Here is a 57,671-nt window from a genome sequence, read left to right as displayed (position 1 = left end):
ATTTCGTTCGAATTGAATATCGACTAAACTTTTTAGTAACTCATTACGATCCATTTCCATTCCCACACGTAATGAAACAACTTGTTGGCTGTATTCCCGCGGATCCCCTAAACCAAAAATACAAGAAACTGATGCTACCACGATGACATCGTTTCGTTCCAATAAAGAACTTGTCGCTGAATGGCGTAGTTTATCAATTTCATCATTAATACTGGAATCTTTTTCAATATATGTATCACTTGAGGGTACATATGCTTCTGGTTGATAATAATCATAGTAACTGACAAAATACTCGACCGCATTATCTGGGAAAAATTCTTTAAATTCCCCGTATAATTGTCCAGCTAGTGTTTTATTATGTGCAATCACTAATGTTGGTTTGTTCACTTCTTGAATCACATTAGAGATTGTAAATGTTTTACCTGTTCCGGTCGCTCCAAGTAAAATTTGAGCTTTTTCTCCACCTTTGACACCGTCAACTAGTTCAGCAATAGCGGCTGGCTGATCTCCGGCAGGCTCATATTTAGAAGCCAAATGAAAGGTATTGGAAGTTTCTCTTTCGATCATTTATAACTCCCCCTCAAAGTGTCTAATTTCTCTTAAATTATCGGCCCATTCTGGCAGAATGTCCACTTATTAGTTTAACATACCGAACATATTTTCGCCACTTTTGCTGTTTCGAACTTCAACTGATCTTAATCTTTTGTTCTTAATTTATATGTCACATTTTATAACATGTAATGTAAGGAAATTAGAGTTTTTTTCTCTTTTTAGCGTTCAAATACTTGTCAGCTTCCTATTTCTTACTATATAATTGTTCAATATGCAAAACTAGGAGGTATTTTATGAAAAGGAAACACTTTTTACTTTCTTTCTTTGTGATGATGGTAACTCTGCTAACATTCATTAGTGGCACTTCAGCACATGCAGAAGGAAAGAAATATACAATTGGAACGGATTTAACATTCGCCCCTTTTGAATTCCAAGACTCAAAAGGAAAATACATTGGTATTGACGTTGATTTATTAGATGCGATTGCCAAAGATCAAGGTTTTGAAGTGGATTTAAAACCATTAGGCTTCGATAGTGCAGTCCAAGCGATTCAGTCTAAACAAATTGATGGCATGATTGCTGGAATGAGTATTACGGATGAGCGAAAAAAATCCTTTGATTTTTCAGATCCATACTTCGATAGCGGTTTACAATTAGCGGTAAAAAAAGGAAACGACAAAATTAAATCATATGATGATTTAAAAGGCAAAACGGTTGCGGCTAAAGTTGGAACTGAAAGTGCCAATTTCCTTGAAAAAAATAAAGAGAAATATGACTACACCATCAAAAATTTTGACGATGCAACGGGTCTTTATAAAGCCTTAGAAAACGGCGAAGCGGATGCAATCGTTGATGATTATCCTGTATTGGGCTACGCAGTGAAAAATGGTCAAAAATTACAATTAGTTGGCGATAAAGAAACAGGCAGTTCTTATGGTTTCGCAGTGAAAAAAGGTCAAAACCCTGAATTAATCAAAAAGTTCAACGCTGGTTTGAAAAATCTTAAAGACAATGGTACTTATGATAAAATTTTAAACAACTACTTAGCGACAGGCGATGAAACAAACACACAAGACGCTGGCGAACAGATGAAAAAAATCACTCCTAAAAAAGAGAAATATGTGATTGCTAGTGATTCTACATTTGCTCCGTTTGAGTTTCAAAATGCCCAAGGCGATTATGTCGGAATTGATGTAGATTTAGTCAAACGTGCAGCTGAATTGCAAGGTTTTACTGTTGAATTTAAATTTATTGGTTTTAGTTCTGCTGTCCAAGCTGTTGAATCTGGTCAAGCAGATGGGATGGTTGCAGGCATGACGATTACGGATGATCGTAAAAAAGCCTTCGACTTCTCTGTTCCTTACTTTGATAGCGGTATTCAAATTGCGGTCAAAAAAGGCAATGACAAAATTAAATCGTATGATGACTTAAAAGGCAAAAAAGTCGGCGTAAAAATTGGTACTGAAAGTGCTGATTTCTTAGAAAAAAATAAAAAGAAATATGATTACTCAATTAAGTATTTAGACACAACTGATGCATTATACAGTGCATTAGAAATTGGCGAAGTTGATGCCATGATGGATGATTATCCTGTCATTGGCTACGGGGTTGCGCAAAATCAACCACTAGCGACACCAATTCCTCGTGAAAAAGGTGGTTCTTACGGTTTTGCTGTCAAAAAAGGGCAAAATCCTGAACTACTTGAAATGTTTAACGAAGGCTTAAAAGAAATGAAACGTACCGGTGAATACGATAAAATTATCGGCACTTACGTAAAAGATGGCAACGAAGCCAAAGAAGAAACAGCTGACGAATCTACGTTTGTTGGCTTCATGCAAAACAACTGGAAACAATTGTTACACGGTTTATGGATGACGATTCTATTAACGTTGATTTCCTTCGTACTTGCTTTAATTGTCGGCGTTATTTTCGGATTATTCAGCGTTTCACCAATCAAAGCATTACGTGTACTTTCAACCATTTATGTTGATTTAATTCGTGGAATTCCTTTAATGGTCTTAGCGTTCTTCATCTATTTCGGATTACCTGGTGTGCTTGGCTTTAATATCCCGGTCTTCATTGCTGGGATTATCACATTAACTTTAAATGCCAGTGCCTATATTTCTGAAATTGTGCGCGGCGGAATCAAAGCTGTTCCAGTTGGCCAAATGGAAGCTTCAAGAAGTTTAGGTCTTTCCTATAATCGGACAATGCAAAAAATTATTTTACCACAAGCGATTCGCATTATGATTCCTTCATTCATTAACCAATTTGTTATTTCATTGAAAGATACAACTATCCTTTCAGCAATTGGCTTAATCGAACTACTACAAACAGGAAAAATTATTGTTGCTCGGACATTACAAAGTACAATGGTTTACTTCGTTATTGCGTTAATCTACTTAATTTTAATTACTAGCTTAACTAAATTAGCGAAAAACCTTGAAAAGAAGGTGAACTAATATGACTGAAAAAATCTTAGTTGAACATTTAGTAAAAAAATATGGTGACAACACGGTCTTAAACGACATTAATGTTTCTATTAACGAAGGCGACGTAGTCTGCGTCATCGGTCCTTCTGGTTCTGGTAAAAGTACTTTTTTACGTTGCTTGAATCAATTAGAAGAAGCTTCTAGCGGAGACATTATTATTGATGGTGCGAACTTGACAGATAAAAATACGGACATCAACCAAGTCCGTCAACATATCGGCATGGTTTTCCAACATTTCAATTTGTTTCCACATTTATCTATTTTAGAAAATATTGTTTTAGCACCAACCGATTTAGGTCGCTTGTCAAAAGACGAAGCGGAGAAAAAAGCGTTAGAACTTTTAGAACGTGTTGGATTGGCAGATAAAAAAGATGCCTATCCTGATTCTTTATCTGGTGGTCAAAAACAACGTGTCGCAATTGCACGTGCGTTAGCGATGAATCCTGATATTATGCTTTTCGATGAGCCAACATCAGCTCTTGATCCAGAAATGGTTGGCGATGTTCTTGGTGTAATGAAAGATTTAGCAAAACAAGGAATGACAATGGTCATCGTTACTCACGAAATGGGCTTTGCGAAAGAAGTGGCTAACCGAGTAATGTTCATTGATGGCGGTAACTTCCTAGAAGATGGTTCGCCAGAGCAAGTCTTTGAAAATCCTCAAAACCCTCGAACAAAAGATTTCTTAGATAAAGTATTAAATATTTAAACAAAAGCACTTGGCGCGCGCTAGCGCCCAAGTGCTTTATTTTATGGTTAAATTGTTTCCGTGACAGAGACAGATTGAACGTGCCCTTTTTCTTTTAAGAGATGGTGCAAGTTGGAATGCCAGAAATCTTCTTTGCCTACATAAGAAATCTTTGCTGTCACTGCCTCTTGTTCGGATTCCAAAGTCAATTCTACTAAGCGCTCCCCTTTTTCTAAAGAAGCTTGAAGTTGTTCATGCAGTCGGCTTTCTTTAATCATGGGTTCCTTCATTTTTACGATAAGCTGCAATCGTTTTAAAGGAGTCTTTCGTTTAAAATGGGCCAGAGCTAATACTAGCAAAGTTGCCACGAGATTGATAAACGCAATGGTTAAAAAGCCCATCCCAATGACTAAACCAATAATAGTAACATTCCACATCATTACTGCTGTCGTTAACCCAGAAACTTTCCTTTCTCTAAAAACGATAATCCCCGCACCGAGAAAGCCTACACCACTAATCACTTGGGCGCCATATCGTGTAATATCCATAGAAATAATGGATGCCAAGGCGCTATTTTGTTTCACCACATCGACTAAAATATCGACCGATTGAATCTGTAAAATGGAAATCGTACAGGAGGCCAAACATAAAATGGCATTACTACTGATACCGAAGCCTTTTCTTTTAATACTTCTTTCTAACCCAATCAAAGCTCCAAAAACCACGGCTAGAGCCATCCGAATGACAACGTCGGTGAGAGAAAGTTCAATCATTTTTAAAGAATTCATCGCTTTCTCTCCTTTCTTGCAAGTGACTATTTGACTTATTTTGTATTAACTAATAAACGCAAGCCATTAAAAATGACCACTAAGGTACTTCCTTCATGAATAAGTACGCTAAATGCGATATTCGCAATACCTAAAAAGTTCAAGATAATTAACGTTGCTACCACTAACATTGAAAAAATAATATTTTGCTGCACAATTTTATTCAAGCGTTTTGAGACACGGTGAGCATAGCCTAATTTAGAAAGATCATTTTTCATCACTACCACGTCTGCAACATCGATAGCAATGTCTGTACCATCCCCCATCGCCACTCCGATATCAGCATTCACTAAAGCGGGCGCATCGTTAATGCCATCACCAACCATCCCAGTCATTCCTACTTCGCGTTTTAATTGATCAACAATCGCTGATTTTTCCTCAGGTAAAACATTAGCAAAAACTTGGTCCACGCCTACTAAGCGGCCAACTGCTTCACCCGTAAGTTTTGCATCTCCTGTAATCATTGTTGTTTCAATATTCTGTGACTTGAAATAGTGAATGGCGTTCATTGCTTCTTCATTAGGAACATCCATCAATGCCACTAAACCAATCACTTGTTCATTTTCGGCAAAGTACACTACCGTTTTGCCTTCACTCGCTAATTTCGTTGTTTGTTTCTCAATGATTGTTGGCACTTGTTCGAAACTAGATGGTTTACCAATTCTAAAAGTTGTGTCTGCAATGGTCGTTACTAAACCCACCCCGACAATATTTTCTACTTCTAAATTTAAAGCCGTTGTTTCTGCTTCAAAGCGATTAACGATCGCCGTCGCCAATGGGTGATTGGATTTTTTCTCCATATTTGTTAAAACAGCTACTAATTCGTCTTGGCGATCTTCTAAGCCATCAACAAAAAGATAATCTGTTACCTCAGGTTTGCCTTTTGTTAGCGTGCCTGTTTTATCAAAAGCGAGTGCTTTCACTTCAGCTAAATTTGATAAGAATGAGCCACCTTTAAACAAAACGCCTTGTTTTGCTAAATTGGAAATTCCTGATAAAGTTGCCGGAACGGCACTCGCTGCTAAAGCACAAGGGGAGGCAGCAATTAAGAAGACCAAGCCTCTGTAAAAACTTTCAGCCCAAGTCAATTGGAAAAGCAATGCGCCACCTAAAACAATTAGTGGAAAAACTGCTAAAACTAGTGTGACATATTTCGGTTCAAATCGTTTAATTTTGCTTGCAATTTCTGATTGATTTTCTTGTGATTGGTTCACGAGCTGTACGATTTTTGCAAAAACTGTTTCTGAACTATCTTTCGTTACTTCAACAACAATTGTGCCTGAACCGTTCATAGTACTACCAAAAACTGGGTCCCCACTATTTTTTTCTTTGGGAATACTTTCCCCATTAATAGATGATTCATCCACAGCGGTACTTCCTTCAATCACGACGCCATCTGTCGGAATTTGCGCACCATTGAGGACTTGCACGCGGTCACCAATCTTCAATTGTTCAACTGACACAGTTTGAATTGAGCCGTCGTCTGTTATCAGGCGAGCTTCTGTTGGATTTAAATTTAATAGTTTTGTAATTTCACGTTGGCTTTTGCCTTGGGCATAATCTTCAAGGAAATGCGCCGCCGCAAAAATCAAAATCAACAATGCTGATTCTTCAAAACTTCCCATTAATGCTGAACCAACTGCAGCTAAGGTCATTAACAAATGAATATTAGGCGAAAACTTTCGATTGTTTTTCGTATCCCGATACGTATCTCCAAAGCCTTCCCCAATAATATGATAACCAGCTAAAATAGCAGCTAACGAGAAAAGAATATTTTTCACTAAGAGCATGTTCCCTAAAAATAAACCGATAAAGAAAAGAGCCAATCCTGTAAAAAAGAGAATAACTGGAACGTTTTTACCTTTTTCTTCATGTGTGTGTGCACCTGTTTGTTTTGACATTGTTATGCGCCTCCTCATTAATGTTTTCCTATTCATATGAATGTATATTCATATTATAAAACACTTGGGTGGTTTTGTAAAGACTTAAACACAAAGACAAGCGATGATTCTATTCGATAGGATCACCGCTTGTCTTTGTCGATTCTTTTTGTTGTTGATATTTTTCTTCTTGAATAGTCAATAATGATTGCGTTAAATTGACCCAATCAATCGAACGAGGTGGATCCAGCCAAACCATAACTTTACTCTGTTCTTCTTGATACAAGTTATTTAAATTGGTAATCACCACATCTGGTAAGGTATCTGATAACGGGTCAATAATTTCTACATTCAAATTCACATAGACGGATAAATTTTTTTTGATGAATTGGTTATACTCTTTTCCATAAGAAAAATCAATTAGGACCTTGGCTGGCTCTGCAATTAAATGAACCGGAACATGATTAATTAGCAACAATAGATAGTTAAAAAACAAACAGTGATTGGCTTTCGCAATTTTTTTATGTTTTGCTGTTAACCAACGAATATATTCAATTAAATAAAAATAAAATTCCGGATATGTTTGCTTAAAAAACTGTAAATCCATTTCAAAATCGTCAAACATATTAATCGGAAAGTAAATAACATTGAAATGAATAATTGCTAACCCTTCATCTAGAGTATTCCTTGTTGACTCCTCTAAACAATTAAATGCTTTTTCAAAACTTCCAATGAAAACACGAGTTAGGCTTTCAATCGTAGGATCTTCGTGAATGACATATTTTTTCTCTAGTTTGCCATGCAAATATAAGAAAAAAACAATCGTATACGTTAATGATTTTGAGGCCAATGCCCATGCCACTTGCGATTTTTTTATTAGTTCCTCTGAAAATGTATTCAGTGCACGCGTATCGATCCCTTCCACCGCACGTCCTTCGTTGTTAATCATAATAGCTAAATAATGGAAAAAATTGCGTCGCTCATAGGTGGTGAAAGTATAGTTTAACTCAACAGACTGTAATACACGTTTCGCTTCATTATAGACTTTTACCGAATATAATTCGGAAATCGGTTGATTGGAAAGCGTGAACAATTTATACAAAAAAAATGAAATTGCTTTTTGATTGCCGACAATTTCCCGCTTACTAAAATAGATCTGATACTCCTTTAAGGCTTTTTTTAGCCGCTGTAAGGTACTATACGCCACAGAGGTGCTGACATGATTACATTCAGCAAACTTTGTCAAACTATAATTTCCTCTAAAGTAAGACAACACTAATTTAAAAGAGAGCGATTCTGTTAAGTATTTCGTGAGCAAAAGTTTACTTGAATAGTTTCCATCAATTTCAAGTGTAACATCTACATCAGAAACGACTAAAGTTAAGCTGTCGCTTAACTTTAGATTGTCAATATCTGCTTTTAATTTTTCTAATGTTTTTTTGACTAAAAAATTCGACATTGATAATTCTTCGCGAAGTGCAATAAAAGTACCTGATAGCGTGGGACTTTCTTCTAAATGCCTTAGCAAGGAATAACTTCGTTGATCTTCTTTATTTAAAAAAATTTCATAATTCATCATTTATCAGTTCTTTCTCCCATAAATAGCCGTTCCTACTAATTCCCGTATGAAATTCAAGTAAAAAGTGTTTTGCCCCTCCGTTCCAGCACCGCCTGTGCTATTTGGTACAATGGTGATATGGCTAGCATCAAATAATTCATCCGTGAAAAATACTTGATGCTGACTTTTCTTGGAAGAAGGCCTTTCTTCATTTGTTTTTGGATTATTGGTTGTCACTTCTTTTTTACTAACGTCTTCGCTACTTTCTTCCGCTTGCGTTTCGCTAGTAATAGTACTTTCATTTGTTTCTTCCATTTTTTCTGGTGTGCCAGTATTCTCAATCGGATAAATTTCTTCTGTTGGATTGGTCGGATTATAAATTGGATTCCGTTCTTCTGCTGCTTGCACATTGGTTACTTGAAAAAACGAGAGTAACAATGTACTCCATAATAGTAAATGTTTGTATTTATCCATTTTTCTCACATATATTGCCAAATACTTTAGCTACATAACAAAACAAAAAATATAACTAGTAAAGTGGTATCAGACGATATTTAACAATACTCCTTCTTATTATTTCTTTTTTTGAGTTAGGTTTGTTGAATAAACTGCATGTTTGATAAGCAAAAACAAACAAAAAAGTTGCCGATGATCAAATCAAAAATTAACTACTCTTTATATTTCTCTTTCGTTTTTTTCCTGTTTCTTTTTTCGCCAAATCAACCAGGCAATGATTAAAATCACTATCAATAATAGTAGTAAGCCAATCATCAAATATAAATTCGAATGATTTTCTTTTAAGGTGACATCTTTTTCATTTAATTCTTTGGCAACTTCACCATTAATTGTAAAGTCTTTTTCAAATTGCCATTGATTTCTAAAAGATATCGATTCATTGTTTATTGATTTTTTAAATGAGCCTGCAGCATCTTTATTCCCAACAACGGTCATAGACAAATGATAATCTCCTGGCTTAAGTGGTTGCCCTTTTAGCGCAATAGGAACGGAAAAATTGGTATTTGGCGCAATTTGCATGTTTGCTTTTTCCTCTTTATATAAAACTTCTTCATGCCCCTTCTTGGTAATCTCTGCCGAAAATGCAACTTGGTTAATATATGTTTTTTGATCATTTTGTAGATTGACTAAAATCACATTTCTAGCATTAATCTGTCCTGGTGAGACTTTTTCAAAAGTAAATTCGGTTCAACCTTTTTTTTGTTTTGTTGCATCAATAATGCAACGACATACGAATATTCATTTTTAATGGATAACCCCTGACTCTTATCGTCTTGACGTTTGCCTTCATCCGACGTTTCTTCTTTAAAAGTGATACCACTAGCTAACACTCCATCAAAGGGTGTATTAGGCATTTCGACGTTAATAGAAACCGTTTGTTCACTTTTCGGTTTTAAACGAACTGAGCTAGGGTATTGAACGTAGTCTTTTATATCAAACGCTAAACTTTGATCTTTTTTTTCCTTATTTTCACCATACTCCACGATTACATTTGAATTGGTAATGGCACTATTGATGGAAATACCTACCTTTACTTCTTTATCTGTATCATTGCGCAAGTTCACTTTCAACTCAGTTTCTTCATTTGGTGCTAGTAATAAATCAAAGTAAGTTTTTTCTTTATCTACTTGTTTTTCTGATGGAATAGGCGTAACCGCAAAATTAAATTCACTGGTAAAACCATTGCTAGGTACTAACGCTAAAAGAATTAGTAGTATCGGAAAAAAAAGAAATCGTTGTTTTTTTCTGTTCAAATTATTTACTCCTTTTCTATATGTAGTGAATAGCAGGTAACCATGTTCCCCGCTATTCTTCTTTTTAAAACTCGTTTAATTTCCTGGAGCGTCTGTCAACGTCCATGTTAATTTTGTGGCGTATTTTTCAGCGTATTTGGTTGTAGAACCTGGAACAGTTAACTCAATACTTTTAGCAGCTGTAGTTGCATCTGTTCCCCAATCAAATAAATAAGTTCCTGCACCGTTTCCTTTCGCTGCACTCATTACATCTGATTGACTACCATCTGAATTTAGCGTGATTGTGGCTGGGCCTGTTGGTTTACCTGAATCTGAAGCAGTCACTACATTTCCGTTTTTAAACGTGATAGCTGCCCCAGTCAATTCTTTACCAGAAGTTGATTTAAATTGTCCTTCTTGTTTCACTTTTAATGACCAGCCAGCTTCGGTTCCACGGTTATCTGTTACTTGGACATAGTTAGGACCTTCTTTGACTTCATCGGTTGCGCCTACCGTCTTGTATTTTTGGGTAGCAGCAAAATAAGTCTGATCCTTCGACGTGATTTTTTGAACACCGAAGTCTAGACTTGACGCATAATCAATTGACAACGGACCGTTTGTTCCTGGATTAGGACCTTCAGGATCTGTTGGATCAATAGGATCAACTGGATTAGTTGGATCCGTTGGGTCAACCGGATTAGTTGGCTCTTCACTTGGTGTAAATTCTACGATACCATTAGATGTATAACTACCGCCATCTTCTGCAAAGGCTTGAGAAGTCATGCCTAAGCTCCCTAAAATAAATGTGGATAAACATACTGTTGTTACTTTTTTCATTTTCTTTTCTCCATTCTTTTCTTTAATTTCCTGGCACATCTTCTAACGCCCAAGATAAACGAGCTTTAAATGTTCCAACTCTTTGATAAGCTACAGGAACATTGATTTGAATTCCTTGTTGTTTTGATTCATCAAGTAATGCTGTTAAATCTGTTTCACCTTTCTGATTACTTTCTAAAAGCGTAATTGCCTCATTTGTAATCTGAGAGCTTCCAGCAGTTGAAACGAAAGAAAAAACATCTGGCATTACAATTGAATCATTTGTTAACGGTTGCGTTTGCTTTAGTTGCAAGCGCCAATTATTTGCGTTACGTTCATCCACGACTTTGAGTCCTTCGGTGGGATGCCCAAGTTTAATTAGTGGTTGATTACGTATCTTTTCCGTACCAAAAGTAATCTGTTTTGGTGTCTCTTTAAAATATAGTTCCCCTAAACGATAGTAAAAATAAATATCTTTTGTTTCCTCTGTCATTGTTCCTTCCGCATTGCCTGAGTCTTTTGTAAAAACATAGCCAGAAATATCTAGGGGTTTTTCTTGATAGGGTGTACCAATTTTCTCTGTTACACTTTTAGGTGGAGCAATATCTTTACCTTCCGCGTCTTTATAAAAAACGGTTACTGTTTTTTCTGTTGGTTTAGGAATAGTAATCGTTACATTATTTGACTTTTGCAGTAAGGTTCCTTCTTCATAATAGTCAAAGTTCATAGTTAAAACTTTTTCGGGCGTATTATCTTGAAGGGTTGTTTTTAATTCAATCATCATGTCCTTCTTTAAAACTAGGTAGTCATTTAAAGCAATTGTTAAGTGATTCCCTGTTTGTGTCAGATCTTTGGCTGCTACCTTTTTACCATCAATCGTTAATGAATTTTCTTCATATGCTAATTCATCAGGTAAGTCAATGCTTACTTGCGGTTGACGATCTTCGATAAAGTCATTGTCAATATTCAATGTATTCCGTAGTATCACCTGATCATTTTTCACTGCTTCAACAGCTGAGCTAAACTCCTGACCGTTCACGCTAAGGGCTGCTTGTGACGTAACGTTGGTAGGAATTTGTGTCATTGCTAAAGCATTCTCTTGGTATTTGCCACCTGTGGAAGATGTAAAGCCCCAATAAACCGTTGTTGCGCCAAATTGTGCATTTAAATCTGAAACTACATACGTATTCGTGCCCACACCTTCTAAATCATATGTTAATGCTTTGGCTGCGGCATTCCAATGAACAGTCAACATGCGCCAGGTTCCATTAGATAGATAGGTTGGCGCAACGGTGACGCCTGAATGCTCCCCTGTATAGCTGTTGTTATTAGCTTTCGGAGTGACAAAAGCTAAATGCCCATTTCCCTTATCTTGTGAAATTTCTCGGTCCATTCGGTTGGAACTACCAGTATTTTTATAGGTATCAAACTCAATCGATAAGGCATTTCTAACATAAGGTTGACCAGCTTTCGTGGAGTATGCACCGATTCCCATCCCAGGTGAACCAATGACTTCTTGAGGCGTTGTGGACATTCTAGGATCATTCGTTAAGGTAAAGGTCATACCATCACCAGCATTTGCATACTCGTTTCCTAAATACAAATAACTTTTAAAGGTAAAATCCGACAATAAACTGATTGGTTTTTTTGACCAAATAGCTCCTTTTTGTGATTTAACAGCTGGGTTTAGTTGTAATAACTTCCCACCTTCTAAAATACTTGTTGCATTTCCAATTGGCTCTTGAAATACCTTGTCGATTGGAATGATATTAGGATCATCAGGCAATGAAGTAGCGTATGGCGCAGCCAACATGCGCGGCTGTGGTTCAACTATCGCCGATTCCGTTACACTGTTATCGTCATCCTTTTGTTGTTTGCTAAGTTCTAAAGTAGCCGTTGATTGGTCTGTTTCTGCTGGATGATTATCGGTTGTTGTTGTCGTTTCTAGGGAAGGTTCTTGCTCTAATGTTTCCGAGTGAGAAGGAGCGCTAGTTGCCTGATCATTGGCCGATTCCTCCACTATTTCCCGATTGACTTCGTTGATATTTGTCGAAGGATTACTAATCGCTTCGCTAGTAATAGGCGCAAGGAGTAGTAAGAATAAACTACTTGCCAAAAAGACTAGGCTTTGTTTGTTTCGCATCTCTCTTCACCTCTACTTTTTAAATTCCTGGTACATCCGTCAACGTCCACAATAATTTTGTTTGATATTTCACGGCATCTTTAGGGGTTGACCCTGGTACTGATAGCGCGACATCTTTTGTAACATTAACATTGTGTACCGTATTGGTTTCATCGCGTTCTGCAACCACTTCTACTTTGCCCCAATAAGTAGCCCAAGTTCCCGCACCAGTTCCTTGCTTCGCAGCTGCCACTAGCGATGCGGTCCCTGGAACAAGGGCAATCTTATTTGTTGCCTCTGGTTTCACAACATTTTGCGCATTACTATTAACAGTCGGGTTAGCTAAAGAAATTTGCGCACCTGTCAACTGACTATTTAAAGTCGCCTTTGTTGCTTTAAATTGCTCCTTTTGCGTAACCGTTAAAGACCAACCACTATTGGTTCCTCTATTATCAGAAATTTGCACAAAATTTGGTGTATCTTTTTGATTTTCTTGATATTGCTGTGCTCTTGCAAAATATACTTGGTCTTTATTCGAAATACGATTTTTCCCAAAGTCAAAACTTGAAGCATAATCAATAGACAGCGGTCCTTGGGTACCAGGATTGGGACCTTCTGGGTCTGTTGGATCAATTGGTTTGACTGGCTTTTCTGGATCGGGATTTTCTGGATCAACTGGCTCTGTCGGATCTACGTTCGGAATAAATTCTACTAAACCATTCGAACGATACTCTTTTGGCTCTTCTGCCTTCGCTTGTAAGGACCAACCAGCAACTGCAAATGTACTGCATAGAACGATTCCTGTGAATTGTTTTTTCATTGCTTTTCTCCTTTATTTAATTATTAGCGGGAGTATCTTCTAATGCCCAAACTAACTTCGTTGAATATTGTTGTGCAAGCTTTACAGATTTTCCGGGAACGAATAGTTGGACAGCTTCTTTATTTGTTGCTTCATTTGAACCAAAGCGATAAACCCAAGTCCCAACACCTGTTTCTTTTTTAGCGTTCATCGCTAGATTATTATTTACACCAGGTGTTAAGGAAATAGTACTACTGACTTCAGTAGGTTTATATTTTTCATCCACCATTGAGGCAGCTTCTGCCTTTGTAAACGTTAATTGAGCGCCGACTAGTTCCTCTCCAGTAGCTGTTTTAAATTGTTCAGGTTGGGAAAGCGTTAGTTTCCATCCTGCTAACGTTCCTCTTTTATCAGTTACTTGTACATAGGTTGGTTTTTTTGAACCATCTTTCATTTCATCTGGCGCAGCATAATACGTTTGATCTGCCGTAGAAATCTTTTGTGTACCAAATTTAAATTTTGACCCATAATCAATTGATAAGGCACCACCCGTTCCTGGCCCTGGAGGATCAATTGGGTCTACTGGATCAGTAGGATCGGGATTTTCTGGATCAACTGGCGGTGTGATTTCGTTATCGCCTGCTTCAAAAGTAATTGTGCCTTCCGTATTGTATTCTTTCGGAAAAGTTTCTGCTGCTGATGCGTTTATTGCTTGAAACCCTACGCCTAAAAGTATGGTTGCCGATGTAAGTAAAACAGTTTTTTTCATTAAATAAGCTCCTTCTCTCGTTTCATTTTATTAATTAAATAAATGACTACCCCCAACAAACTAACTCCTATCAAGGAATACAGTGGATTTTCAGACTCGCCTGTTTTAGGTAAAACTGCTTGTCCAGAAGCAGCTAAATTGTTTCTTCCCTGTTCTTCTGATTGTTGGGTATACGCTACGTCATTTGACTCTTTTTCATTCTCATAAACGTAGGTACCATAGAAGCTCGCTTGACCATTTGATTCATAATTATTTTCTTCAGCCATAACGCTTTTTGTTTGCAACCCAATGATCAATAGCCCTAAACATACCAAACTAAACCTTTTTATGATTTTCATCTGAATTCCTCCTTCCCCATTTTCAACATTGACTGGCCCAGCCAATAAACATTATATAAAAGAAATATTTATTAGATTTTTTTATTTTTTTCAGACGCTTTTAAAAAATAAAATGGTTTCAGCTAAGAAAGCTTTAAAATCAACACTTTTAAAGACAAAAAAATAAACAAAAAAACTTCAAAAAATAATTTTCGAAGTTTTTTTGTTTATTTTTTTATTATTTTTATACTTCAACCGCTTCTAACAAAGCTAAACGTTCAGCAACTTCTGCTTCTGTTAAATTATATTTTTTTACATAACGGTTGGCAGGATGCTGGCTACATTCTAATGAGCAGCCGCCTAAATGTTTATGTTCATTTTCTTCTGAAGTTAAGATTTGACGATTACATTCTGGGTTTGCACAGTTAATGTAGCGTTCGCAAGGTGTCCCATCAAACCAGTCTTTCCCAATAACTTTTTTATCAACATGATTAATTTCGACACTGATTCGGTCATCAAAGACATACATTTTGCCGTCCCAAAGTTCGCCACGTGTTTCTGGATTTTTTCCATAGTTGGCGATACCACCATGCAATTGAGCAACATCTTCAAATCCTTCTTTTAATAACCAGCCAGAAAATTTTTCACAGCGAATCCCGCCAGTACAATAGGTAACAATTTTTTTATCCATAAATTGTTCTTTGTTCTCGCGAATCCATTGTGGTAACTCACGGAAGCTACGGATATCTGGGCGCACGGCACCACGGAAATGACCTAAATCATATTCATAATCGTTACGAGCATCGATTACAACAGTGTCTTCGTCTAGTAAGGCTTCTTTAAATTCTGCAGGTTCCAAATATTTCCCCGTCGTTTCTAATGGATCAACGTCTTCTTCTAAGTTCAACGCCACTAATTCAGAACGTGGGCGAACAAACATTTTGCGGAACGCCATTTCTTCTGCTGGATCAATTTTAAAGAATGTATCCTTAAAGCGCTCATCTGCTTGCATTGCTTCCATGTACTTTTCTGTTTCTTCGACAGTACCAGATAACGTTCCGTTAATCCCTTCTGTCGCTACTAAAATACGGCCTTTTAAATTTAATGATTTGCAAAAAGCTAGATGCTCTTTCGCAAAAGCTTCTGGATCTTCAATTGTTGTATATTTGTAATAAAGTAATACTTGGTATTTCATCTTGTTTTCCCCTTTTGTATAAAGTCATTCTATCCCATTATACGGTGAATAAAAAAGGGAAAGCGATTATTTTGCTTGTGTATTTACACACAATAAAAAAAGCCTGATAAACGGCGGGAACAGAACCAACACTACGCGTTGCTCCGATCTCAACAACTTCTAAGGTGTTTTCTCGACATGCGTCTCGTCACAGTACAGCCTTCAAAAGAGCTACAGCTCTAAGAGTTGCGATGTTTCACTGTGAAGCATGAACAGATGAAATCATCGTACCTACTTGGTGAAGGTCCTTCGGAAATAAGCCGAAATTGTTGAGAATCACGAAGAACGTAGTGATTCGATGATGAACAATACCTACTTGGTCTCCAAAAATTAAAGAGCACCGGGTAGGTATCATGCAACATCAACTCGTACCTCGTTGTGTTTTATGACAATTTTCGGAAATTTCTTCTTATTGCTGAGAAACACTATTTGCAAAGCAAATAGATGTTGAACAGTACCTACTTGGTTCTCGGAGCTAAACGGTTCTGTCCTGACCTCTTCTATATACTACTCCTTTTCAGAAGTCGCGGCGAGTTGTTCTTGCAATTCACCTAAAAGTTCAATTTGAATATTTTGGATTTTTACCAAATTTTCTAGTTGATTATTGATAATATAATCCATTTTCTCATGTAATAAATTAATTTCTACTTCTGCTTTTAAGTTAATTTTATAATCATTATTCGCTTGTTCTCTATCACGGGCTTCTTGTCTGTTTTGACTCATCATAATAATCGGTGCTTGGATAGCTGCTAAACAAGATAAGGCGAGATTTAGCAAAATATAAGGATATTTGTCAAATGGTTGTCCCAATAAAGTGGTAGAGTTAATCACGATCCAAGCAATCAACACGAAGCAAAAGAAGCCAATAAACACCCAGCTACCGCCAAATTTAGCAATGGTATCCGCTGCTCGTTGGCCAAAGGTTAATTTCTTTTCCATCTTTTCATTCATATTATTGGAAATCAGCTTATCTTCTTTGATATGTTGAACCACCAATTCATTCAGTTGTTGGATTTTTTCAGAATCATTTGCGACCAATTGTTTCATGTAATCCAAACGATAATTAAGTAACTCCGCCAATGTAATCATCGATTCAGCTGTCAATTGTGGATTGTTTTGGAGAATAAAAGCTTGCGTTTCCTGTTCTATATCTTGAAGATAAATGTTTTTTTCCGTTGATTCACCAATAACAACTTGTTTATTTTTTGATTGCTTCATCTTCGTCACTCCCTTTGATCGTTCTTCCCTTTATTTTAATATAAAGTCTCTCAGAAGAAACCTAAAAAGGCTTTGGAGTGATCGTTGTTGCTTCTGCTTTAAAATTTAACAGTTAAATTGGTTACATCATGGAACAACGAACCAATTAATTCTTTGTATTTCGCTGGATTCACACAATTAGTTAGCAATATGACCCCGGTTTTCATATCTTTTGAAAATAAAACCAGGGCTTGTTGACCCGCTTCAACGCCGTGTAAGCGTAAATAATTATCATGAACATAGATGCCGCCATGATAAGAACTTTGCTGAGAAGACGTCCATAATTTTTGCAAAAGTGCGGTGGAAACTAAGTGTCCACTCATTAATTGATGTAAGTACCAATACAAATCACCTGTCGTCATATCCACATTCCCAGTCCCAAATTCATGGGCAAAACTAGCTGCGGGAATTGAGAGCACTTGATTATACGAATTGTCTTCTGTCCATTTATAACTTGTTGAATTATTGGGTTGTTCCAATAAGGTTTCATAGAAGCCAAAATTCTTTAAACCAGCCGTTTTGTGATAAAGATTATTAAATAATTCTTGATAGGTACGTTGATACATTTTCTCTAACATTCCTGCTAAAAGGACAAAATTTACTGGGGAATAATTGTATTTTCCTTTATTGACTTGAATGGTATTTTGTTTAACAAATTGAATAATTTCTTCATCGGTAACGATATTATTAGGCATTGCTGATAACTTTAAACCGCTTGTCATATTCAACATATCGCTAATCGTAATGTCCTCAGCACCTTGTACTTGCGGATAAAACGTAGCGAGTTTTGTATCTAATGTAAGTTTACCTTCTTCAATTGCTTTTAAGATCAAGGTTGTGGTAAAAGATTTTTGAATTGAGCCAATCTGAAACCTTGTGTTTGGCGTGTTGGCTTGTTGCTTTTCAAAATTGGCAAAGCCATATCCTTTATTTACTAAAACCTGATCATCTTTAATGATCAAAGCCGAACCAATATAATTTGTTTCTTGAATTTTTTGATCAAGTTCGCCACTATCTGGTGCAACTATTTCTTTCGTTAAATTCGCATAATTATCACTTCGGCGATCTTCTTCCAAGACCACTTTCGATTCTTGACTAACTTGTGAATCTCTAGTGAAAAAGAACGTTTTTATTAAATAACCACTACCACCAATCACCACCAACAAACATACTATAAAAAGCCAATTCACTCCTCCATGTCTTTTCTTTGCATGTCGTTTACGCATACCGCTTACCTCCGCCTATTCTATTAACAGCATTATCATACGCTATATTTTCATGAAAATTACAGATTTTAGTAAAATTTATAAAACTTTCAACTTTTATAAAAAACAGCTTGGCACCGGAATCTAGATTGATTCTGGTGCCAAGCTGTTTTTTATTTACTTTCTTGCCCCATCACAGCAAAGTAATTATCATCGTTATCTGCAAAATTAAAAACTAAGCCTGTTGGCAATTGAACCATTTCACCAACAGTAACCCCAGCCTCTTGCATTTTTTTATAGAGACCAATGATATCATCGCTAGCAAACATTAGAGAAGGGGTATTCCCCGCCACTTCTGGTGAATGTTTTTGAATAAAGGCCAAATCATATAAAACAATAATCGTCTCTGCTGATTCACTTGGCGCAATTTCTACCACCAATGTGCCGTCAACTTCCTCTCTTTCCTTTTCAACAAAGCCAAACGTTTGCCAAAATTGACTAGATTCCTCAACATTATTCACATATAACATAATCTTTACTTGGTTTGAAAACATTCCTTCACGTCCTTTTGAATTTAGTTAACAACTTATTATATACGTTCTTTTAAATAATTACTGCACTTTCGCTTAAAATCAAAATAAAAGTGTTTGAGCAAGACATTGCTCAAACACTTTTATTTTTATTGATTTAGATATTTGCATCTAAGACAACGTCGCGATCATTTAAGACATCACGATCTAATTCATGAATACGAGCACTTGTTAACACGCCTGCAACCATACTATCGTTAACGTTAACAGCTGTCCGCGCCATGTCAATAAGTGGTTCAACCGAAATTACTAAACCAACAATTGCAACCGGCAAGTTCATTGCGCCTAAAACGATTAGAGAAGCAAAGGTTGCTCCGCCGCCGACACCGGCTACGCCAAATGAACTGATTGTGACAACTGCTACTAACATTAAAATAAATTGTAAACTAAAGACATCAATTCCAACAGTTGGTGCAACGATGGTTGCTAACATAGCTGGATAAACGCCGGCACAACCATTTTGTCCAATAGATAAACCGAAACTACCAGCAAAGTTTGCTGTGGCATCATCAACACCTAGTGCTTTGGTTTGTGTTTCAATATTTAATGGTAAAGCTCCTGCACTTGAACGAGAAGTAAAAGCAAAGCTCAAGACTGGAAAAACTTTCTTTAGATACGTGACTGGATTGACTTTTAAAGTAATTAAAATCAGCATGTGAATGGCAAAAACAATGATTAAGGCCACATACGATGCCAACACAAATTTACCTAAGTTAATAATCGCAACAAAATCACTTGTTGCTACAACATTAATCATTAACGCTAACACGCCATAAGGGGTCAAGCGTAAAACTAAGGTAACAATTCGCATGGTAATTTTATATAAACTATCAATTAAATTTGCAAAAAATTCAGCTTCTTTTGGCGCTTTACGACGAACGCCTAAATAAGCGACACCAACAAACGCAGCAAAGATTACCACCCCAATGGTACTCATTGGTCGTGTTCCCGCAAAGTCAGCAAAGACATTTTTAGGAATAAATGAAACGATTTGTTGGGGAATCGTCAAATCTTGAATCGCATCTTGACGCGTCGCTAACTCGGCAATTCTTGACGTTTCTGCAGCACCTTGCGTGAATTTCGCCCCTTGAAGACCAAACGCTAAGGTTGTTCCAATCCCCACCAAGGCAGCTACTGCTGTTGTTCCTAGTAAGGTGGCTAACACATTAAAGCTAATTTTTCCTAATTTATTGGATTCTTTCATTTTTGTAAATGCACCTACGATAGATACAAATACTAACGGAATTACGAGCATTTGTAGAAACGCTACATAACCATTACCTACAATCCCGATCCATTCCATTGATTGCGTAGTAATTTTACTGTCTGTACCAAAAGCAAATTGAATAATTGCACCTAAAACAATCCCCACGCCCAATGCTGAAAAGACACGTGTTGAGAATTTTAAATGTTTCTTTTGCATTTGGTAGAAACCGAATAACACAGCAATAAATGCAAGGATCACTAATACAGTGATGAATGTTGTCATTTTAGTTCCTCCCTATGTTTTTAATGACAAGTACATCAAAGGAAGTAAAGGTTCCCGGTACTCACTCTCCAGTAAATACCCTGAAAACAGCAAACTGTTTCCAGTGATAGTTCTATTGTACCTTATTTTATAACAAATAGTGGGATAATTTGCTTACTTTTTGATAGAAAATAACCGTTGTGATAGTTTAAAACTATCACCAAGTGTTGTTTTACTAGTCACTGTAAAAATAATTTGTTTTTTGTCCTCTTTCTTTTAAGCTGACGTGGTATACTTAGTTCTAGGAGGTGTAAGCGTATGCAAAAAATTTGTTGGATCCTTTCTGTCAACCGTGATGGAGCGACGTTATTTGTGGGAAGCCCTGCAAATGCGGGTCCTTGGCTCTTTTCAAATAACGAGCAGCAAAACATCAAAGCCTTTTTTCAACCAACCTATGAAATTGACTTTATCAGTTATGATGTTCTTTCAGAGGAAGTACCAGAAGCTGCGTTCATTTTGTACAATGAAATGCTCGCTCCCTATCTTCCCGAAAAAATCACCAAAGTTGGTCAGCCGATTGCTTATGTGGATATCGCTACAAAAAATTATGAACAGTTTAAAAAAGCTTTGGTTGCTAAATCTTCACAAGAATAAAAACAGCGTTTGTAACGGAATCCGTTATAAACGCTGTTTTTAAAGTTTAAGCTTCTTCTGATTGTTGAAAATTCAATTGAACACCTGGACGATCCAGAGCAATTTCAGTTACTTCATAAGATAAACGTTCGACGATGCTAAATAAAGGACGCACAAGTTCATCGACTTCTTCTTGCGAAATATCTTCTTGTTTTTCAATTTTACGATCAATAATGTGATTAATTTGGCTAATCGCCCCTGATAAAACAAATTCGTCAAAGACAATTCGAAATTCTAAGCGAGCAACAAGTGCTGAGCTATTTTCTGGATAATTTTCTTCTTCTACTTCAATTGGTGAAAAACTGACACGTAAATCTGTCTCTACTTCTGAATCAGGTACTCGCATATCATAGTGATACGCTTCAACAATTTCTTGTTGGCGTTTAATTTCCATTGTTTTTTCTCTCCTTTTTTAACAAGATATTCCCCTTTTAGAATATCCAATGGTTTCTTTTCTCAAGTATACCACAAGTCCAAAAGTTGCCTAGACCAAAAAACACAGAAGATCAGACTTTTTTGATAAATTGATTTTGGCAGTTTGAACAAGTGACTTTGATTGTTCCTCGTCCTTTCGGCGCACGTAATGACTGCTGACATTTTGGACATTTAAAATAACGATATCCTTTCTGAGTCATGTGTCGCTTGCGAAAAGCATGAACCTTTTGCATTAGGCGTTGTTTTCGAAGAATAAACCGTTGATTTTCATTCAATCGCGGGTGAATATGTTTTGAAAAAAAGCGATAATACACGTAGGCGACTGTGATTAAAATCAATAACCGAACCCAAAGATAGCCAGTAAAAATATTGATAAGCGCCAGCACGACACTTGTTAGCAACAGCGTTCGATTCAATTCATCGAACCGGGCATAACGTCCTTGTAAAAATCGTTGCGCTTTTTTGCGCCAACGTAGAATGCGTTCAAACCAAATTTGGCTCATTTATCTTCCTTCTTTCGAGCATTATTTTTTGAATAAATGATTGATTTACAGAAACTTTCAATCAAAATTTACACTTACTAAGTCCAAATTTTGAACAACTGTCGGTTATTTTCGATGGTATACTTCTAGAGAAGTCAGGTCAACCGATGAATGACTTCGTTGATAATAGCTACCGCTATTTTATACAAACTTAAACTGTCGATAGATAGATTATCCGATTTTAACTTAGGGGAAGGTTAAAATCCGATTCTATAATTTAGCACTACACTCCTTTATTTAGTAGCAACTTTAGCCTATCTATCCACATTTTAAGTCAAAAAGAAGCAAGTCCGGACTTGCTTCTTTTTATTTATCTTTCTAATTCTTCAATTTTCTTCTCAATTAATGCCAAGACATATTGACACGCTTCAGGATCTTCGACAAAATCATATTTATCGCCATCAATTTGAATTTTAGGACTTTCATCATAGTCTTCGTACCATTGATCATAACGCTCGTTCAACATTTGATAGTAATCATACAACGTTGGATCTGTCTCAATTTGTTCATAAGGACGGCCACGTTTTTTGATGCGTTCTAACATTTTGGGAAATGAAATACGAATGTGAACTAACAAATCAGGTCTTTTTTTATGCGCAGCATAAGGCAATTCTTGGAGCATGTTTTGTAATAAGTCATCGTACACTTTGACCTCTGTTTCGTTGGCACGACCTAAATCTGCATTTAAATGAAAAAGTAATGAATCTTCATAAATCGAGCGATCCAATACATTATTTTCATGCGTTAATGCTTGTTTAATACTATCAAAACGTTTATTTAAAAAATAAATTTGTAATAAAAATGCGTACTTTTCCGGTTCCGCATAAAATAAAGGTAATACCTCATTATCATCAACTGATTCGTAAAAGGCTTCTGAACCTAAACGGTTTGCAATTAAAGCTGTTAAACTAGATTTACCAGCGCCAATCGTACCTGCTAAAACAATCACTGCCATCGAACTCCCTACCTATTTTTTTCCATTTTATTTTTTATCTTCAACCAATTAAACATACCAAAAATTGAGTTAAAAGTATACATACAATACATAACAAATATCGCATAATCACCACCAGCGTGCGTCCCTGCTCGGAACCATAACAAAATTGAAAAAATATTTCCTAGTAGCCAAAACACGAATTGCGATTGATAACGTTTAATCATCAATAACATCCCTGTCGCTGAAACACTGAACGTGATTGCATCTAATGTTTGTTGCGCATCATTTACAAAACCTAACAAAATATATGCAGCTACGCCAATGAGCAGCCACGTGAAAAAGGCATACAACCACTGAATACCTTTTAAAACTTTTACGTCGGTTACTTGACCCGAGCCATCCTCGCTAGCCCGAAGCCAAGCATAAAGCCCTGTAATGTCCATAATAATATAGAAGCTTTGTAAAAGAACTTCGGCATATACCCGTGTCACTAACCCAAAATAGCCAATAATCACTGCACTGATTAACCCAAAAATGTAATTGCTGACTTTTCCTTGGGCAATTAAATTCACACAAATGATGCCGGCTAAACCACCTACTAACGTAATCCAATTCGATGGATTGATAGTGAACGCAATCAACTGTACCCCCACCATCAAAGCTAAAAACAAGTAGCTTCTCGTTTCCCAACCTTTAAAATCATTCACCAAAAAATTCTTATTCACGACAAATTTCCGACCTTCCTAAAACCAAACTTTTCTCTGTTGACGTCTCAATAAGAGTACTCCGTTTTAAAAAACAAGTCAATCAGATTTCGGAATAAAAAGAAGATTTTAATACTATATATTGATTAAAAAAACAAAAAGATACTACATATAGTCATTCCACAAGCATTCTGATATCCTTTATTGCTACAATATTTTCTTCATCTTGCTTTAATCTTCTATGTATTCATGGATTTGTTTCCATCTAATAATTCCTGCTGCAGAACCCTTTACGACGGTAGCGCTCCAAATTAATGTTGCGAAAGCGGAAGCAACCACACATATTTATGCTTCAAATACAGTCATCGTTCACTCTTTTTATTGAAATGCTTAAAAATTGATGGCCTTATTTCTCGAATCTGGCCACTTATTAACTTATTACATGAAAACATTCGCCTAAAAAAAGCAAAAAAAAACGACTCACCTAAATAATCGACCTACAAACAATTCCTTTCATTTGTAGGTCGATTATCTTTATTAGGTTTGATACGGATGTTTCATCATTCCTAGTTTCCCTTTACTGCTCATCTCTACTTATTTTTTTACTGTTTGCCAACAGCTCATTGTCTGAAAGCACTATCCGTCCTTTGGTACTTTGTTCAAAGCTGTAAGCTTGCTCAAATAACGTTTGCTCTTTATTGGCAGTTTGTGTAAAAGTCAGCCCATAAGGTTGTCCTTCACTGTTTTTCGCCAAAGGAACCGTCAATTCAGGATATCCTGCCACGGCACTTAAACCCGTACCTTCAGAATCAATAAAAGCATATCCGTCTAATTGTTGTTTTTTTAGCAACGCATCAAACGTTTGCTGTGCTTTTTTAATGGTTGCTTGAATGACTTCTTTATCTGGTTGTTTCTTTTTAACATCTGCTTCTAATAAATCTTGCCCATACTTGGCACGAACCTTTTTATCTTGTTGATTATACGCAATTAGTTCCTCCAGTGTTTTAAATGGTAAATCATAACGTTTCGCAAATTCTTCCAATGCAAACTTAAATTCATTGGAAATAACTTTCCCGCCATCAATCCCTTCCATATCTGGTGTTACCGGAATCACTTCTGCTCCAGCTTTTTGGAGGGCCTTTTTAGCAGTCGCAAATTCTTCTTCAGCACTTGGCATTTCTAGCAACCCAATGCGTTGACCTTGTAAGTTATTTTTAGTAAATTTCGTTGAATCAATGCTCGGAACCGTGTCTTTCTTAAACGAATTATAGCCTTGCGCAGCATCAACGACACTTCGGGCAATCGGGCCAACTGTATCTAATGATGGTACCAATGGTAAAACACCTTCGCCACTTACTGAACTGTGGGTCGGTTTAAAACCAACCACTGATTGATGAGAAGCGGGGGAAACAATCGATCCCATCGTCTCAGTGCCTAAAGAGAAGGCGCCGATATTCATCGTCACACTAGCCGCACTCCCAGAACTTGAACCTGAAGGTGTTATTTTGAGTGGCCCATAAGGATTAAGTGTTTGTCCATGTTTGGAACTATAGCCACTTGGTGCTTTCATTGACATATAATTCGCTAGTTCAGATAAGTTTACTTTTCCTAAAATCAAAGCTTGCGCCTCTGTTAACTTCTTAACTACTTCTGCATCTTCCTTAGGCTTGAACGTGCGTAAGGCATAAGCTCCTGCACTCGAAATCATGTTGGTCGTATTTATATTTTCTTTCAAAGTCACAGGAATACCATACAAAGGCTTCTTAGGTGTTTGAGAGGCTTGCTGGTCAAATGCCTTTGCTTCCTTAATTGCTTGCGGATTGATTTCAGAGATGCTGTTCATGCCATTATCTATTTGATCGAACTGTAAAATACGGTCCAAATAAAACGCCGTAAGTTCTTCATAGGTCAATGTTCCGTTGGCAATCGCTTGCTGTAATTCAGTGATATTTTTTTCAATAATCAACGGTGCTTTGGTCCGAGCTTTTTGTACATCTGTTTCTTTTAATTGGTCTTCAATCGTTTTAACGATTCTCTCTTGATTGTACATTGCTGGGGTTTCTGCCTCAGGAGTGAACTTTTTGAGTATAAACCAATACGCTGCAGCGCCTATTATGACTAACAAAACAGCAATTATTCCGATTACTTTTAAAAATTTAGACATTTTTATCCTCCTATACCATTTAAAGATTATCTTACTATGTTTATTTTTGCATGACAACTAACAGTTTTGTTCGTTAAAAAGACAAAATAGAGAGTAGGACATCCGTCAAAACGACCGATGTCCTACTCTCTAACGATTAAGATAGTCTGCTAAATGCGTTTGTTTTAATCTTTTGTGAAAGTTAAATATTGAGAATTTATTGTGTAATTCGTGTACCACTTTCTCCTTTGATTGCTTCCGAAGCTAATTCTAAAAGCCCGATAATCGCCTGGCGGTTTGGTTTACTTTCTGCAAAACTGATGGCCGCTTCCACCTTAGGTAACATACTACCTGGCGCAAATTGATTTTCTTCTATATATTGTTGCATTGCCGTAACCGTAACATCGGTCAAAGCTTGTTGATTTGCTTGACCAAAGTTAACAAAAACATGTTCTACTGCAGTTAATACCACAAAAACATCTGCTTCAATGAGTTCAGCCATTTTTGCTGCCGCAAAGTCTTTATCAATGACTGCATCTACACCATGATAGACTGGACCATCATAGGCAATAGGAACCCCGCCGCCACCACAAGCAATTACGATCTGTCCTGCATCAACAAGTGTTCGCAAGCTAACTTTTTCGTAAATATCAACTGGTTTTGGCGAAGGAACTACCCGTCGCCAGCCTCGACCCGCATCTTCTTGATAGACGTTCCCAGTTTTCGCCATCAACTGCTTGGCTGTTTCTTCGTCATAATAACCACCAATTGGTTTTGTTGGTTTTGTAAACGCTGGGTCTTTTGGATCCACCACGACTTGTGTAATTAACGTAACAACTGGTTGTTCCCCTAAATTTCTGGCTACTAGTTCTTCATCAATTGCTTGTTGTAAATGATAGCCAATATAGCCTTGGCTCATTGCTGTGCATTCAGGAAACGGCACGACATCTTCTGGAGATTGACTCGTTTCCTCAAAAGCTAAGCGAATTTTGCCAACTTGTGGCCCGTTGCCATGAGCAATCACCACTTGATGGCCTTGTTCAATTAAATCAACAATCGATTTTGCAGCGGTTTGTGCTTTTGCCAATTGTTCTTTCGAAGAATTTCCTAACGCATTTCCACCTAATGCAATCACTATTTTTGACATCTGTTTCCCTCCTAGCGCTTTGGTTCTTGTTGTGTGATACAGTGAATATTGCCGCCCCCATAAACAACTTCTACCGTATTAACGCCGACAATTTTTTTATCTGGGAACATCGTTTGAACTTGCTCTAAAGCCAAACGATCATTTTCATCACCATACTGTGGCACAATCACGCCATCATTTGTAATTAAAAAGTTCATATAGGATGCGATACAAATATCGCCATCTTCTCGTGGCATGGTTCCTTCCACGAAATCAATTTTGAAGGAGCCTTGAATGGTTACATTTTTGACAGGACAGCATAATTTGTGGACTTTTAATTGGCGTCCTTTAGCATCAGTCATTTTAAGCAAACGTTGATACGCATCTTGTGCCGCTTCATAAAATGGGCTATTTTGATCTTCGGTGTAAATACAAGCCACTTCACCAGGTGCAATAAAACAAGCTACATCATCCACATGACCATTGGTTTCTTCTGGGTCAATTCCATCACCTAGCCAAAGAACTTTTTCAACATTTAAATAGTCGCATAATTTTTGTTCGATTGCTTCTTTTGAAAGTTGTGGATTTCGACCTTCACTTAATAAGCACATTTCTGTAGTCAAGACTGTTCCTTGTCCATCTACGTGGAATGAACCGCCTTCTAAAACAAAATCATCTGTACGATAAGAATCTACATGCTCAATTTCACAAATTTTTTGTGCAACCAAATCGTCTTGGTCCCAAGGGAAATATAAACCATCTACTAATCCCCCCCAAGCATTGAATGTCCAATCCACACCACGGATTTCTCCATGGTCGTTAATGACAAATGATGGTCCACAATCACGGACCCAGGCATCATTGTTTGACATTTCGTAAACCGTAATTTCTGGCGGCAATTGGCGACGGCAATTTTGAAATTGTTGTTGAGAAACCACCACATTCATCGGCGTAAATTGACTAATTGCTTTGGCCACATTAGTAAACGCTTCTTGGACAGGTTTACCACCATCACGCCAATTATCCGGTCTTTCTGGCCAAATCATCCAAACTTTCTCTTGTGGTTCAAATTCTCCTGGCATTCTAAAGCCATCTTGTTTAGGGGTACTTCCTACAATTCGTTTAGCCATTTTCTTTCGTTCCCTTCTTAATTTTTTTCACGTAAATAATTACTTCACCAAACAGAATAAAAATGATTGCCCCAATTGTGATTGGTAACTTTTCATTTAATGCTGCGGGACTAAAATCTAAAGGCACTGCTGTGAAAATCAGTGAAATAATAATCATAATCATTGGCAAAACCACTAAAACTTTTAAAAATCCTGGTTTTCCGTTAACTTTAAACGGACGTGGTGTATCGGGATCAATTTTTCTAAGCTTATAAAAAGCTGGGAAAACTGGGATATACGATAACAAGAATAGGACGACATTCAAGGAGAAAAAGGCCCAGAATAAATCTTGATTAGGTAAAATTGGTGCTAATACAATGACCACCGATGCCACAATGCCATTCATCAAAGCAGCCCCAATTGGCATGTCATTTTTCTTGCTACGTTTTTCAAAAAATTTAGGCATGTCACCATTTTCAGCAGCATAACAAGCTGTATTATTGACTCCTAATGACCAAGAAATCATGTTGCCGAACAACGTAAGAAGGAATAGGAAAGCCATCAACATAATGAACCAACCTTCTGTCGAGCCTGTCAATAGTTTAAAGCTATCCATCATACCACTGCCGGTACTAATTTGATCGGTGGGAATCGCTACCCCAATTCCAAAGGCTGAAAAAATATAAATGGCCGCAATGACTAACCCCGCTGCTACAATAGCTTGTGGAATTTGCTTCTTAGGATTTTCCATATCATCTGCAAACGTACAGATGACTTCAAACCCTAACAAATTAAAAATGATTACAGAAATAAAAGATAAACTCCTTAAGTCAAACGTTGGCAGCATTGATTTCAAGGTAAATTCATTGGCAACACCTTTCGTCAAGGCTACATACAATCCTAGCCCACCAATTAAGACAGCTAAAACCATCTTGATTACGGCAGCTCCATTTAGAATCCAGATACTGTCGCTGACTGGATAAAAACTAATCCAAACCACAATCCAAGTAAAAATTAATTCAACAATAATCATCATCGGTGTTGAAAACTTAATACCTGTAATTGTCGTTAATAGTTCTGGCGTCATAACGGCTAATGAAGCTAGCCACAATGGATAATTAATCCAATAATACCAAGAAACTCTGGCACCCCAACGATGACCATATGCTTTGGTCACCCAATCATAGATGCCCCCTTCACCAATATAAGTTGTTCCTAATTCTGATGAAATTAACCCATATGGCAATAGGAATGCAATTAATAAGAAAATCCACCAAAAAAACTGAGAATTACCAATTGCAGCAACAGGCGCCGCTGCTTCAGCAACGAAAACCACACAGATCACTGATAAAATGGCACTCGTTAAACTAAATTTCTTTTTCCCCTCCATGAAGACTCTTCCTCTCTTTATAAACTGTCCACTGATTCATTTTTTCAATCAGTGGACAGTTGGCCGTTAAATGCTTTGAGTGTCTAAGAAAACTTCTAGTTCTTTTTTCGCTTCTGCTTGCTTGATTAAATCATAAGGATTTTTTGCTTCATAATCATTCATAAGATATACTAATAAGCCACGAATAGATGTTAAACGGTTTTCTGCTTCATCGAAACAAATAGAATTTTTACCGTCAATCACTTCATCAGTTACTTCTTCCCCACGTGTTGCTGGTAAACAGTGCATGAATTTACAATTGGCACCTGCACGATCCATCATTTCTTGATTCACTTGATATTTTGGATAGAAAACCTTCATACGTTCTTCTTCAGATAATTCCGCTTCGTACAAGCCATACCAAACATCCGTGTACAAGAAATCAGCGCCTTCAACAGAACTTGCATCATCTGTGACCAAAAAGCTACCGCCTGAAACTTCACAATTTTTTGCTAATTTCGCTTGATGCTCTTCATTTAATTGGAAACCTTCTGGACCGAAGTGAACAAAATTCATGCCCATTTTTGTTGTGATTAATCCTAAAGAAAAACAAACTTGTGTCGCATCTCCGACAAAGACAACTTTACAATCTTCTAATTTTTTGCCTTCTGGTAAATGCTCAACCATGGTACACAAATCACCTAATTCTTGGGTTGGATGATTGTAATCAGACATACCGTTAATGACTGGGATGGTAGCACAATTAGCTAAATCAACAATACTATGGTGACGTTCCACACGAGCCATCAAAATATCTACTAAACGTGACAATACACGGCTGGTATCTTCAATCGTTTCATGTCCCCCTAATTGAATTTGACCAGGTGCTAAATATTCGCCATGTCCACCTAATTGTTCCATTGCAGTTTCAAAAGATACTCGTGTTCGAGTTGAAGATTGTTGGAAAATCATTCCTAAAGATTTGTTTTTTAACAGTTGCGGATAATACCCATTTTTAATCGCTTCTTTAATTTTTAATGATAAATCGACTAAGTAGTGCATTTCCTCTTTCGTATATGTTTCTGTTGTAACGTAATCTCTTTTCATGATGTGTTCCTCCTAAAGTTGTTTTTGTTTACACATTGACTTTACCAAGTTTAGCGAAGAGTTTACTATCCGCCAAAAGTTAGAAAACGCTTTCTTTTTTGGCGTGATTTTTCATTAAAAAAAGTTTATTTATGGTTATAAACCGTTGGTACACCAGGGGTTTATAAAAGTTTAGGCGGATTTCTCTCTAATTTCTGACCAATCATAGATTTGAAAATGGTATAATTATTTTGAAAAATCATTCACTTAAAATAAAAGATGAAAGGGGTTTCCAATCGTGACATTTGTTTTTATTTATAACATCTTGTTGATTATTTTATATTCGTTTACTTCAACCTTTACCTTAAATCTTTACTTGAAAAATAAACAACCGATTTTTTTATTGCTTCTCTTTTTAATGGTTATTTTTATTTGTGACAATGTGATTGTTTATATGACTGAGTTCATTAATTCGTTTGCAACCGAATATAATCAGACTTTTATGACCGCACCTTTTTTAAAGACCATCATTTTTATTTGTTGTAATTTTGCCTATCTGGCTATTATCAATACTATTAGTGGTCGTCCTTTTAAAAATTATCAATTTGTCTGGTTATTTTTAATTGGTTTATGGATGCTAGCTATTCCATTTTCACAAAATTCCGCCTTAAAAGTTTGGTTGTACTATTTACCCAATCAGCTATTTTTAATTTACCTTGGATGCTATGCGCTCTATCAACTACGAATAGATCCTTTATCAGCCCTTGCGAAAAAATATCTTCGTTTTATTGGTTGGCTAAGCATTGGTTTCGGTGTGGCGATTCTTTTGGAAGATACCTTCGTTATTTTTAACATTGACCAATATTCTGATATTGTCCTTAAAATTAACAACCGAAACGTTTCTGAAGATATTTATACAATCATTCTCTCCATCGCCATTATCTACTTCTGTAATCGTGATTTTCCTCTGTCGGTGCTTGAAAAAGACGCTGCTAAATTGGAAGAAAATCAATCAGATGAACCCGTACTTTTGGCGCCTTTTTGTGATGCCTATCAATTAACGCAGCGAGAACGAGAAGTGCTTTCGTTACTTTTAGAGTGCAAAACAAATCAAGATATAGCCAACGAACTATTCCTATCAATCGGGACAGTAAAAACACATATCCACAATATTTTCGTTAAATTAGAAGTAAACAAAAGAGCAGAAGTTTTTGTCAGTTATCAACTTTTTTCTCAACAACAAACTGAACATTTAGCGAGATAATTAAAAAGGAAGCCTCTCCGTGATCGGTGGCTTCCTTTTTGATTAACTATTTTCTTGTACTTGTCGAACTCTCTTTTCAATTTCTTGAAAGTTAATAATTTTAGCTTGGCGATGAATTTCTTTTCCTTCATAGTATAAGATAATGGTCGGTGCAGAAAAAGCATTTAATTGTCCAATTATTTCTGGACTTTTATCAGCTTCTGCAATGTATGTAGGAAATTCATATTTTGTTGCAATTTTTTCGACAATCGGTTTATCAACTGTACAAACACTACAATTTTTTGCTGTCAAAAAGACGGCTTGTAGACGATTGTCTGTAATTTTTTCTTCTAATTCTTCTAATGTTGTTACATATTCCACTGAATAGCCCTCCTTGTCTTTTGTCTAAAATAACAGATTTCCTAGCAAAATAACAACTTATTTGTTTGGCTAGGAATGCTTTAACAAAAAAGTTGTCGCCCATTTCATTAATGGGAGACAACTTTTTACTGATAACCGCTTATTTATTAAAAATTTTAGGCCCTTTGCGCATGTTTTTACGATCATTTTTGGGAGTTTCCATTTTTTTAGAACGGCCACCACCTTGTTTCTTTTTAATTAATTCTAACATTTTTTCTTTTTCATTCATTTAATCCACCGCCTTTGTTAATAACGTGACAGATTCAATGTGGGTCGTTTGTGGGAAATTATCCACTGGTTGAATTTCTTTTGCTTCATAGCCACCTTCTGTTAATAATGCAATGTCGCGAGCGAGTGTGGCTGGATTACAGCTGACATAAACAATTCGTTCAGGTTGCGTTTCAATTAATGTGTTTACTAATTGACCGTCTAACCCTTTCCGTGGTGGATCCACCACCACAACATCTGGTTGCAAGCCATTTTCAACTAATTTTGGCAATAATTCTTCCGCTAAACCAGCCGTGAAAGTGGCATTCTCAATGTTGTTTAATTTAGCATTATTTTCTGCATCTTTGACCGCTTCTTCAATTACTTCAATACCGTAAACTTGCTTTGCATCTTGGGCTAAAGTTAAGCCAATCGTTCCAATCCCGCAATAGGCATCCACCACAATTTCATTGCCTGTTAAAGCCGCATACTCTTTAACTTTTTGATACATCACTTCTATTTGTTGTGGATTTACTTGATAAAATGAACGCGCGGAAATTTCAAATTTCAAATCAAAAATAGTATCTGTAATTTTTTCAGACCCATGTAATAAGATGGTTTCGTCGCCAAAAATGACATTGGTTCGTTTTGGATTTACATTTTGTACAATGCTGACTACTTCCGGAATAGCTTCCAAAATATCTGGCACAATTTTACTAATTGGGAATAGTTTCGGTGTTCTCGTAATTAGAACAACCATCATCTCCCCAGTATGGTAGCCACGACGAACGACAATATGGCGTAAGTTCCCTGTATTATCAGATTCGTTATAAGGTTTTACGCTATATTTACGCATAATGTCACGGATTTTAACAATTGCTGCATCAATTTCTGGGTCTTGAATATAGAAATGTTCCATCGGAATTAAATCATGGCTATTTTTCCGGAAAAAACCTGTTTGCAGTTGGTTGTCAATTTTACGCACGGGAATTTGTGCTTTGTTCCGGTAATGCCACGGATCGTTCATCCCAATTGTTGGTAAAACAGGGACTTCTGGCAATTTAGCGACACGTTGCATAACATTTTCGACTTGTTGCGTTTTAAATGATAGTTGGGCGCCGTACGCTAAATGTTGCAACGGACTGATCCCGACTTTTGTAAAGTTTTCATCTTTCACGGGAACACGCTGTTCACTGCTTTTTAGGACAGTCAATACTTTCCCATAACCAAAACTTTTGCCTGTTTTTAAGACTTTGATTTCAAGTTTTTCACCTGGTAAGGCATTTTCAATAAACAATGGATAATGGTCCACTTTTGCCACGCCTAAACCTTCATGCGTCAAGTCAATGATTTCTACTTCAATGACGTCATTTTTCTTTACTGGATAATTTTTCATAAGTCGCTCCTTCTTTTTATACACTTCACTCATTCTAATGAAAATACCTAAGAAAAGCAACAACGAATTTTCATGGCGATTTAGCAATTTCGTTTGAGCTTTTTAGGTAAATAAAAGAATGAGACCCTTTCCCTTAGTCAAAAAATAGCCAATGAAAGATCTTATCAACTAAATCTTTCATTAGCTATTCACGGACTACCTAGTGCTTTTCTTTTTCGGCAATCTTTCCATCGCCATCAATATCTTCGTCTGTTAGTCGTTCAACTTCTTTGACAAATTCTTTGCTGGCTTCGTTATATGCTTCTTCCTCTTCGTCTTCTGATTCTACGACAATCTCATCGCTACCAGTTAAGACAGAACCCATAATTGCATTGGACGGCAGTGCATCACCATTTGCAAAAATTTCAATGTGTTGATGCATATTTTTAAAGGTCATTGGAGCATCGCCTCCATATTCACCATCTAAATTAATCATCATTTTATTGTTCTTTTCTAACGTTTCTGCATGTAAATAGCTGGTCTTTGTATAGATTAGTCGATGATCTTCAACATGCTTTCCACCATTTAACATTAATGCAACTAAATGAAGAATCTCAAAAATATTGGCTGTTTTTACAATGATTAATGAAAACTTACCATCATCTAATTTAGCATCTGGTACGATTTGCTCGAAACCACCCACCGAGTTAGTCAGCCCTAGGAAAAACATTGATGCGTTGCCTTCGTATACACCTTCATCATATGTCATGCGCATTTTAATCGGCTTCACTCGCGGCAACATTTCGGCTCCTTTGGCTAAGTACGCTAAGTAACCAAAAATACTTTTCAACTCTGACGGAACTTCATAAGTCAGTTCCGTTAAATGACCACCCGCCGCAATATTGATAAAGTAATTTTTGCCGGCTTGACCAATATCCATTTTGACAGTTTGATTTTTTTTAATCACTTCTGCTGCCTTAACGATATTATCACGAGGAATCTTCAAGGCCCGTGCATAGTCATTCGTCGTTCCAGCAGGAATAATGGCCATTTTAGGGCGCCGCTTCAACGGAGCAATCCCATTCACTACTTCATTAATGGTCCCATCTCCACCTGCTGCTACTAATAAATCAAATCCTGCACGCGCAGCACGATGTGCTTCATTGCGTGCTGAATTTTCTTCTGGTGTGGTCGCAAATGCACTGGCTTCATAACCACATTCTTCTAAAATAGATAAAATATCGGCTAAGTTCTTTTTAACTAACTCTTTTCCTGACGTTGGATTATAAATCACTCTAGCTTTTTTCATGGTTTGCCTGCTACTTTCTTATCGTTTTGAAAGCTCTTCTTGCAATAACTTGTTAACCACACCTGGGTTTGCTTGTCCACGAGTTGCTTTCATAATTTGTCCAACAAGGAAACCAACTGCACGGTCTTTTCCGTTTTTAAAGTCATCAATTGATTGTTGGTTGTTGTCTAAAACTTCGTTAATCATTGGTAATAATTGCGCTGGATCAGATAATTGAACAAGGCCTTTTGCTTCGACAACTTCTTTAGCATCTCCACCGTTTTCAATTAACTCTTTGAACACTTTCTTCGCAATTTTCGAGCTGATTGTGCCATCGTTAATTAAAGTAATCATACCCGCTAGATTTTCTGGTGTTAGTTTAGTATCGGCTAATTCAACTTTTTCACTGTTTAAGTAAGCAGAAACTTCGCCCATTAACCAGTTTGATGCTTGTTTCGCATCTGCACCGTTTGCTAAGGTTGCTTCAAAGAAATCTGACATTTCTTTCGTTAAAGTCAAGACCATTGCGTCGTATTCAGGTAACCCTAATTCACTGATATAACGGGCACGACGTGAGGCTGGCATTTCTGGCAAACTAGCGCGAACTTTTTCAATCCATTCATCATCAATTGAAAAACGAGGAACATCTGGCTCTGGGAAGTAACGGTAGTCACTTGAGCCTTCTTTAACACGCATAAGCAACGTTGTACTAGTTGCTTCATCAAAGCGGCGTGTTTCTTGTTGAATTTCGCCACCAGATAATAGGACTTTGGCCTGGCGTTTTTCTTCATAAGCTAAACCTTTTTTTACAAAGTTCATAGAGTTCAAGTTCTTTAATTCCGCTTTAGTACCAAATTCTTCTTGACCATACGGACGTAAAGAAATATTGGCATCACAACGCATAGAACCTTCTTCCATTTTCACATCAGAAACTTCTGTAAATTGGATAATTGAACGCAACGCTTCTAAATAAGCATACGCTTCTTCTGGTGAACGCATGTCTGCTTCAGAAACGATTTCAATTAAAGGCGTACCTTGACGATTCAAGTCTACATAAGAATAGCCATCTGTGCCATGAATGTTTTTGCCGGCATCTTCTTCTAAATGCACTCGTTCAATACGAATTTTTTTCTTTTTCCCTTCAACTTCAATTTCAATCCAACCATCATGTCCGATTGGTTGATCAAATTGAGAAATTTGATATGCTTTCGGGTTATCTGGGTAAAAATAGTTTTTACGGTCAAAATGTGTTTCTTTTGAAATTTCACAGTTCAAAGCAAGAGCTGCTTTCATGCCAAATTCTAAGGCACCTTTATTCATGACAGGCAAAACACCTGGGTAACTCCAGTCAACCACATTTGTGTTGCTGTTTGGTTCTGCTCCGAAATGCGCTGGCGCAGAGGAGAAAATTTTAGAGTTGGTTTTCAATTCTACGTGGACTTCTAATCCAATGACAGTTTCAAAGTTCATTAATCGTTCCCCCCTAAAATGACTGGTTTTTTCGTATGGAAATCTGTCGCTTGTTCAAAAGCATAGGCTGCTTTATACATTGTATGTTCGTCAAAATGTTTTCCAATAATTTGTAAACCAACTGGCAAGCCTTCTGAGAATCCTGCTGGAATGGACATGCCTGGTAGTCCTGCTAAGTTGACAGGAATGGTTAAAATATCATTCATATACATTGTGATTGGATCATTGATGTTTTCCCCTAGACCAAAGGCAACTGTTGGTGTGGATGGGCCAATGATTAAGTCATAATCCGCAAAGACATTCTCAAAATCTTGTTTGATTAGTGTACGGACTTGACCAGCCTTTTTAAAGTGCGCATCATAATAACCAGCACTTAAAGAGAATGTTCCTAACATAATCCGACGTTTAACTTCTGTTCCGAAACCTTCAGAACGTGAATTAACATAGACATCTTCTAGATTTTGGACATTTTCGGAACGGTAACCATAACGAATGCCATCAAAGCGTTGTAAGTTTGAACTTGCTTCTGAAGAGGCAATAATATAATAAACCGCTACGCCGTACTTAGAATGTGGCAAACTAACTTCTTCCACCGTTGCTCCTAAAGATTTAAATGTTTCTGCTGCTTTTAATACCGCTTCACGAACATCAGGTTGTACCCCTTCACCTAAGTATTCTTTTGGTAAAGCAATTTTCATGCCTTTGATGTCGTCAGTTAAATCTGCCGTAAAATCAGGAACAGAAACGCCTGCAGAAGTGCCGTCTTTTTCGTCATAACCACTAATTGCATTTAAAGCTAAGGCATTGTCTTTAACATTTCGTGTCAATGGACCAATTTGGTCTAAACTTGAAGCAAAAGCAATCAAACCAAAACGAGACACACGTCCATATGTTGGTTTCAAGCCCACAATACCGTTGAATGCGGCTGGTTGGCGGATACTGCCACCTGTATCGCTCCCTAAAGAAACCGGGACTTGTCCGGCTGCGACAGCAGAAGCTGAACCACCAGAAGAACCGCCAGGAACTTTGGTTTGATCCCAAGCATTTTTTGTTTTCTTGAAGTAAGACGTTTCCGTACTTCCGCCCATGGCAAATTCATCCATGTTCAATTTTCCGACTGGAATCATATCTGCTTGATAGACTTTATCCATCACGGTCGCATCATAAATTGGGTCAAAATTGTGTAACATTTTTGAGCCAGCTGTTGTTAAAATATCTTTTGTGACAATGTTGTCTTTAATCCCAATTGGAATCCCAGCTAATGGATTACTTTCAGTGATGCCTTTTAAGTCAATCGCTTTGGCTAATGCCATTGCTTTTTCTTCACTAACTGTGATAAAAGAACCTAGTTGTTCTTCTGTATCTTGAATACGATTTAATGTTTCTTCGGTTAAATCAACTGCTGTGATTTCTTTTGAAACCAATAAATCATGTAACTCTGTTAACGATTTGTCGTATAATTTTTCCATTAGGCTCCTGCCTCCCCGTTATCCATAATTGCAGGCACTTTAATGTAACCATTCTCTGATTCCGGAACATTCCGCATTAATTCTTTACGGTCCATTCCTGGTGTCGCTACGTCTTCACGCATGACATTGATTGATTCATTCACATTTGAAGTAAAAGGAACCCCTGTTGTATCTACTTCTTCTAGTAATTCCACCATATCAATAATTTTATCTAGTTGATTGGTAAAGTCCGCTAATTCTTCTTCGGAGAAAGATAATTTTGATAATTTAGCGACATGTTTGACTTGTTCTTCTGTAATTGCCATAGATACCCTTCTTTCTATCATTTACTGAAATTTTCATTTTCAGATTAATCAATTGGATTGTATTTCTTTAAACAGCTTAGCACAGCTGTTCACTCTGTTCCTATTCTACCATAAAATGGTCGGATATTTTAGATGAAACCTTGAATTTCATTGATAATTTGTCGCTCGCAAAAATGATGGAAACATGTTATTATGAAAATGAAAAGAGAGATATGCAGGAACATACCTCTCTAGTAGCCACTACTAGTTATAAGAACTAGCGGCTTACTGAGTTATTGGTTTTATTTCAAACGCTTAACCGTTCAGCTCCTCAAAGCTTATGAACGGTTATTTTTGTTGTCTAAGACAAGCGCTAAGATGCCGAAGATAATGGTCACAACAAGTGTTGCAAAACCAATCATCAGTCCTAGCGCTGCTTCAACGGACAAAAACATTGCTCCTTTCGTTAAAGTAAGAAGAATTGCGCATAAGCATCAACCTCCTTTCTCAACTCAGAAAGTCCTCGTTCATATAACTTTTATGACTAAAATAAGCATACCATCAAATTACTACATAAAATCTGACAACGTTAATTTTTCTTCTTAAAAATGACTTGCATCTAACGCATCGACCATTTCTTGTTCATTCCAAACGGTCACGCCTAAGCTTTCAGCTTTGGTTAATTTACTGCCAGCATCTTCGCCAGCAACCACAATGTCAGTTTTTTTCGAAACACTCCCTGTAACTTTTCCACCAAGATTTTCAATTTTTTCTTTGGCTTCTTCGCGAGTATACTGCGTTAATTTTCCTGTTAAAACAACTGTTTTGTCTTTGAAAGGTGACTCCACTTCTGCTAATTGTTCTGTCCGGAGACCTTTATATGTCAAGTTCACTTGGGCTTTTTCCAGTTCAGCCATTAATTCATGAACTTCCTCATTTTCAAAATACGTCACAACGCTGTCGGCGATTGTTTCACCAATTGAATCCAAAGCCACAATTTCTTCCGCAGTTGCTCGACTTAAGGTTGATAAATCACCAAAATGCTCCGCTAAAATTTTCGCCGCTTTCGCACCCACATGGCGAATCCCTAAGCCAAAAATCAAACGCTCTACAGAGTTTTCTTTACTCCCTTGAATGGCAGTATAAATGTTGTTTGCTGATTTTTCTTTGATTTTATCCAAAGTCATTAATTGTTCTTCTGTTAAGAAATACAGATCCGCTACGTCTTTCACTAATCCTTTGTCATACATTTGTGCTAACACTCGTGGCCCCAAGCCATCAATGTTCATTGCGTTTCGTGAGACAAAGTGATTCAGCCCTTCTTTAATTTGCGCAGGGCATTTAGGATTAATACAACGTAACGCCACTTCCTCATCTAAATGCACCAACTCACTATGACAAATCGGACAATGTGTCGGCATTTCATAAGGCTGACTATCGGCTGCACGTTTTTCAACTAGGACTTGCGCTACTTCTGGGATAATATCGCCGGCTTTGTAAATAATAACATGATCATTTAAACGGATATCTTTCATTTGAATAAAATCTGCATTATGCAAACTTGCCCGACTAACCGTGGTTCCCGCGACTCGTACAGGAGCCATGACCGCAGTAGGAGTGACCACCCCCGTGCGCCCAATTGTCCATTCAATATCTTCCACTACTGTTTCTGCTTCTTCTGGTGGAAATTTGTAGGCAATCGCCCAGCGAGGTGCTTTGACAGTGAAACCTAATTCATCTTGCAACGCAAATTCGTTCACTTTAATCACAATTCCATCGATTTCGTATGGCAAAGTGCTCCGCTTTTCATGGTATTCTTCAATGTAGGTCCAAACTTCATCGATTGACTGACATAATTGACGTTCAGGATTGGTTCTAAAACCAATTGAAGAAAGCTCTTCTAATGCCTCAAACTGCGTCTTCGCTTTCATTGGTCCAAAGTCAGCAACTGTGTATAAAAACGTATTTAAGTTCCGTTTTGCCACAATTTTTGTGTCTAATTGGCGCAAGCTTCCCGCCGCTGCATTCCGAGGATTGGCAAAAATATCTTGGCCATTTTCTTCACGTTCTTCATTCAACGCGACAAAGGATTGTTTAGGCATGTAACACTCGCCACGAACTTCCACTGAAATGGGCTCCGTTAAACGCATCGGTACAGAGCGAACCGTTCGTAAGTTCTCTGTAATGTTTTCACCAACCGTTCCATCGCCTCGTGTTGCTCCGCGTACAAACACCCCGTTTTCATAACGTAATGAAATTGCTAACCCATCAATTTTCAACTCGCAACAGTAAGCAACGGGTTTACCAATCGCCTTACGAACACGTTCATCAAAAGCAAAAATGTCTTCCTTGCTAAATCCATCATTTAAACTATACATTGGAATGTCATGCGGAGCTTTTTCAAAACCAGATAAAACTTTACCACCTACACGTTGTGTCGGCGAATCTGGCGTGATTAAATCAGGAAACTCCGTTTCAATATCGACTAACTCTTTATACAAACGATCGTAAACATAATCTTCTACGGATGGTTGATCTTTGACATAATATTCATGGGAATATTGATTGAGTTGTTTTCTTAATTCTTGCGCACGAGTTGTCGCCGCCGTTAATGTTAATGGTTGTTGTTCCATCGTAGAACTCCTCCTCATAAGTGTAATGCTCCTATCGTCTTTTTAACACATTTACACTAAGATAGAAAATAAAAAGAATTTAACTAATGATGATTTCTCATTAAATCGCTGACCTATTTTGCATGTTAAATTTTTTCAATTGGTGCAAATGCCGCTAACAACCGTTTTATGCCTTTTTCTGGGAAAGCAATGTCCAACTCTAAGTCTTTGGCCGAACCGCCTACACGAACGACTGTACCAACGCCCCATGCTTTATGTTGGACCTTATCACCTGCTTGCCAAGAAACTTTTTCGCCACCACTTGCCACTTTGTTGCTAACTGATTTTGTAGCTGGCTGTGTATAAGCTGGTTTACTTGCGTTGGGCTTGAATACTTTAGGATCAAAGGTGCGCGCTGGAGCTTTCTGTAAATTGGCCGCCGCCCCTTGTTTCATTAAACGCTCCGCCTCAATTTCTTCTAAAAAGCGACTTGGTCGATTATATTGCGTGCGACCATATAATGTTCTCGAATAAGCATTCGTTAAGAACAAGGCTTCTTCCGCTCGAGTGATACCAACATAAGCCAAACGCCGTTCTTCCTCCAGTTCACTTTCTTCTAGCATGGCACGTGATAATGGGAAAACCCCTTCTTCTAAGCCCATTAAAAAGACCACTGGAAATTCCAGCCCTTTGGCCGCATGCAACGTCATTAAGGTTACTTGTGAAGAGCTCTCTTCTAAATTATCTAAATCAGAAACCAAGGCTAAATCTGTTAAAAAATCCGCCAATTTTGTTTCTTCGCCATTTGGATCGTCGTTGTTTTGCGCTTCAAAACGTTTATCAAATTCTTGTGTCACAGATAAAAATTCGTCCAAGTTTTCTAAGCGAGCTTGAGACTCTAAATTATTTTGCGCCATCAAAGCTTCCCGATAACCACTACGTTGTAAAGTTTCTTTCACCAATTCTGTAATCGTTAAATAGGGCACTGTTTTCATTAAGTCTTGAATCATCATGCCAAAATTACCAAGCTCTTTACCCGCTTTTCCTGAAATATTTGCCAAATCAACATTTTGGGCAGCTTCCAGCAAAGCCCAACCATGCGTATCCGCAAATAGTCGTAATTTTTCAATTGAACTTTTACCGATTCCTCGTTTTGGTTCATTGACAATTCGTTCAAAACTAATCGAATCATCTGGATTGGCAATCAAACTTAAATAAGCCAAAATATCTTTAATTTCTTTACGGTCGTAGAATTTATGTCCGCCCACCATGGTATATGGAATATTAGATTTCAAGAGCATTTCTTCCACTACGCGGGATTGAGCATTGGTCCGATATAATACCGCAAAATCACCATAAATTCGGTCATTTTCCCGCATTTCTTTTTGGATTTGGCTCACAATAAATTGTGTTTCATCCCGTTCTGTGTCTCCACGATAATAGACAATCTTTTCACCGTCTATATTTTCTGTCCACAGTTCTTTCTCGCGGCGGTTACGGTTATTTTTGATGACATCATTCGCAGCCGCCAAAATGTTTTTGGTGGATCGATAATTTTGTTCTAGCAAAATTACACTGGCATCTGGATAATCTTTTTCAAAATCCAAGATATTTTGCATATCCGCCCCGCGCCAACCATAGATACTTTGGTCGGCATCACCTACGACACACAGATTTTTGAAACGTGCAGCCAATAAATTGACTAAGGTATATTGTGCATGATTGGTATCTTGGTATTCATCCACATGAATATAGTGAAATTTATTTTGGTAGAAAGCTAACGTATCTGGTTGTTCATTGAATAAACGAATCGTATTCATAATCAAATCATCAAAATCCATACATTGGTTTTTGCGTAATTCTTTTTGATAGGCTTCATAGCATTTTGCGACAATTTCTTCATATAAGGAACCTTGCATTTCAGCAACTTTTTCAGGCGTTTGTAATTCATTTTTAGCATTGCTAATCGTACCTAAAATTGAGCGAGGATCATATTTTTTTGAATCAATATTTAAGTCGTTTAAGATGCGTTTCATTAATGTTTTTTGTTCCGATGGGTCAATGATTGTAAAATTACGGTTGTAACCAATCTGATCCACATCACGACGTAAAATTCTTACACACATGGAGTGAAAAGTGGAGACCCATACATCTTCGCCACCCGTTTCCAGTAATTTATTTACACGCTCTTTCATTTCTTTAGCAGCTTTATTGGTAAACGTAATCGCCAAAATATTCCATGGATTTACTTCTTTTTCCTCAATTAGATAGGCAATTCGATGTGTTAAAACCCGCGTTTTTCCACTACCAGCACCAGCCATGACTAACAGTGGTCCTTCTGTATGCAAAACGGCTTCTTCTTGTCGAGGATTCATTCCCTGAACCAAGGCATGTTTTTGTGTCATATTAAACGTCCTCTCTCTTTTTTCAATCTTATACAGTATACCAAAAATCCCTTTGAAGTTCTTTAGAAAAGAACAAAAAATCTTTTTCTTTTTATATGAAATTTTCTTGTAAATCAAGTCAAACCGCAGTACATTAGTAAGTAGTGATGGAGGCTAAAAATGAAATGAATAATGATGTACATGAAATTAAACAATTAGATGGTACCCGAATCGGCTTTATCCTTAAAGGCATCGTCGTCGGAATCCTGGTCGGCTTTGTTGTCAGCTTATTTCGCTTAGGCATTGAAAAAATTGGCGAACAAGTCGTGCATCTGTATCAAACGTTTCACGAAAAACCCTTTTGGATGATTCCTTGGTTCTTATTTTCTCTCGTGCTTGCTTATTTATTAGGACGACTGATCAAAAGCGAACCAGCAATTAAAGGCAGTGGCATTCCCCAAGTGGAAGGACAACTTCAAGGTCAATTAGAAATTCACTGGTTTCCAGTGCTTTGGAAAAAATTTATCGGTGGGATCTTAGCGATTAGTCCTGGGCTATTTTTGGGACGTGAAGGTCCTTCAATTCAACTAGGTGCAGTGGTTGGACAAGGCTATAGTCAATGGCGGCAAAGCACCAAGTCTGAAGAAAAAATTTTAATCAGTAGTGGTGCCAGTGCTGGTTTAGCCGCCGCTTTTAATGCACCAATTGCAGGACTTTTATTTGTTCTAGAAGAGGTTCACCATTCCTTTTCACCTTTAGTTTGGTTAACCTCTTTTTCTGCGGCCATTTCCGCTAACTTTGTTTCTTTGCATTTCTTCGGATTGCAGCCAGTTCTTTATATTGGTCCCGTTAAATCTTTGCCTCTAGAGTACTATTGGACATTAGTACTGCTGGGCGTTTTGCTAGGATTATTAGGTTGGATATATCAAAAAACATTGTTGTCCTTACCAAAAGTATATGGAAAAATCAAAGGCCTTTCTTCTAATTATTATGGTTTTGTTCCTTTTATTTTGATTTTACCGATTGGTTATTTCTTTCCACATTTACTTGGCGGTGGGAATCAAATTGTTTTAGCTTTAGGCAATCAACCGACTACGATTTGGGCTTTAGTCGGCTTACTGGTTTTACGTTTTGTTTTTTCAATGGTTTCTTACGGTTCGAATCTCCCTGGTGGTATTTTCTTGCCTATTCTAACTTTAGGTGCCATTATCGGAACATTGTATGGCAGTCTACTTGTCCAATACGTAGGGATGGATCCAATTTTTGTGAAAAACTTTTTAATTTTTGCCATGGCTGGTTATTTTACTGCGATTGGTAAAGCACCGTTAACAGCGATTATTTTAGTAACAGAAATGGTCGGCAATTTTTCTCATTTAATGTCTTTAGGGGTTGTCGCTTTAGTTAGTTATATTACCATCGATAGTCTTGGCGGCAAGCCAATTTATGAAAGCTTATTAGAACGTTTGGTTCCTTCTAAAGTAAGTAATATTCGTGGCCACAAAACGATTATTGAATTACCTATCACTGCAGAAAGTTCCTTAGATGATACGATGGTACGTGATTTTGTCTGGCCTAAACAAATGTTGCTCACTTCCATTCGCCGTGGTGAATCGGAAATTTTAACACATGGTGATACTGTTATGCATGTTGGCGATGTGCTCATTATTTTGACCGATGAAAAACTCGCTTACCAAGTCAAAAAAGAGATTTATCAAAAAACTTTACCGAATGATTTAGTGAATTAAAGAAAGCTGCTGAACCTGAGTTCAGCAGCTTTCTTTTTTTCTTATGACTGTTTTTTAATTTTTTTGAATGTTTTTGACCGTTTTAGATTGATTAGCGTTTTCATTTGTGCTATTATATCCATGAAATGAGGGATGAAAATGCTTACGGAAGAACGACATCAAAAAATTTTACAATTGTTAGATCAAAAATCAGTCGTCAAATCGCAAGAACTTGCTAGCTTGTTCAATGCTTCAGAATCCACAATCCGCCGCGATTTACAAGAATTAGAAGACGCCAATTTGTTAGAACGCATTCACGGCGGCGCTAAGCGTATTCTTAATTTAGGCTTTGAACAAAACATGACGGAAAAATCAATCAAAAACACGCACGAAAAGCAAAAGATTGCTTCTTTAGCCGCTAGTTGTGTCCAAGATGGCGATATGATCTATTTAGATGCTGGTTCAACCACGTTAGAAATGATCCCTTTTTTAGTTGGGAAACAAATCCATGTAGTGACGAATTCCGTGCATCACGCTGCAAAACTTAGCGATATGGAAATTCCCACTATTATGCTTGGTGGTACTTTGAAGCTCTCCACTAAAGCAATCATTGGTGCCACTAGTATGGAACAGCTACAACATTTTCGTTTTAACAAAGCTTTTTTAGGAACTAACGGCGCACATTTAGAGTTTGGTTTAACGACGCCTGATCCCGAAGAAGCAGCGCTAAAAGCCTTGGCTATTCATCAAGCAGAAACAGCCTATGTTTTACTGGATCATACAAAATTTAATGAAGTAACGTTTACCAAAGTGGAAGAATTAGAGTCAGTTACTTTACTAACTGACTACTGCCCTGCTGAATCGCTTCAAGGATTCCAGCAAAAAACTATTTTAATGGAGGCAAACAAATGATTTACACAGTGACTTTAAACCCTTCTATCGACTTTATCGTTCATGTCGATCATCTACAAATTGGTGATTTAAATCGGATGACGAATGATTTTAAATTACCTGGCGGCAAAGGAATCAACGTTTCACGTATTTTAAAACGTATGGAGACAGAATCCACTGCCTTAGGTTTTTTAGGTGGTTTTACAGGCTCATTCATTGCCGATTGGTTGAAAAAAGAAGAAATCCAAACGAATTTCACTCCCGTGTCTGCTGATACACGAATCAACATTAAATTGAAATCAGATACTGAAACAGAAATTAACGGCTTAGGACCTGCTCTAACAAACGAAGAAATTCAAGAACTAAAACAAGCAGTTAGTCGTGTTCAGGCTGGTGATATTGTTGTTCTTTCAGGAAGTACACCTGCTTCTCTACGCAAAGGATTTTACGAAGAGTTAATCCAAATTGTGAAGGAAAAAGGCGCAGAATTTGTTATTGATACAACAGGTGAAGATTTAATGAACGCTTTGTCACAAAAGCCTTTATTGGTCAAGCCAAATAATCATGAGTTGGCAGAATTATATCATACAACCTTTACAAGTGTTGAAGACATTTTACCTTATGGACATCGGTTACTAGAAGAAGGAGCGCAACACGTAATTATCTCAATGGCTGGTGATGGTGCATTACTTTTCACAACAGAAGGTGTTTATCGTTCCAACGTTTTAAAACGTCCACTGAAAAATTCTGTCGGCGCTGGCGACTCAATGATTGCTGGTTTTATTGGCAACTTTTCAAAAACACAAGATCCTTTAGAGGCTTTCAAATGGGGTGTCGCTTGCGGTAGCGCGACCGCATTTTCTGATGATTTAGCCTCAGAAGATTTTATCCAAGAACTTATTCACGAAGTAACAATTGAAAAAATTTCAGAATAAATCCACTAAGGGAGGAAAATAGAGTGAACATTAATGATTTATTAATAAAAGATGTCATGATTATGGATTTACAAGCTACTGATAAAAAAGGCGCGATTGATGAAATGGTCCAAAAATTATACGATGGTGGCCGCATCTCTGACATTGACACTTACAAAGAAGGAATTTTAAAACGCGAAGCACAAACATCGACTGGTTTAGGCGACGGCATCGCTATGCCTCACGCAAAAAATAGTGCCGTAAAAGAACCGACAGTTCTTTTCGCTAAAAGTAAAAAAGGGGTTGATTATGAAGCACTAGATGGACAACCTACTTATCTATTCTTCATGATTGCTGCTCCAGAAGGCGCCAATGATACACATCTCCAAGCACTTGCGGCCCTTTCTCGATTACTTATCGATCCAGACTTTGTTGGCAAATTGAAAGAAGCGGAAACTCCAGAAGCAGTCCAAGCTCTTTTCCAAGCAGCAGAAGATCAAAAAGAAGCGGAAGAAAAAGCAGAACAAGAACAAACAACGCCAGCACCAGAAAGCAATCGTAAATATATTATTGCTGTGACTGCTTGTCCTACAGGAATTGCTCACACTTACATGGCTGAAGATGCACTGAAGAAAAAAGCAAAAGAAATGGGCGTAGACATTAAAGTAGAAACAAACGGTTCAGAAGGAATTAAAAATCGTTTGACTGCTGAAGATATTGCTCGTGCTGATGGCGTAATTGTCGCAGCCGATAAAAAAGTAGAAATGAATCGTTTTGATGGTAAAAAATTAGTCAATCGTCCCGTCAGTGATGGAATTCGTAAAACCGAAGAACTAATTAACTTAGCCATTAGTGGTGAAGCTCCTACTTTCCATGGCAGTGACTCGGCTGCAAGCGACCAAGAGGATTCAGCGGAAGGTTCAATCGGTTCTCGTATCTATAAAGATTTAATGAATGGTGTTTCTCATATGTTACCTTTCGTTATTGGTGGCGGAATTGCCATTGCTCTTTCCTTTATGATTGATCAATTTATCGGAGTTCCTCAAGATCAATTAGCCAATTTAGGGAATTACAATGACGTAGCTAGCTGGTTTAACCAAATTGGTGGCGCAGCATTTGGCTTTATGTTACCTGTCTTAGCTGGTTTTATTGCTTCTAGTATTGGGGATCGTCCAGGCTTAGTTGCTGGTTTCGCCGCTGGTGCGTTAGCAAACGCTGGAGGCGCTGGGTTCCTTGGGGCCCTAATCGGTGGTTTCTTAGCTGGTTATGTAGTGGTTCTTTTACGTAAAGTCTTCAAAGGCTTGCCAAAATCATTAGATGGAATTAAAACCATTTTATTCTATCCAGTTTTTGGTTTGATTATTACGGGCTTATTAATGTTAGTCATTAACATCCCAATGAAAGCAATTAATGATGCGTTAAATCATTTCCTACTTGGCTTAGATGGCACAAATGCAGCTTTACTTGGTGCTTTATTAGCTGGTATGATGGCCATCGACTTAGGTGGACCAGTTAACAAAGCTGCTTATGTTTTCGGTACAGCTACGCTAGCAAGTACTGTTGCAGAAGGTGGCAGCGTGGTCATGGCTTCTGTAATGGCTGGCGGAATGGTTCCTCCATTAGCAATTTTCGTAGCAACTCGTTTATTTAAAAATAAATTTACAAAAGATCAACAAGATGCCGGCTTAACCAATATTGTTATGGGCCTTTCTTTTGTCACTGAAGGGGCAATTCCTTTTGCAGCAGCTGACCCATTACGTGTGATTCCAAGTTTCGTGGTAGGTTCTGCCTTTACTGGTGCGTTGGTTGGTGCGTTTGGTATCAAATTATTGGCACCACATGGAGGAATCTTCGTCGTCTTCCTATTAAGTAATCCATTACTATATCTATTGTTCATCTTAATTGGGGCGATTATTTCAGGAATTGTCTACGGACTTTTGAAAAAACCTGTCGAAGTACCTGCTTAAAAAAAACAGCAAAAAAGCGATTCAACCATTGTTGAATCGCTTTTTTATTATAGAATTACTAACTATACTATATTCTTTTTTGAGCTAACTTCTTTACTCTTAGATATTGTGCTCGTGAATCTTTGGCCTCTTGTTTCATGGTTGGATAAACTTTTCTTATATCATTAGCAGTAATAAAGAAAAAAATGATTGTAATAATCCTTAATACTAATACAACATACAAAATTAATTCAATTATCACAAAATTTGCCCCTCCAGCTATAATTGCACCAAAGAAAACAAGTAAAAGGAATACAGCTATTGCCTCCGTTACATAGACTAGTACAGGTGCAACATATTTTCTTTTAGGTAATTTTTCTAACTTGCTCACTCCCATGTTCGCAATAAGTGTAGTAACAAATAAGACCGAGCCCCACGATTTATTGGTTTCAACTCCTAAAAATCCAAAAATAAAAATGACCATAAGGATTATTGGAATTGCTAAATAAAACCCATACATCTGATACGGTCTACTTCTATCTTTCATTTCTTGTTTTGCTTTTTTCACAGTTTCTTTCATATACAACCTACACTCCACTTCTTTTTTTCGTAAAGTATCTCATTGAAAAATTAAAAGTATATGTAATCAAATAGATTATTTTTAAGATACAATTTTTCATAAGACGCTGCTTTTTTCACTTTCTTAAATACACCAATTTTGTTTTTTTATCACTTCCCCGTTGCGTTGTCTTTGGCAGTTATTTTCCCTAATCTTCCTCCCTTCCAATTTTATAGTATTAAAGAATAATAAGTCATCAAAGTATTGATCTTTCTAGTTACTTGTTCTTTTGATAAGTATTTAGAACATATCACTGGGGTGCATCCACATAAAAAAATCATTACATAACCATTATATTCTAATTTTACCAAACTATTTTATTAGTTAAAAATGCAAATTCGCATATTCTTAATAATTTAATACAAAAAAACAAGCTCTTTTAAAAGAACTTGTTTTTTTACTTCCCTATATTATTTTCTCTTTATCGCATAATTTTCTAAATACTCAGGATTTCCTTTGCTTCTGATATACGTGTACACGCCCATCACAAAGGCCCCAAGGGTATTGGTAAATAAATCCCCCATCGTATCCATCAAAGCAGCACGCCCAATAAATGGTTGGCCGTTGGACATATTATAGCGTTGTAAGTTCATGTTTCCTAATGAATCGCAGATAAATTCCCAGAATTCCCAGAAGACGCCACAAAGCCCTGCAAATGCAAACCCAAATAATAAAAATAACCACGGGGAAACATCGGCGTACTTCGTTTTCTTCAATAGGAAAGCAGCAATACCATAACCCACAGCAGTTAACAGCATCGGACTAACAAAGTGTAAAATTTTATCCCAGAACGAAATGATTGAAATCATATGCAACGAGGTTCCTAGGAATACTGAAATAAACAAGAAAAACCAGTAAAAATAAACGATAGTCGGTGGCATAATAATTTTTAAAAATTTATTGACAAGATCCGGTAAAAAGATCAGCCCAATTCCAAGTAAACATTCGATAACAAACGTCACACCTTGTTTTGTTGAATACTTAGCCGTAAAAAATTCCCAGAGATTGTACGTCAAGCATAAGATGCCAAACACCACTAATCCATATTTAATTTTCGAATAATTTTTATCCATTTTGACACACCCTTTCAAAAGTTATTTTATATGAAAAAAACTGTAGATGAAAGACACCTTCCATCTACAGTTTTAGAAAACTCTATCGAATGAAGAGCTTATTAAAAATGTTTATTTTTCAACAGCTGTTTCAGTAATTGTTTCAACAGCACGTTTCATACGAATATCGTGTTCTAACATGTCGTTGTTTAATACTTTACGTACTTGCGCTTCAGGCATGTTGTATTGTTCTGCTAAATCTTTCACTTCAGCATCGATGTCTTCTTGTGTTACTTCGATGTTTTCAGCTTTGGCAACTGCTTCAATCACTAAGTTTGTTTTTGTGCGTGTTTCTGCTTCGCCTTCAAATTGTTTGTGTAAATCTTCTTCTGTAGAACCAGTTAATTGGTAGTACATTTCAGGAGAAATTCCTTGGCGTTGCATGTTGTTTAAGAATTCATCCATTGAACGGTGAACTTCGTCGTGAACCATTACGTGTGGTAATTCAACGATTTCAGCATTTTCAACAGCTAAACGAATTGCTTCTTCGTCTTTTGCTTCTTCAGCTGCTGCTTCTTTTGCTTCTGTCAATTCTTTACGGAATTTTTCTTTTAATTCGTCTAATGATTCTACTGAATCGTCAACGTCTTTTGCAAATTCATCATCCAATTCTGGTAATTCTTTTGCTTTTACTTCATGAACAGTTACTTTGAAGACTGCTTCTTTACCAGCTAAATCTTCTGCTTGGTAATCTTCAGGGAAAGTAACGTTTACTTCTACTTCTTCGCCAGCTTTTTTGCCAACTAATTGGTCTTCAAAGCCTGGAATAAATGAATTAGAACCTAATTCTAATGAGTAATTTTCGCCTTTGCCGCCTTCAAATGCTTCGTCGCCTAAGAAGCCTTCAAAGTCGATAACTACAGTGTCGCCATTTTCAGCAGCGGCATCTTCTTTGATTACTAATTCAGCTTGAGATTCTTGTTCGCGTTTCAAACGTGCTTCCACGTCTTCATCTGTTACTTCACGGTCTTGTTTAGACACTGTTAAGTTTTTGTATTCGCCTAATTTTACTTCAGGTTTTACAGTTACTTCAGCAGTGATAACCCAGTCTTCCCCTTTATTCATGCTTTCAACATCAATTTTTGGTTGTGCTACTGGTTCAATTCCTGCTTCTAAAACAGCCGCTTCATATGCTTCTGGTAAAACAGCGTTTAACGCATCTTCGTATAACGCTTCTTCTCCATACATACGGTTAAAAACAGTACGTGATACTTTTCCTTTACGGAAACCAGGTACGTTTAAGTTTTTTTTCACTTTATTGAACGCTTGCGTTAATCCTTTTTCGATTACTGCTTGTTCGATTGAAAAAGTTAATACACCATCATTAGTGCCTTTTTTTTCCCATTTCGCAGACATTTGTTTCCCTCCGAATAACATTTAATTTTATACATCAAACTTTATTTATGCATACCTTTAAATAGTACACTATCCCTAGGAAAATGTAAATATTTTAAGTGCTAAGAAGTGAAAGAAAGACTCGATTTTTAGCAAACTATCAGTTTTTTAATTTTTTCGGATTAAAAAAGCATAGAATTTCGAGAAATTTCCTTCTTAAAATCCTAAAAGATTGTGAACAAAATATCTTGTTCATCATCGGATGTAATCGCTTTACTTTATGAATGGCCCATTATAGAATGTATGTACTCAATATTTACGCATTATATATTTTCATCATTATACATATAATATCAAAAAAAGGAGAGGATGGTTTTGAATAAGTTCGTCTGGGGAATCTTTTCTTGCATCATATCATGGCTTTTTTTATCGCTGACTCAACCTTTGATAGCTCATTCTGAAACACTGAACCCTACAACTCACGCCTCTACTTTTAGTGAAACATTTACCTCAGTTTCAACAGAACAACAAACAACTCAAGCAACCGATATTGTGGAACAAGAAACCGAGCAAACCCATGCTTCCTCTGAAAACGATGAACCTATGGCACCTACGCCAGCTAGTGTTTCTGTTGGTAATAGCACCTTAAAAAGTACCTTAAGCACGGGAACGTATAACCAAGATATTATCACACTTTCGTATGAATACAGTGTGACACTTATCGGCTTAGCAATTAATGATCGACCGATTATTGCTATTCAACTTCCTACAGAAATTTCAAGCCAGTTAGATAACGACACTCTAAAGCAACAAGATTTTCTGACTCTTTTAACAGGGACTGTCAGTTATCCAGGAACAGCCACTCAAGATATTCACAGTTCAACTAACGGCGTCAGCCTCTCTTATAGTAGCACTTATCATTCTGTTTATCTGACTTTTCCAAGTAGCACCTTGGTGTTACTTCCCGGAACCAAATGGTCTGCCGCCATTTCGTTTGATGTCGGCGCACTTTATAAACGAGGAATTTCAATCCCTCCTGCTCTTAACGGCAAAGACTATCCGATTCGAGGAACCTTTACAGATGTTGGCACTGGATTAGGTGCAATTAATATTATTATTGGGAATAATACAAAAACAGGCGTAATTAGCAAAGCTCAACTTAGTTTAGGGAATTATCCCGTTCCTCAAGTCACACCAGCCAAACTAACTCAATCAATTCATCTGGACACTACTGTAACAGGGACCATTCAACAAGTACAAGACCCAAACTATAACTACTCTGTTCAATTAACCTTGAACCGCCATGATGGCACCACTACCCCCATTGTGGTGAAAGGGATTTCTGTCGATGCAGCCGGAAATTTCTCGATCTCTTTAGCTTCACCATTAGAATATGGCGACACGCTCTCTACAATTGTCTTTGCTCGTTCAAAAACGTCAACCGACTATATTCAAAGCAGCCCCTCAGCTGACCAAAGTGTCAATTGGTCAATCCAACCAGTCACAAACGTAGTCGCCAATGCCGGCTCAACTCAACTTTCAGGTAAAGCTTCTCAAGCATCTAACGGAACCTATCAAGTTAAAGTACAAATAAATGGTGGTTCTATTTCCACAACGTCCTTAGATTCCAATGGCCATTTTCAATTTGCTAATTTACCCACTTTCCAAGGAGGAGAAACGGTCAGCTTGTGGGTCCAAGGGCTCAGCAATCGCACTGGCCTGCCTTTGCTAACCAGTTCTACTGTTTCTCAAACAGTTGCTTATCCTGTGCCTCAACTAACGGTCACGCAAATCATTGAGCGGAAAAATGCACAAGGGCTCTGGGAAGCTGCAAACTCTGTCGTAAGTGGTCAAATCATTCGTTTTACGTTAACCACACGTTTAACCAATCAACCAGCAACGTGGATGAATCAGCAATTACGAGCAACGGTGCCTAAAGGACTGTCCCAACTTTCAGCTGCTACATTAACAAAACAATCAGCAGCAGGTTTAAGTACGCCAATAGCTGGGCTTCAACTTTTAACTGATAGTTCCACTGGTTTGCCGTATTGGAGTTATCATAATTCGCTGCCAGCAGATAATTTTACGGAAGCCAATACACAATTCACCTTACAATATACAGCAACGGTTACAGAAGAATGGATAAACCAATTTCTTTTATTTTCTAGCACGGTTACTGGCAATGATGGTGGCGGAACGCCAATTACGCCAATCACTAAGGAACAGTCTTTACCTATCAAAAACGGTACCCTCCGTTTTGTGCAGATGCCAACTACAGTTTCCTTTAAAAATTTACCTTTTCCCAGCAAACGAACCATATACTCACCATCGACCATCAGCGCTCCTTTCCTCATTGCCGATGGTCGTGTTGCAAAAACACCATGGCATTTGTTGGTAAGAGAGAGTCAGCCCATGCATTCAACTTCTACAAATAAAACGATCCAGCAAGCTTTCATTTATCGAAAAAATGGCAGTGATTTTCCTCTCTCCTCTTTAGCAACCGAAGTTTATCAATACACCGCAACGGACGATAACAATGTAGAAATTCCTTGGAACCAACAAAATGGACTTTTTTTAAGCGTTGCTCCTGACCTTAATTTAACGGTCAAAGAATCTTACACTGCCGAATTACAATGGATTCTTTCTGATACACCCCTCTAATTAGGCTTTAGCTTTTTTAAAAGTTAAAAATAAACAAGAAAGAAGGAATAAAAAATGAAAAAGATCGTGCGCATTTCAAGCATTTTGTTCGTTGCTACGCCTCTTATGCTTTTAAATAGTCCAAAAGTTGAAGCAGCTCAAGTCGCTTCTATTCAATCCAACGCTGATATTACGTTTGCTCTTGATAATACTGTCACGCCACCTGTCAACCCGACGAACCCTTCTCAGCCTGTGACACCTAATCCTGCTGATCCTCATCAACCTGGTACAGCCGGACCCCTTAGTATTGACTATGTTTCAAATATCCATTTTGGATCAAAACAAATTCAAGCCGGTACAGCAATCTATTCGGCACAACTAGACCAAGTGCAAAATAGTACTGGCGATTTAATTAGCGTGCCAAACTATGTTCAAGTAACTGACAAACGTGGTCTAAATCTTGGCTGGAAATTATCAGTTAAACAGAGTGCGCAATTTACTACAAGTGATTCAACACCCGCTGTTTTGGATAATGCTTCCTTGACCTTTTTAGCAGCAACACCCAATTCAACACAGTTACTTTCTTTGGCGCCATTAACGGTCCCAGTAACCTTGGATCCAACTGGTGCCGCTACTTCTCCTGTGGCGACTGCCGCTCTTTCAACAGGAATGGGCACTTGGACATTAGCTTTTGGTAGCGGAGCGACCGCTGCTCAAGGCATTCAATTAACTGTTCCTGCGACAACGAAAAAAGTTGCAGCTAAACAATATAAAACAACGCTTACTTGGATTTTGGATGATACACCACTTTAAAAGAAAACAAACAAGGTATTGCATGAAACAACTTCATGCAATACCTTCTTATAAAAAATTATCAAAAAGGAGTGCACACTATGAATCAGCAGCTTTTTAAATGGCTCCATGCTATTAGCGTCATCATTTTTTTATTTTTTATTGGCTCTTATTCTGTAGAAGCAAGCGAAATGACTTTTTCTGTAAAAGCCATTTTACCCGACAATCAACGAACCAAAGAAACAAGTTATTTTGATTTACGTGTCGCTCCAAACCAAACACAAAAGCTACAAATCGAACTAACGAATCAAACAGCCAACGACATTACCGTGCTAGCTTCAGCCAATGCAGCGATTACTAATGATAATGGCTTGGCAGATTATTCTCATGCTGAAACAAAAAAAGATCCATCTGCACCTTTTACTTTTAATGAGATTGCGCAATTGCCAAAAGAAATCCACCTACCTAAACACTCAACCAAGACTGTTGAATGTCAGCTTACTTTACCGGAAAAACCATTTAATGGTTATGTTTTAGGAGGACTCTACTTTGAACAAAAGTCAGATGAACAACCTGCTCACTCAGAAAACGGCGTGGCCATCAATAATCGTTTTTCTTATGTAGTCGGTGTCTTACTTAGTGAAACAGATGAACCTGTTCAGCCAGAATTATCTTTAAATGAAGTAAAAACCGATCAAGCTAACGGTCGTAACCGCGTATTAATGAATCTCCAAAACAAACAAGCGGCTATGATTAAAAAATTACAAGTCGATGCCTCTTTATATTATGAAAAAGAAGCTAAACCTCGCTACGAAAATCACCAAGAGTCGTTAACAATGGCCCCTAATACAAATTTTAATTATCGGATTGACTTAAAGGAACAACCTTTTGTTCCTGGAAATTATACTGTAAAAATCAAAGCAAACGATGGCTATCAAGACTATTCGTGGGAAAAACACTTAGTCATCCAAGAAAAAGAAGCTAAAAAATACAATGCTACCGCCGTCAACCTCCCACCTGAAAAACACACCAATTTCCCTTGGAAACTAGTGAGTAGCATCACGCTGGTTTTTCTATTCATTTTGGGAAGCACGATTTATTATTTCAAGAAAAAAATACGTGAAGCGCAACAATAAAAAAGCACATCGACAATTTGAACTGACCCAATAAACTGAGACAAAATAAAAAAGCACCTCTTGTTGAATTCACGTTAAAATGAATTTAACTAGGAGGTGCTTTTTCAATGGGAAATCGAGTTTCTTATCCGATTCACATCAAAGAAATGGCTATACAGATGAAAAAAGAGAATATTCCTGTAAAAATAATTATGGCAGAATTAGGAATTAAAAACAAAACACAAATTGAAACATGGTGGCGTTGGTACCGTAATGGCGAGAATCATCGTCTGGTTCAACCCGTTGGAAAACAATATGCTTATGGAAAAGGTCCAGAAATTCTATCAAATGAACAACAGCTTAGAAATGAAAATAACTATTTAAAAATGCATATTGAGGTGCTAAAAAAGTACAAAGAATTGGAAAGGACGTGGAGCCAGAAATATTTGTAGAATTAGTTAAAAAAATGAAAGGAAAAATAACCATTACTGCATTGTGTCAACTTTTCGGCGTTTCGCGAGCTACTTATTATCGTTGGACTCATCGAAAAGACTTGGGAAAGTTAACACCTCTTGAAGAAGCTGTTCGTCGACTTTGCTTCCAACATAAGTTTCGATATGGCTATCGAAAGATTACTGCGTTGATTAATCAGGAATACAAAGTAAACAAAAACACCGTACAAAAGATTATGCAGAAATATCATTGGAATTGTCGCGTGAAAATGAAGAAACGCAGTAAAGTGGGACAACCTTACACGGTTGTCGAGAACAAGCTAAATAGACAATTTTCTTCAGACGCTCCTTTAAAGAAATTGGTAACAGATATTACTTATCTGCCTTTTGGTCAAAAGCAATTGTATTTGTCTTCAATTATGGATTTATACAATGGTGAAATTATTGCCTATACCATCGGTGATAAGCAAGATACGGCTTTTGTTCTGGATACACTTGATCAATTGCCCCAAACAACGGATTGTCTATTGCATAGTGATCAGGGCTCTGTTTATACTTCTTTTGACTACCAGAATCAAATAAAAACAAAAGGCATTACCATGAGTATGTCCCGCAAAGGGACACCTTCAGATAATGCCTGCATCGAATCGTTTCATGCCTCACTAAAGTCTGAAACGTTCTACTTAGATGGGCTCACAAATGAACCTACATCTATTGTAATAGAAATTGTAAAAAAATACATTACTTATTATAGTGAAAGTCGAATTCAACAAAAACTAGACTACCAATCGCCGATAGATTATCGGAAATCAGCAGTCTAGGAAAATGCTTTTTTATTCCTGTCTCACAATCTTAGGTCAGTTCCAATTGTCGATGTGCTTTCATAATCGCTTAATTATTTTGTATATTCTTC

Annotated in this window: 51 protein-coding genes and 1 pseudogene (2 of these 52 cut by a window edge); 13 read left to right on the top strand and 39 right to left on the bottom strand. The window is 37.3% G+C overall.

Annotated elements, in window-relative coordinates; all coding sequences use genetic code 11:
• On the bottom strand, positions 1–567 hold the start of the coding sequence (gene uvrB / locus IGJ04_RS11370; RefSeq protein ID WP_002355618.1) for an excinuclease ABC subunit UvrB. The gene continues 1,431 nt to the left of window position 1, outside the view; only the first 567 of its 1,998 coding nucleotides appear in the window; its start codon is at positions 565–567; its stop codon lies off the left edge, out of view.
• Between the two features lie 278 nt (positions 568–845).
• Between uvrB and IGJ04_RS11365 the strand changes: the two genes are divergently transcribed.
• Entirely contained in the window at positions 846–3,014 is a 2,169-nt protein-coding gene (locus tag IGJ04_RS11365) for an amino acid ABC transporter substrate-binding protein/permease (protein ID WP_002355617.1), read from the top strand.
• Between the two features lies 1 nt (position 3,015).
• On the top strand, positions 3,016–3,753 hold the full coding sequence (locus IGJ04_RS11360; RefSeq protein ID WP_002355616.1) for an amino acid ABC transporter ATP-binding protein: 738 nt from the start codon (positions 3,016–3,018) through the stop codon (positions 3,751–3,753).
• A gap of 47 nt (positions 3,754–3,800) precedes the next feature.
• Here the strand turns inward: IGJ04_RS11360 and IGJ04_RS11355 are convergent, their stop codons facing one another.
• From IGJ04_RS11355 to IGJ04_RS11285, 15 genes and pseudogenes are all read right to left on the bottom strand, one after another.
• On the bottom strand, positions 3,801–4,520 hold the full coding sequence (locus IGJ04_RS11355; RefSeq protein ID WP_002361276.1) for an MgtC/SapB family protein: 720 nt from the start codon (positions 4,518–4,520) through the stop codon (positions 3,801–3,803).
• A 35-nt stretch (positions 4,521–4,555) separates the two neighbouring features.
• On the bottom strand, positions 4,556–6,460 hold the full coding sequence (locus IGJ04_RS11350; RefSeq protein WP_002386153.1) for a heavy metal translocating P-type ATPase: 1,905 nt from the start codon (positions 6,458–6,460) through the stop codon (positions 4,556–4,558).
• A gap of 109 nt (positions 6,461–6,569) precedes the next feature.
• Complete coding sequence (locus IGJ04_RS11345) at positions 6,570–8,018, bottom strand: helix-turn-helix domain-containing protein (RefSeq protein ID WP_438840224.1); 1,449 nt, start codon at positions 8,016–8,018, stop codon at positions 6,570–6,572.
• 3 nt (positions 8,019–8,021) lie between these two features.
• Positions 8,022–8,471 (bottom strand): hypothetical protein, encoded by a 450-nt coding sequence (locus IGJ04_RS11340; RefSeq protein WP_002381257.1) that lies wholly within the window; start codon positions 8,469–8,471, stop codon positions 8,022–8,024.
• Between the two features lie 201 nt (positions 8,472–8,672).
• Positions 8,673–9,766 (bottom strand): annotated as a pseudogene (locus IGJ04_RS11335) (DUF916 and DUF3324 domain-containing protein).
• A 75-nt stretch (positions 9,767–9,841) separates the two neighbouring features.
• On the bottom strand, positions 9,842–10,582 hold the full coding sequence (locus IGJ04_RS11330; RefSeq protein WP_002355609.1) for a WxL domain-containing protein: 741 nt from the start codon (positions 10,580–10,582) through the stop codon (positions 9,842–9,844).
• Positions 10,583–10,604: 22 nt separating this feature from the next.
• Positions 10,605–12,704: a lectin-like domain-containing protein gene (locus IGJ04_RS11325; RefSeq protein WP_438840223.1), complete on the bottom strand. Its 2,100-nt coding sequence runs from the start codon at positions 12,702–12,704 to the stop codon at positions 10,605–10,607.
• A 19-nt stretch (positions 12,705–12,723) separates the two neighbouring features.
• Positions 12,724–13,503, bottom strand: a complete 780-nt coding sequence (locus tag IGJ04_RS11320; protein WP_002420004.1) for a WxL domain-containing protein — start codon at positions 13,501–13,503, stop codon at positions 12,724–12,726.
• 16 nt (positions 13,504–13,519) lie between these two features.
• Positions 13,520–14,251 (bottom strand): WxL domain-containing protein, encoded by a 732-nt coding sequence (locus IGJ04_RS11315; RefSeq protein ID WP_002361269.1) that lies wholly within the window; start codon positions 14,249–14,251, stop codon positions 13,520–13,522.
• Positions 14,251–14,634 carry an LPXTG cell wall anchor domain-containing protein gene (locus IGJ04_RS11310; protein WP_002355604.1) on the bottom strand — a complete coding sequence of 128 codons (384 nt, stop codon included), beginning with the start codon at positions 14,632–14,634 and terminating at the stop codon, positions 14,251–14,253. Before IGJ04_RS11310 ends, IGJ04_RS11315 begins: the two co-directional genes overlap by 1 nt.
• Positions 14,635–14,812: 178 nt before the next feature.
• Complete coding sequence (gene trhO, locus IGJ04_RS11305) at positions 14,813–15,763, bottom strand: oxygen-dependent tRNA uridine(34) hydroxylase TrhO (protein WP_002358723.1); 951 nt, start codon at positions 15,761–15,763, stop codon at positions 14,813–14,815.
• Positions 15,764–16,309: 546 nt separating this feature from the next.
• The gene (locus tag IGJ04_RS11300; protein ID WP_002425487.1) at positions 16,310–17,020 is read right to left on the bottom strand and encodes a DUF1003 domain-containing protein; all 711 of its coding nucleotides are present in this window, start codon (positions 17,018–17,020) and stop codon (positions 16,310–16,312) included.
• 98 nt (positions 17,021–17,118) lie between these two features.
• The gene (locus IGJ04_RS11295; RefSeq protein ID WP_002398113.1) at positions 17,119–18,285 is read right to left on the bottom strand and encodes a serine hydrolase domain-containing protein; all 1,167 of its coding nucleotides are present in this window, start codon (positions 18,283–18,285) and stop codon (positions 17,119–17,121) included.
• Positions 18,286–18,437: 152 nt separating this feature from the next.
• The gene (locus IGJ04_RS11290; RefSeq protein ID WP_002363195.1) at positions 18,438–18,818 is read right to left on the bottom strand and encodes a VOC family protein; all 381 of its coding nucleotides are present in this window, start codon (positions 18,816–18,818) and stop codon (positions 18,438–18,440) included.
• Positions 18,819–18,951: 133 nt separating this feature from the next.
• Positions 18,952–20,343, bottom strand: a complete 1,392-nt coding sequence (locus tag IGJ04_RS11285) for an L-cystine transporter (RefSeq protein WP_002355598.1) — start codon at positions 20,341–20,343, stop codon at positions 18,952–18,954.
• 297 nt (positions 20,344–20,640) lie between these two features.
• Here IGJ04_RS11285 and IGJ04_RS11280 point away from each other — a divergent pair, with 297 nt between their 5' ends.
• A complete protein-coding gene (locus IGJ04_RS11280) occupies positions 20,641–20,976 on the top strand; it encodes a hypothetical protein (protein ID WP_438840222.1) in 336 nt (111 codons plus the stop codon).
• Positions 20,977–21,022: 46 nt separating this feature from the next.
• Here IGJ04_RS11280 and IGJ04_RS11275 read toward each other — a convergent pair whose 3' ends face one another.
• From IGJ04_RS11275 to ptcA, 9 genes are all read right to left on the bottom strand, one after another.
• Entirely contained in the window at positions 21,023–21,409 is a 387-nt protein-coding gene (locus IGJ04_RS11275; RefSeq protein ID WP_002358717.1) for a DUF1149 family protein, read from the bottom strand.
• 112 nt (positions 21,410–21,521) lie between these two features.
• A complete protein-coding gene (locus IGJ04_RS11270) occupies positions 21,522–21,953 on the bottom strand; it encodes a hypothetical protein (RefSeq protein WP_016618259.1) in 432 nt (143 codons plus the stop codon).
• Between the two features lie 349 nt (positions 21,954–22,302).
• Entirely contained in the window at positions 22,303–22,947 is a 645-nt protein-coding gene (locus tag IGJ04_RS11265; protein ID WP_002355594.1) for a deoxynucleoside kinase, read from the bottom strand.
• A gap of 8 nt (positions 22,948–22,955) precedes the next feature.
• On the bottom strand, positions 22,956–23,654 hold the full coding sequence (gene pnuC / locus IGJ04_RS11260) for a nicotinamide riboside transporter PnuC (RefSeq protein ID WP_016617085.1): 699 nt from the start codon (positions 23,652–23,654) through the stop codon (positions 22,956–22,958).
• A gap of 556 nt (positions 23,655–24,210) precedes the next feature.
• On the bottom strand, positions 24,211–25,797 hold the full coding sequence (locus IGJ04_RS11255; protein ID WP_438840221.1) for an amidase family protein: 1,587 nt from the start codon (positions 25,795–25,797) through the stop codon (positions 24,211–24,213).
• Between the two features lie 196 nt (positions 25,798–25,993).
• Positions 25,994–26,923: a carbamate kinase gene (arcC, locus tag IGJ04_RS11250; protein WP_002373405.1), complete on the bottom strand. Its 930-nt coding sequence runs from the start codon at positions 26,921–26,923 to the stop codon at positions 25,994–25,996.
• A gap of 11 nt (positions 26,924–26,934) precedes the next feature.
• A complete protein-coding gene (aguA, locus tag IGJ04_RS11245; RefSeq protein ID WP_002383005.1) occupies positions 26,935–28,032 on the bottom strand; it encodes an agmatine deiminase in 1,098 nt (365 codons plus the stop codon).
• Positions 28,025–29,401, bottom strand: coding sequence for an APC family permease (locus IGJ04_RS11240; RefSeq protein ID WP_002355588.1), 1,377 nt, complete (start codon positions 29,399–29,401; stop codon positions 28,025–28,027). The genes aguA and IGJ04_RS11240 overlap by 8 nt, the downstream gene beginning before the upstream one ends.
• A gap of 66 nt (positions 29,402–29,467) precedes the next feature.
• Complete coding sequence (ptcA, locus tag IGJ04_RS11235; protein ID WP_002355587.1) at positions 29,468–30,487, bottom strand: putrescine carbamoyltransferase; 1,020 nt, start codon at positions 30,485–30,487, stop codon at positions 29,468–29,470.
• Between the two features lie 397 nt (positions 30,488–30,884).
• On the opposite strand from ptcA, the gene IGJ04_RS11230 reads away from it, so the two are divergent.
• Complete coding sequence (locus IGJ04_RS11230; protein WP_438840356.1) at positions 30,885–31,730, top strand: helix-turn-helix domain-containing protein; 846 nt, start codon at positions 30,885–30,887, stop codon at positions 31,728–31,730.
• Positions 31,731–31,772: 42 nt separating this feature from the next.
• Here the strand turns inward: IGJ04_RS11230 and IGJ04_RS11225 are convergent, their stop codons facing one another.
• The 8 genes from IGJ04_RS11225 to IGJ04_RS11190 all read right to left on the bottom strand — a co-directional run bounded on the left by IGJ04_RS11225 (position 31,773) and on the right by IGJ04_RS11190 (position 38,647).
• Positions 31,773–32,090: a thioredoxin family protein gene (locus IGJ04_RS11225; protein ID WP_002355583.1), complete on the bottom strand. Its 318-nt coding sequence runs from the start codon at positions 32,088–32,090 to the stop codon at positions 31,773–31,775.
• 139 nt (positions 32,091–32,229) lie between these two features.
• A complete protein-coding gene (locus IGJ04_RS11220) occupies positions 32,230–32,358 on the bottom strand; it encodes a hypothetical protein (RefSeq protein WP_002355577.1) in 129 nt (42 codons plus the stop codon).
• Positions 32,359–33,732, bottom strand: a complete 1,374-nt coding sequence (rlmD, locus tag IGJ04_RS11215) for a 23S rRNA (uracil(1939)-C(5))-methyltransferase RlmD (RefSeq protein ID WP_438840220.1) — start codon at positions 33,730–33,732, stop codon at positions 32,359–32,361.
• A gap of 199 nt (positions 33,733–33,931) precedes the next feature.
• Positions 33,932–35,020: a diacylglycerol kinase gene (locus IGJ04_RS11210; protein WP_002383001.1), complete on the bottom strand. Its 1,089-nt coding sequence runs from the start codon at positions 35,018–35,020 to the stop codon at positions 33,932–33,934.
• Positions 35,021–35,038: 18 nt separating this feature from the next.
• A complete protein-coding gene (gene gatB / locus IGJ04_RS11205) occupies positions 35,039–36,469 on the bottom strand; it encodes an Asp-tRNA(Asn)/Glu-tRNA(Gln) amidotransferase subunit GatB (RefSeq protein ID WP_002358703.1) in 1,431 nt (476 codons plus the stop codon).
• A complete protein-coding gene (gene gatA / locus IGJ04_RS11200; RefSeq protein WP_113803181.1) occupies positions 36,469–37,938 on the bottom strand; it encodes an Asp-tRNA(Asn)/Glu-tRNA(Gln) amidotransferase subunit GatA in 1,470 nt (489 codons plus the stop codon). Before gatA ends, gatB begins: the two co-directional genes overlap by 1 nt.
• Positions 37,938–38,243, bottom strand: coding sequence for an Asp-tRNA(Asn)/Glu-tRNA(Gln) amidotransferase subunit GatC (gatC, locus tag IGJ04_RS11195; RefSeq protein WP_002355569.1), 306 nt, complete (start codon positions 38,241–38,243; stop codon positions 37,938–37,940). The genes gatA and gatC overlap by 1 nt, the downstream gene beginning before the upstream one ends.
• Before the next feature lie 317 nt (positions 38,244–38,560).
• A complete protein-coding gene (locus tag IGJ04_RS11190; RefSeq protein ID WP_306173767.1) occupies positions 38,561–38,647 on the bottom strand; it encodes a hypothetical protein in 87 nt (28 codons plus the stop codon).
• Here IGJ04_RS11190 and IGJ04_RS11185 point away from each other — a divergent pair.
• On the top strand, positions 38,613–38,828 hold the full coding sequence (locus tag IGJ04_RS11185; protein ID WP_002382998.1) for a hypothetical protein: 216 nt from the start codon (positions 38,613–38,615) through the stop codon (positions 38,826–38,828). The genes IGJ04_RS11190 and IGJ04_RS11185 overlap by 35 nt on opposite strands.
• Here IGJ04_RS11185 and ligA read toward each other — a convergent pair.
• Complete coding sequence (gene ligA, locus IGJ04_RS11180; RefSeq protein WP_438840219.1) at positions 38,825–40,855, bottom strand: NAD-dependent DNA ligase LigA; 2,031 nt, start codon at positions 40,853–40,855, stop codon at positions 38,825–38,827. The two genes, IGJ04_RS11185 and ligA, sit on opposite strands and share 4 nt — an antisense overlap.
• Positions 40,856–40,980: 125 nt before the next feature.
• Positions 40,981–43,239: a DNA helicase PcrA gene (pcrA, locus tag IGJ04_RS11175; RefSeq protein WP_438840218.1), complete on the bottom strand. Its 2,259-nt coding sequence runs from the start codon at positions 43,237–43,239 to the stop codon at positions 40,981–40,983.
• A gap of 164 nt (positions 43,240–43,403) precedes the next feature.
• Between pcrA and IGJ04_RS11170 the strand changes: the two genes are divergently transcribed.
• The 4 genes from IGJ04_RS11170 to IGJ04_RS11155 all read left to right on the top strand — a co-directional run bounded on the left by IGJ04_RS11170 (position 43,404) and on the right by IGJ04_RS11155 (position 48,714).
• Positions 43,404–44,963 carry a ClC family H(+)/Cl(-) exchange transporter gene (locus IGJ04_RS11170; protein WP_033625954.1) on the top strand — a complete coding sequence of 520 codons (1,560 nt, stop codon included), beginning with the start codon at positions 43,404–43,406 and terminating at the stop codon, positions 44,961–44,963.
• Between the two features lie 138 nt (positions 44,964–45,101).
• A complete protein-coding gene (locus tag IGJ04_RS11165) occupies positions 45,102–45,854 on the top strand; it encodes a DeoR/GlpR family DNA-binding transcription regulator (protein ID WP_002381250.1) in 753 nt (250 codons plus the stop codon).
• Positions 45,851–46,768 carry a 1-phosphofructokinase gene (gene pfkB / locus IGJ04_RS11160; protein WP_002363177.1) on the top strand — a complete coding sequence of 306 codons (918 nt, stop codon included), beginning with the start codon at positions 45,851–45,853 and terminating at the stop codon, positions 46,766–46,768. The genes IGJ04_RS11165 and pfkB overlap by 4 nt, the downstream gene beginning before the upstream one ends.
• A gap of 23 nt (positions 46,769–46,791) precedes the next feature.
• The gene (locus IGJ04_RS11155; protein WP_002382993.1) at positions 46,792–48,714 is read left to right on the top strand and encodes a PTS fructose transporter subunit IIABC; all 1,923 of its coding nucleotides are present in this window, start codon (positions 46,792–46,794) and stop codon (positions 48,712–48,714) included.
• Between the two features lie 67 nt (positions 48,715–48,781).
• Here IGJ04_RS11155 and IGJ04_RS11150 read toward each other — a convergent pair whose 3' ends face one another.
• The 3 genes from IGJ04_RS11150 to tig form a co-directional block, all read right to left on the bottom strand.
• On the bottom strand, positions 48,782–49,273 hold the full coding sequence (locus IGJ04_RS11150) for a hypothetical protein (protein ID WP_438840217.1): 492 nt from the start codon (positions 49,271–49,273) through the stop codon (positions 48,782–48,784).
• 449 nt (positions 49,274–49,722) lie between these two features.
• On the bottom strand, positions 49,723–50,385 hold the full coding sequence (locus tag IGJ04_RS11145; protein ID WP_002355557.1) for a hypothetical protein: 663 nt from the start codon (positions 50,383–50,385) through the stop codon (positions 49,723–49,725).
• Positions 50,386–50,496: 111 nt separating this feature from the next.
• Positions 50,497–51,780: a trigger factor gene (tig, locus tag IGJ04_RS11140; RefSeq protein ID WP_002355556.1), complete on the bottom strand. Its 1,284-nt coding sequence runs from the start codon at positions 51,778–51,780 to the stop codon at positions 50,497–50,499.
• 348 nt (positions 51,781–52,128) lie between these two features.
• Here tig and IGJ04_RS11135 point away from each other — a divergent pair, with 348 nt between their 5' ends.
• From IGJ04_RS11135 to IGJ04_RS11120, 4 genes are all read left to right on the top strand, one after another.
• Entirely contained in the window at positions 52,129–54,420 is a 2,292-nt protein-coding gene (locus tag IGJ04_RS11135) for a hypothetical protein (protein ID WP_071646575.1), read from the top strand.
• Between the two features lie 54 nt (positions 54,421–54,474).
• The gene (locus tag IGJ04_RS11130; RefSeq protein ID WP_438840216.1) at positions 54,475–55,212 is read left to right on the top strand and encodes a WxL domain-containing protein; all 738 of its coding nucleotides are present in this window, start codon (positions 54,475–54,477) and stop codon (positions 55,210–55,212) included.
• Positions 55,213–55,247: 35 nt separating this feature from the next.
• The gene (locus IGJ04_RS11125; RefSeq protein WP_164548297.1) at positions 55,248–56,327 is read left to right on the top strand and encodes a DUF916 and DUF3324 domain-containing protein; all 1,080 of its coding nucleotides are present in this window, start codon (positions 55,248–55,250) and stop codon (positions 56,325–56,327) included.
• Between the two features lie 107 nt (positions 56,328–56,434).
• Positions 56,435–57,579 (top strand): IS3 family transposase gene (locus tag IGJ04_RS11120; RefSeq protein WP_113821027.1). Its coding sequence is split into 2 segments (ribosomal slippage): positions 56,435–56,708 and positions 56,708–57,579, totalling 1,146 coding nucleotides; the frame shifts between segments, so codons are not numbered across the junction.
• Between the two features lie 74 nt (positions 57,580–57,653).
• Here the strand turns inward: IGJ04_RS11120 and ptsP are convergent.
• Positions 57,654–57,671, bottom strand: partial view of a phosphoenolpyruvate--protein phosphotransferase gene (ptsP, locus tag IGJ04_RS11115; protein ID WP_002361251.1) — the end only. 1,710 nt of this gene lie beyond the right edge of the window; 18 of the gene's 1,728 nt are visible here — the last part of the coding sequence; its start codon lies beyond the right edge, outside the window — the gene reads right to left on this strand; its stop codon occupies positions 57,654–57,656.

Source organism: Enterococcus sp. AZ050, assembly GCF_051715085.1.
Lineage (GTDB): Bacteria > Bacillota > Bacilli > Lactobacillales > Enterococcaceae > Enterococcus > Enterococcus faecalis.
Note: the sequence above shows the minus strand (reverse complement) of the source record. Positions and strands in the feature narration are given on the sequence as shown.

Excerpts from the sequence above, each read along its gene's own strand:
- IGJ04_RS11365 (WP_002355617.1), top strand. The coding sequence starts at position 846 with ATGAAAAGGAAACACTTTTTACTTTCTTTCTTTGTGATGATGGTAACT.
- IGJ04_RS11360 (WP_002355616.1), top strand. The coding sequence starts at position 3,016 with ATGACTGAAAAAATCTTAGTTGAACATTTAGTAAAAAAATATGGTGAC.
- IGJ04_RS11355 (WP_002361276.1), bottom strand. The coding sequence starts at position 4,520 with ATGAATTCTTTAAAAATGATTGAACTTTCTCTCACCGACGTTGTCATT.
- IGJ04_RS11350 (WP_002386153.1), bottom strand. The coding sequence starts at position 6,460 with ATGTCAAAACAAACAGGTGCACACACACATGAAGAAAAAGGTAAAAAC.
- IGJ04_RS11345 (WP_438840224.1), bottom strand. The coding sequence starts at position 8,018 with ATGATGAATTATGAAATTTTTTTAAATAAAGAAGATCAACGAAGTTAT.
- IGJ04_RS11340 (WP_002381257.1), bottom strand. The coding sequence starts at position 8,471 with ATGGATAAATACAAACATTTACTATTATGGAGTACATTGTTACTCTCG.
- IGJ04_RS11330 (WP_002355609.1), bottom strand. The coding sequence starts at position 10,582 with ATGAAAAAAGTAACAACAGTATGTTTATCCACATTTATTTTAGGGAGC.
- IGJ04_RS11325 (WP_438840223.1), bottom strand. The coding sequence starts at position 12,704 with ATGCGAAACAAACAAAGCCTAGTCTTTTTGGCAAGTAGTTTATTCTTA.
- IGJ04_RS11320 (WP_002420004.1), bottom strand. The coding sequence starts at position 13,503 with ATGAAAAAACAATTCACAGGAATCGTTCTATGCAGTACATTTGCAGTT.
- IGJ04_RS11315 (WP_002361269.1), bottom strand. The coding sequence starts at position 14,251 with ATGAAAAAAACTGTTTTACTTACATCGGCAACCATACTTTTAGGCGTA.
- trhO (WP_002358723.1), bottom strand. The coding sequence starts at position 15,763 with ATGAAATACCAAGTATTACTTTATTACAAATATACAACAATTGAAGAT.
- IGJ04_RS11300 (WP_002425487.1), bottom strand. The coding sequence starts at position 17,020 with ATGAAGCAATCAAAAAATAAACAAGTTGTTATTGGTGAATCAACGGAA.
- IGJ04_RS11295 (WP_002398113.1), bottom strand. The coding sequence starts at position 18,285 with ATGCGTAAACGACATGCAAAGAAAAGACATGGAGGAGTGAATTGGCTT.
- IGJ04_RS11290 (WP_002363195.1), bottom strand. The coding sequence starts at position 18,818 with ATGTTTTCAAACCAAGTAAAGATTATGTTATATGTGAATAATGTTGAG.
- IGJ04_RS11285 (WP_002355598.1), bottom strand. The coding sequence starts at position 20,343 with ATGACAACATTCATCACTGTATTAGTGATCCTTGCATTTATTGCTGTG.
- IGJ04_RS11280 (WP_438840222.1), top strand. The coding sequence starts at position 20,641 with ATGCAAAAAATTTGTTGGATCCTTTCTGTCAACCGTGATGGAGCGACG.
- IGJ04_RS11275 (WP_002358717.1), bottom strand. The coding sequence starts at position 21,409 with ATGGAAATTAAACGCCAACAAGAAATTGTTGAAGCGTATCACTATGAT.
- IGJ04_RS11270 (WP_016618259.1), bottom strand. The coding sequence starts at position 21,953 with ATGAGCCAAATTTGGTTTGAACGCATTCTACGTTGGCGCAAAAAAGCG.
- IGJ04_RS11265 (WP_002355594.1), bottom strand. The coding sequence starts at position 22,947 with ATGGCAGTGATTGTTTTAGCAGGTACGATTGGCGCTGGTAAATCTAGT.
- IGJ04_RS11255 (WP_438840221.1), bottom strand. The coding sequence starts at position 25,797 with ATGTCTAAATTTTTAAAAGTAATCGGAATAATTGCTGTTTTGTTAGTC.
- arcC (WP_002373405.1), bottom strand. The coding sequence starts at position 26,923 with ATGTCAAAAATAGTGATTGCATTAGGTGGAAATGCGTTAGGAAATTCT.
- aguA (WP_002383005.1), bottom strand. The coding sequence starts at position 28,032 with ATGGCTAAACGAATTGTAGGAAGTACCCCTAAACAAGATGGCTTTAGA.
- IGJ04_RS11240 (WP_002355588.1), bottom strand. The coding sequence starts at position 29,401 with ATGGAGGGGAAAAAGAAATTTAGTTTAACGAGTGCCATTTTATCAGTG.
- ptcA (WP_002355587.1), bottom strand. The coding sequence starts at position 30,487 with ATGAAAAGAGATTACGTTACAACAGAAACATATACGAAAGAGGAAATG.
- IGJ04_RS11230 (WP_438840356.1), top strand. The coding sequence starts at position 30,885 with ATGGTTATTTTTATTTGTGACAATGTGATTGTTTATATGACTGAGTTC.
- IGJ04_RS11220 (WP_002355577.1), bottom strand. The coding sequence starts at position 32,358 with ATGAATGAAAAAGAAAAAATGTTAGAATTAATTAAAAAGAAACAAGGT.
- rlmD (WP_438840220.1), bottom strand. The coding sequence starts at position 33,732 with ATGAAAAATTATCCAGTAAAGAAAAATGACGTCATTGAAGTAGAAATC.
- IGJ04_RS11210 (WP_002383001.1), bottom strand. The coding sequence starts at position 35,020 with ATGAAAAAAGCTAGAGTGATTTATAATCCAACGTCAGGAAAAGAGTTA.
- gatB (WP_002358703.1), bottom strand. The coding sequence starts at position 36,469 with ATGAACTTTGAAACTGTCATTGGATTAGAAGTCCACGTAGAATTGAAA.
- gatA (WP_113803181.1), bottom strand. The coding sequence starts at position 37,938 with ATGGAAAAATTATACGACAAATCGTTAACAGAGTTACATGATTTATTG.
- gatC (WP_002355569.1), bottom strand. The coding sequence starts at position 38,243 with ATGGCAATTACAGAAGAACAAGTCAAACATGTCGCTAAATTATCAAAA.
- IGJ04_RS11185 (WP_002382998.1), top strand. The coding sequence starts at position 38,613 with ATGGTCACAACAAGTGTTGCAAAACCAATCATCAGTCCTAGCGCTGCT.
- ligA (WP_438840219.1), bottom strand. The coding sequence starts at position 40,855 with ATGGAACAACAACCATTAACATTAACGGCGGCGACAACTCGTGCGCAA.
- pcrA (WP_438840218.1), bottom strand. The coding sequence starts at position 43,239 with ATGACACAAAAACATGCCTTGGTTCAGGGAATGAATCCTCGACAAGAA.
- IGJ04_RS11170 (WP_033625954.1), top strand. The coding sequence starts at position 43,404 with ATGAATAATGATGTACATGAAATTAAACAATTAGATGGTACCCGAATC.
- IGJ04_RS11165 (WP_002381250.1), top strand. The coding sequence starts at position 45,102 with ATGCTTACGGAAGAACGACATCAAAAAATTTTACAATTGTTAGATCAA.
- pfkB (WP_002363177.1), top strand. The coding sequence starts at position 45,851 with ATGATTTACACAGTGACTTTAAACCCTTCTATCGACTTTATCGTTCAT.
- IGJ04_RS11150 (WP_438840217.1), bottom strand. The coding sequence starts at position 49,273 with ATGAAAGAAACTGTGAAAAAAGCAAAACAAGAAATGAAAGATAGAAGT.
- IGJ04_RS11145 (WP_002355557.1), bottom strand. The coding sequence starts at position 50,385 with ATGGATAAAAATTATTCGAAAATTAAATATGGATTAGTGGTGTTTGGC.
- tig (WP_002355556.1), bottom strand. The coding sequence starts at position 51,780 with ATGTCTGCGAAATGGGAAAAAAAAGGCACTAATGATGGTGTATTAACT.
- IGJ04_RS11135 (WP_071646575.1), top strand. The coding sequence starts at position 52,129 with ATGGTTTTGAATAAGTTCGTCTGGGGAATCTTTTCTTGCATCATATCA.
- IGJ04_RS11130 (WP_438840216.1), top strand. The coding sequence starts at position 54,475 with ATGAAAAAGATCGTGCGCATTTCAAGCATTTTGTTCGTTGCTACGCCT.
- IGJ04_RS11125 (WP_164548297.1), top strand. The coding sequence starts at position 55,248 with ATGCAATACCTTCTTATAAAAAATTATCAAAAAGGAGTGCACACTATG.